We start from the raw sequence: 57671 nt of genomic DNA on the forward strand, positions 1-57671 counted from the left end.
TCAGAATGTTTCCGATGGACGGGGTATCAACATATCTGGCGTTGACTTTTGGCACGCTGTTGAGTTCTCAAGGAACGGTCGCTTCCTTTGTACTCGCCCTCTCGGGCTTTCCTCCGGGCTTCCCTTCGGTCTTGCGTTTCCGACTCTATCAGATCTTTCCGATCCGATTTCCTCGGTGCTTTCCAAGTTCCCGCTTTCGCGTTTCCCTTTCCGGCGGTTCCGACTTTATCAGAAGTTCTGAGTCGGATTTCCCTCCCCGGCCGGGCATGGTTCCTGGTGCCTGAGTCGGCCCGGGTGCCCCGTCGGGAGGAGTTGTAAACCTACTGGAGCGGGGCGCCTCGATGCAAATCGAGGCGCCCCGCTCCCAGTTGGCGCTTGCTCAGGCCCGACGGACCGTCAGACCTCCACCACCACGGGCAGGATCATCGGACGGCGCCGGTAGGAGTCCGAGACCCACTTGCCCAGCGTGCGGCGGATGAGCTGCTGGAGCTGGTGGGGTTCGACCACACCGTCCTGGGCGGAGCGTTCGAGTACTTCCGTGATCCTGGGGGCCACGTCGCCGAAGGCGGAGTCCTCGATGCCCGAACCGCGGGCCTGGATGTGCGGGCCGCCGGTGATCTTGCCGGTGGACGAGTCGATGACCACGAAGACCGAGATGATGCCTTCGTCGCCGAGGATCTTGCGGTCCTTCAAGGCCGGCTCACCCACGTCACCCACCGAGAGGCCGTCGACGTAGACGTAGCCCGCCTGGACCTTGCCGGAGATCTTCGCCTTGCCCTCGACGAGGTCGACGGCGACACCGTCCTCGGCGATGACGATGCGGTCGTGCGGGACGCCGGTCAGGGCGCCCAGCTCGGCGTTGGCCCGCAGGTGGCGCCATTCGCCGTGCACCGGCATCAGGTTCTTCGGGCGGCAGATGTTGTAGAAGTACAGCAGCTCGCCCGCGGAGGCGTGGCCGGAGACGTGGACCTTGGCGTTGCCCTTGTGGACCACGTTGGCGCCCCAGCGGGTGAGGCCGTTGATCACGCGGTAGACCGCGTTCTCGTTGCCCGGGATCAGGGACGACGCGAGGATCACCGTGTCGCCCTGGACGATGCGGATCTGGTGGTCGCGGTTGGCCATGCGGGACAGGGCCGCCATGGGTTCACCCTGGGAGCCCGTGCAGACCAGGACGACCTCGCTGTCGGGAAGGTCGTCGAGCGTCTTGACGTCCACGACGAGGCCCGGGGGGACCTTCAGATAGCCCAGGTCCCGCGCGATGCCCATGTTGCGGACCATGGAGCGGCCGACGAAGGCGACGCGGCGGCCGTACTCGTGGGCCGCGTCCAGGATCTGCTGGATGCGGTGCACGTGGCTGGCGAAGCTCGCGACGATGATGCGCTTGCGGGCGCCGGCGAAGACCTGCCGCAGGACGTTGGAGATCTCCCGCTCCGGCGGGACGAAGCCCGGCACCTCGGCGTTGGTCGAGTCCGAGAGGAGGAGGTCGATGCCCTCCTCGCTCAGACGTGCGAACGCGTGCAGGTCCGTGAGGCGGCTGTCCAGCGGGAGCTGGTCCATCTTGAAGTCGCCGGTGTGGACCGCCATGCCCGCGGGCGTGCGGATGGCCACGGCCAGCGCGTCCGGGATGGAGTGGTTGACGGCGATGAACTCGCAGTCGAAGGGACCGATGCGCTCACGGTGCCCCTCCGCCACCTCGAGGGTGTAGGGACGGATGCGGTGCTCCTGGAGCTTGGCCTCGATGAGGGCGAGGGTCAGCTTGGAGCCGATCAGCGGGATGTCCGGCTTCTCGCGCAGGAGGAAGGGGACACCGCCGATGTGGTCCTCGTGCCCGTGGGTGAGCACGATGCCCTCGATGTCGTCGAGGCGGTCCCGGATGGACGAGAAGTCCGGCAGGATCAGGTCGATGCCGGGCTGCTCCTCCTCGGGGAAGAGCACGCCGCAGTCGACGATGAGAAGGCGGCCGCCGAATTCGAAGACCGTCATGTTGCGGCCGATCTCGCCGAGGCCGCCGAGCGGGGTGACGCGCAGGCCGCCTTCGGGGAGCGGCGGGGGCGTGCGGAGTTCGGGATGCGGATGACTCAAAAGACTCTCCTCACCACGCACGCCACGTACCGGTGGGGCACGTGGCGCGCGTGACGTTCGTGCAGAAGCAGTTGTCTGTGTGGGGTGCGCGGGCACCGGTGGCCCGCTTATTCAGTTGTGAAGCAGGTGCGCGGGGGTCCGCGCGAAGTCTGATGTCAGAGCTGTACCCCGCCCGCGGCAAGATCGATCTTGAGTTGCTCGATCTCCTCGGGCGCACACTCGACCATGGGGGCTCGCAGGGGTCCGGCGGGCAGCCCCTGGAGGGCGAGCGCCGCCTTGGTCGTCATGACGCCCTGTGTGCGGAACATACCCGTGTAGACGGCGAGCAGTCGCTGATGGATCTCGGTGGCCTTCTGGACGTCGCCCGAGGTGTACGCCTCGACCAGGGCGCGCAGCTCGGGGGTGACGACGTGGCCGACGACCGAGACGAAGCCGACCGCGCCGACCGAGAGCAGGGGCAGGTTCAGCATGTCGTCGCCGGAGTACCAGGCGAGGCCGGAGCGGGCGATGGCCCAGCTGGCGCGGCCGAGGTCGCCCTTGGCGTCCTTGTTGGCGACGATCCGGGGGTGCTCGGCGAGGCGGACGAGCGTCTCGGTGTTGATCGGTACGCCGCTGCGGCCGGGGATGTCGTAGAGCATCACCGGGAGGCCGGTGGTGTCGGCGATGGCGGTGAAGTGCCGGTAGAGGCCTTCTTGCGGAGGCTTGTTGTAGTACGGGGTCACGACGAGCAGGCCGTGTGCGCCGGTGCGCTCCGCCGCCCGGGCGAGCTCCATGCTGTGGTGGGTGTCGTTGGTGCCGACTCCGGCGACCACGTGGGCACGGTCGCCGACCGCCTCCAGGACCGCCCGTACGAGATCCGCTTTCTCCGCGTCGCTGGTGGTCGGGGACTCGCCGGTGGTGCCGTTGATGACCAGGCCGTCGTTGCCTGCGTCCACCAGGTGGGCGGCGAGCCGCTGCGCGCCGTCGAGGTCGAGTGCGCCGTCCGCCGTGAAGGGCGTGACCATGGCGGTGAGGACCCGCCCGAAGGGGGTCTGCGGAGTCGAGGTCGGAGCCATGGGTTACACGCTACTCGTTGCTCAGGACCGGGTCTGCCTGCGGGGCAGACGACAAGTCGTGACAAAGGTGGAGCCCGGCACTGCCTGCTCGGGGGTTCAAGCAGTGCCGGACCCGTTTGATCAGGCTAGATGAACTTCTCCAAATGCCGCAATACGGATACTTCGCACGGCTGAACCGTACATCTGTACCTGACCGAGTGACCTGGGTCGCGTTACGGCGCCACGCGTCCGTTGCCGTTGAAGGCCGCGTAGGTGAGCGGCATGAGCCGGGACCACTCGGCCTCCATCTTCTCGCCGACCATCTCGATCTCGCGCTGCGGGAAGGACGGGACCTTCGCCAGCTCGTGCTGGGTGCGCAGACCGAGGAAGTGCATCAGCGAGCGGGCGTTACAGGTGGCGTACATCGAGGAGTACAGACCGACCGGGAGGACGGCGCGGGCCACCTCGCGGGCGACGCCGGCGGCGAGCATCTCCTGGTAGGCCTCGTACGCCTGCCGGTAGGAGTCCTCCATGACGCGGCCGGTCAGCTCCTGCTGGGCCTGGGTGCCCTCGACGAAGACGTACTTGCCCGGGCGGCCTTCCTGGACCAGCTTGCGGGACGCGTCGGGGACGTAGAAGACGGGCTGGAGCTCACGGTAGCGGCCGCTCTCCTCGTTGTACGACCAGCCGACGCGGTGCCGCATGAACTCGCGGAAGACGAAGATCGGGGCGCTGATGAGGAAGGTCATCGAGTTGTGCTCGAAGGGGCTGCCGTGCCGGTCCCGCATCAGGTAGTTGATCAGGCCCTTGGAACGCTCGGGGTCCTTCTTCAGCTCGTCCAGGGACTGCTCGCCGAGGGTCGAGACACGGGCGGCGAAGAGGACGTCCGCGTCGGACGCGGTGTGCTTGACCAGCTCGACGGTGACGTCGCTGCGGTAGCTGGGCTTGAGGTCGTCGGCGGGGGTGTCGGTCACGGTTGGCAGGGCCTTCCCATCTCGTCATGTGGCGACGCCACTCTACGGCCCGGCCATTTCAGTGCGATCGGTGGCGTGCCGCAATGAAGTCGGTGAAACAGGGCACCTCTGAGGGAGTTCGTTCGTCTCTACAGACGAAAGTGATCCGTATCCCCCTTGAAGGAGACGTACCCCTGATGTTCGGTCGGCGTGAACCCGTACCGTTTGCCTTCGTCGCCGAGGCCGACAGGTTCCGCAGCAATGTCACTCCCCCGCCGCGCGAGCGGTCCTCCGTCGGTCAGATGGCCGGCCGCTGGCTGCTGGGGCTCACCATCGTGGCGGGGCTCGTGGGCTCCCTGGTCATCGGGACGCCCGCGCTGACGCCCGGCAAGACGGCTGATCAGCCTCAGCAGTCGCAGGCGTCCGAGGGGCGCTGAACCACACCGCCGCGGCGGTGACTCCATCCGGCCCCCCGCCAGTGGTGACCGGGCACACAGATCGGTAGCCTCACCGGGCACAGCCCACGCATGGATCGAGTGAGGACCAGCCGTGCCCCTGCCCTTCCTGACGGCCGACCGCGTTTTCGAGGCGGCGGACGACGTTCCGCTGCCCCACGACGACCGTGACCGCTGGCGGCGGCCGTACCGGCCCGGGCCCTGGCGGGTGGGCGTCGCGGCGCTCGCGCTGCTGCTCGCCTCGTTCGTGCTGTTCGCGGCCGTCATCATCGCAGTGACGGCCGAACTGGCCTCGGCCGCCGTGGTGTTCGCGCTCGCGCTGCTCGTCATCGCCGCGGCGCTGCGGCTGCTGCGGATGGGCGTGTGGGTCAGCGCGCGCGGGCTGCGGCACGTGGGGTTCCTCACAACGCGCACGGCGCCCTGGGAGCAGGTCGTCTCGGTGCGTACGGCGCAGCAGCCGGTGCGCTGGCTGAACCTGCCCCGGACGGTGCAGGGGCAGGCGCTGCTGCTGGGCCGCCGGGGTCAGGACGCAGCCACCCCGACGCCGTTGATGACGACGCACAACGCGGACTTCCTGGGCCGCGCGGTGGCTTTCGACCGGGCCGCGGACTCGGTGGAGGCGTGGGCCGAGGAGTACGGCCCGCGCTGACGTTCTCGCATTCATGCCGGTGGGGCCGGACCGTGTCGACGGTCCGGCCCCACCGGCATGAGCGGGCCGCGGTTCAGGCCGCTTCGGGCTGCTTGCCGTCGTGCAGGGCGATCGCGTGCTGCATCGCCTTGCGGGCGCGCGGGGTGTCGCGGGCGTCGTGGTAGGCGACGGCGAGGCGGAACCAGGTGCGCCAGTCGTCGGGGGCGTCCTCGGTCTCGGCCTTGCGTTTGGCGAAGACCTCGTCGGCGGAGTCGCGGTCGATGCGGCCGCTGGGGGTGCGCCGCAGTTCGTCGACGGGCAGCCCGCCCTCGGCGTCGAGTTCGGCGGCGAGTTGGCCCGCCTTGCGGGCGAACTGGGTGTTCTTCCACAGGAACCACAGGCCGATGACCGGCAGGATCAGCACGGCGACACCGAAGGTGACGGTGAGGGGTGTGCCGGTCTCGATGAGCAGGACGCCACGGCTGCCGACCAGGACGAAGTAGACGACCAGGACGGCGGCGGTGACGGCGTAGGTGAGCTTCGCGCGCATGACGGTCAGGGGCTCAGTTCAGGTCCAGGAAGTGTTCCAGGCCGAATGTCAGGCCCGGGGTGCTCACCACGCGGCGGGCGCCGAGCAGGATGCCCGGCATGAAGCTGCTGTGGTGGAGCGAGTCGTGCCGGATGGTCAGCGTCTCGCCCTCGCCGCCCAGCAGGACCTCCTGGTGGGCCAGCAGGCCGCGCAGGCGGACGGAGTGCACGGGGACGCCGTCGACGTCCGCGCCTCGTGCGCCGTCCAGGGCCGTCTCCGTGGCGTCCGGTGCCGGGGCGGCGTCCGCCTGGGCACGGGCTGAGGCGATGAGCTGGGCGGTGCGCGTGGCGGTGCCGGACGGGGCGTCGACCTTCTTCGGGTGGTGGAGCTCGATGACTTCCACCGACTCGAAGTACGGGGCCGCGATCTGCGCGAACTTCATGTTCAGGACGGCCCCGATGGAGAAGTTCGGCGCGATGAGCACGCCCGTCTCCGGTGCGGCGGAGAGCCAGCCGTTCAGCTGTGCGAGGCGCTCGTCGGTCCAGCCGGTGGTGCCGACCACCGCGTGGATGCCGTGGCCGAGGCAGAACTCGAGGTTGGCCATGACCGAGTCGGGCGTGGTCAGTTCGACCGCGACCTGGGCGCCGGATTCGGTCAGCGTCTGAAGCGTGTCGCCCCGGCCGAGGGCGGCGACCAGTTCCATGTCCTCGGCGGCTTCGACGGCCCGTACGGCTTCGGAGCCGATCCGGCCCTTGGCGCCGAGGACCGCCACGCGCAGCTTGCTCATCTCTTGTGCTTCCTTCACCAGGGGGAATGTCAGGCGACGGCGTCGTTCAGGCGGGCCGCCTGTTTGTCCTTCAGCGGGCCGATGACCGACAGGGAGGGCCGCCGTCCCAGGATCTCGCGGGCGACCTCGCGGACGTCGTCCGGGGTGACCGACGCTATCCGGGACAGCATGTCGTCGACGGACATCTGCTCGCCCCAGCACAGCTCGCTCTTGCCGATACGGTTCATCAGCGCGCCGGTGTCCTCCAGGCCGAGGACCGTGGACCCCTGGAGCTGGCCGATGGCCCGGCCGATCTCGTCGTCCGAGAGACCGTGCTCGGCGACCTGGTCGAGTTCGTCGCGGCAGATCTTCAGCACGTCGTGCACCTGCGAGGGCCGGCAGCCGGCGTAGACGCCGAACAGGCCGCAGTCGGCGAAGCCCGAGGTGTACGAGTACACGCTGTAGGCGAGGCCCCGCTTCTCGCGGACCTCCTGGAAGAGGCGGGAGGACATGCCGCCGCCGAGGGCGGTGTTCAGCACGCCCAGGGCCCAGCGCCGCTCGTCCGTACGGGCCAGGCCCGGCATGCCGAGCACCACGTGTGCCTGCTCGGTCTTGCGGTCGATCAGCTCGACGCGGCCGGCGGTGCGCAGGGCGCGGGTGCCGCCGCGCGGGGCGACCGGCTCGGCGGTGAGGCCACCGAAGGCCCCGGCCTTCTCGAAGGCGGACCGGACCTGCCGGACGACCTTGGCGTGGTCGATGTTGCCGGCGCAGGCGACGACCAGGTGGGTCGGGTCGTAGTGCTTCTTGTAGAAGCGGCGGATGCGGTCGGCGGTGAGGGCGTTGACCGTGTCGACCGTGCCGAGGACCGGGCGGCCGAGGGGGTTGTCGCCGAACATCGTGTGCGCGAACAGGTCGTGCACGCAGTCGCCCGGGTCGTCCTCGGTCATGGCGATCTCTTCGAGGATGGCGCCCCGCTCGACGTTGACGTCGTCCTCGCGGATGAGTGAGCCGGTCAGCATGTCGCAGACGACGTCGATGGCCAGCGGCAGGTCGTTGTCGAGCACGCGTGCGTAGTAGCACGTGTACTCCTTCGCCGTGAACGCGTTCATCTCGCCGCCGACCGCGTCGAGCGCGGCGGAGATGTCCAGGGCGGACCTGCGGCCGGTGCCCTTGAAGAGCAGGTGCTCCAGGTAGTGGGTGGCGCCGTTCAGGGCCGGGGTCTCGTCACGGGAGCCGACGTGCGCCCAGATGCCGAAGGTCGCGGAGCGGACCGAGGGCAGGGTTTCGGTGACGATGCGCAGGCCGCCGGGGAGGGTGGTCTTACGGACCGTGCCGATGCCGTTCTCGCCCTTGATGAGGGTTTGGGTACGGGCGACGGCCCGCGCCTCCGAAGAGGTGCGGGCCGTCGCCTTGGAGCGCTGGGACGTCACTTGTCGGCGTCGTCCTTCTTCTCGTCCGAGCCTTCCTCGCCCTCGATCACGGGGATCAGGGAGAGCTTGCCGCGGGAGTCGATCTCGGCGATCTCGACCTGGACCTTGTGGCCCACACCGAGGACGTCCTCGACGTTCTCCACGCGCTTGCCGCCGGCGAGCTTGCGGATCTGCGAGATGTGCAGCAGACCGTCCTTGCCCGGGAGCAGCGAGACGAACGCGCCGAAGGTGGTCGTCTTGACGACCGTGCCCAGGTAGCGCTCGCCGACCTCCGGCATGGTCGGGTTGGCGATGCCGTTGATCGTGGTGCGGGCGGCCTCGGCGGACGGTCCGTCGACCGCGCCGATGTAGATCGTGCCGTCGTCCTCGATCGTGATGTCGGCGCCGGTGTCCTCCTGGATCTGGTTGATCATCTTGCCCTTGGGGCCGATGACCTCGCCGATCTTGTCCACGGGGATCTTGACGGTGATGATCCGCGGGGCGTTGGGGGACATCTCGTCCGGGGTGTCGATCGCTTCCATCATCACGTCGAGGATGTGGAGGCGGGCGTCACGGGCCTGCTTGAGGGCGGCGGCCAGGACGGAGGCCGGGATGCCGTCCAGCTTGGTGTCCAGCTGGAGGGCGGTCACGAAGTCCTTCGTGCCGGCGACCTTGAAGTCCATGTCGCCGAAGGCGTCCTCCGCACCGAGGATGTCGGTGAGGGTGACGTAGTGCGTCTCGCCCTCGATCTCCTGGGAGATCAGGCCCATGGCGATACCGGCGACGGGGGCCTTCAGCGGCACACCGGCGTTCAGCAGCGACATGGTGGAGGCGCAGACCGAGCCCATGGACGTCGAGCCGTTGGAGCTCAGCGCCTCGGAGACCTGGCGGATCGCGTAGGGGAACTCCTCGCGCGTCGGCAGGACCGGCACCAGGGCGCGCTCGGCGAGGGCGCCGTGGCCGATCTCGCGGCGCTTGGGGGAGCCGACGCGGCCCGTCTCACCGGTGGAGTAGGGCGGGAAGTTGTAGTTGTGCATGTAGCGCTTGCGCGTCACCGGCGACAGCGTGTCCAGCTGCTGCTCCATGCGGAGCATGTTGAGGGTGGTGACGCCCAGGATCTGGGTCTCGCCACGCTCGAACACGGCGGAGCCGTGGACCCGCGGGATGGCCTCGACCTCGGCGGCCAGGGTGCGGATGTCGGTGACACCGCGGCCGTCGATGCGCTTCTTCTCCTTGATGACGCGCTCACGGACCAGGGTCTTGGTCAGCGAGCGGTACGCGGCGGAGATCTCCTTCTCGCGGCCCTCGAACTCCGGCAGGAGCTTCTCGGCGGCGAGCGCCTTGACGCGGTCCAGCTCGGACTCGCGCTCCTGCTTGCCGGCGATGGTCAGCGCGGAGGCGAGCTCCGGCTTGACGGCGGCGGTGAGGGCCTCGAGCACGTCGTCCTGGTGGTCCAGGAAGATCGGGAACTCGCCGGTGGGCTTGGCGGCCTTGGCGGCGAGGTCGGACTGGGCCTTGCAGAGCACCTTGATGAAGGGCTTGGAGGCTTCCAGACCGGCGGCGACGACCTCTTCGGTCGGCGCCTCGGCGCCGCCCTCGACCAGCTTGATGGTCTTCTCGGTGGCCTCGGCCTCGACCATCATGATCGCGACGTCGCCGTCCTCCAGGACACGGCCCGCGACGACCATGTCGAACGCGGCGTCCTCGAGCTCGGTGTGCGTCGGGAAGGCCACCCACTGGCCGCTGATCAGCGCGACGCGGACGCCGCCGATCGGGCCGGAGAAGGGCAGGCCGGCCAGCTGCGTGGACGCGGAAGCGGCGTTGATCGCGACGACGTCGTACAGGTGGTCGGGGTTGAGCGCCATGATCGTGGCGACGACCTGGATCTCGTTGCGCAGGCCCTTCTTGAAGGAGGGGCGCAGCGGGCGGTCGATCAGCCGGCAGGTGAGGATCGCGTCCTCGGAGGGACGGCCCTCGCGGCGGAAGAAGCTGCCGGGGATCTTGCCGGCGGCGTACATCCGCTCCTCGACGTCCACCGTGAGGGGGAAGAAGTCGAGCTGGTCCTTGGGGTTCTTGGAGGCGGTGGTGGCCGACAGCACCATGGTGTCGTCGTCCAGGTACGCCACGGCGGAGCCGGCGGCCTGCTTGGCCAGGCGGCCCGTCTCGAAGCGGATGGTGCGGGTGCCGAAGGCGCCGTTGTCGATGACGGCCTCGGCGTAGTGGGTCTCGTTCTCCACTAGCGTTATCTCCTCGTCTTCGTCCCGTCGCTGCCCGTGTGGCAGGGGGACGGTTGCGGAGAAGCGCTCCGGGCTGTGCGGGCCGGTCTTCGATCGAAGCACCCGGGTTTCGCTTCCCCCGGGGGCCACTACCGAGGACCGGCGGCGGCTAGGTGCGCCTCTCCTCTTCTTGTTGTGCTGTGTCGTCCGTATTGCGTTGTGCTACCACACTACAAAGCAGCGGTGACACTCCGCACGTACAGCAAAGGGAGCGGTCCCCTTTCCTTCGGGAACCGCTCCCCTCACGGCGTCTTACTTGGCGCCCGCCGCACCGCGGCGGATGCCGAGGCGGTCGACCAGCGCACGGAAGCGCTGGATGTCCTTCTTCGCCAGGTACTGGAGAAGGCGGCGACGCTGACCCACCAGGATGAGCAGGCCACGGCGGGAGTGGTGGTCGTGCTTGTGGGTCTTGAGGTGCTCGGTCAGGTCCGAGATGCGGCGCGAGAGCATGGCGACCTGGACCTCGGGGGAGCCGGTGTCGCCCTCCTTCTGGCCGAACTCGGTGATGATCTGCTTCTTCGTAGCGGCGTCGAGCGGCACGCGTACTCCTCGTAGTCTGTGGTGGGCCACCGAGTGCCCCCGGTCTGTGTCTCGGGGGAGCTTCCGTTACTCGGGAGGCGGGGATCCGCTGGGCGCGGCCTCCAGAGCGCTGGGCTCCGGGGGTGCGTACACAAACGGCCGTCGACCAGAGTACCAGGCGGTGGGGCCCCTCTTTGCCCTGGTCCCCGAAGCCCCCGGCCGGAGCGCAGGGGGCCACTAGGGTGAGCAGATTCGGATCGTTCGTACGTCGGGAAGGGGTCGCTGCGGCATGGCGGAGACGGCTGAGGAGATCAAGGCACGCAAGGAGCGGGAGCGGGACGAGCTGTACGCCCTCGACATCTCCGGCGTCGAGTGGCACAGCGCGCCGGGCACCGAGAGCCACGAGGAGCGCGTCGAGATCGCCTACCTGCCCGAGGGGGCCGTGGCGATGCGGTCGTCGCTCGACCCGGACACGGTGCTGCGCTACACGGAGGCGGAGTGGCGGGCGTTCGTGCTGGGGGCGCGGGACGGGGAGTTCGATCTTGAGCGGGGGGCGGGGGGCGACGGGCTCGGCCCGGAGTGACGGGCCGGCCCGAGAGCCTCACCGGGTCGTCGGGCAGGTCCCGACGACCCGGTGCACACGGAGGGGCGGGCGGCTCAGCCGGTCATCGAGCGGACTGTCGCGTACACGTCGAACACCGCAAGAGTCAGTGGCACCAAGGTCAGCAGCACAAAGCCCTCGGCGATCTCCAGGAAGCGTCCCCAGAACGGGGTGAGGCCGCCGCGCGAGACGATCAAACCGATCGCCGTGACGAGCGCGGCCGCAGCGGCGATGGCCGCGACGAGCCAGATGGTCCGGATGTCGAGGTCGCTGCGGTCGCCCGTGAGTGCGTCGCGGACGATCGACTGCGGCGGATCTAGTGCCAGCCCCAGGCCGAGCAGTACGAGAGAGGCGAGACCGGCGGCCAGGACGGGGGCCACCTGGCCGGTGTACCGGAAGAGGTGGGCGCGCATCAGCATGGCCAGGCCGGTCGCCAGGGCCAGGAGCTGGGCCCAGACGTTCTCGGAGAACCCGAGGACCGCCGAGGAACCGACCGCGAGCAGCGCGCAGCCGCCCACCAGCCCGACCAGGAGTTCGTGTCCACGCCGTGCCTGGGCGGCGACCCGCTCGGCGTCGACCGGCTCCTGGGGGGCGGGGTCGGTGTCGTACGCGCTGCGCGGGGCCGCGTTCGGGGTGTCGAAGCCGATCGGGAGCCGGGCGAAGCGCATCGACAGCCCCGGCAGGAAGGCCAGGCCTCCCACGGCGATCGGGCTGCACAGGGCAGCGGTCTCGGAAGGCGTCCAGTCGGCGAGGATCGCCGCGAAGACGGCGAGCAAGCCGATGGCGGCGGCTACGAGGAACGCGACGAACGGGCTGTCCCCGCTCGGCGAGAACAGGGTGAGCAGCATGGCGGCCAGCAGCACCGCCGCGCAGGCGAGGAGGAACTGGAGCCGGCCGATGCCCTGTCCGTCGGCGAGCGGCAGGAGACCGGAGCCGGCCACGCCGACGTTGGGGAGGGCGCCGAGGCCCAGGGCGATGGCCGAGGCCCGGTCGTCGTAGACCCGGGCGCGCACGCAGGCCAGGACGACCAGGAGGACACCGGTGACGCCGGCGAGGATGCCCGGCAGGCTGTTCATGTCGTGCAGCGGGTCGCCCATCCAGGCCACGAAGGCCAGCAGGACAGGCAGGACGCCTCCCCCGACGAGACCCGCCGCGCGCGTCAGGTCGCCGCTCCACAAGGTGCGCTCGCTGGTGACGGCGGAGGCGACCGCCTCGGAGACGTCGTCGAAGACGGCGGGCGGCAGCGACTCGGAGAACGGGCGCAGCGCGAGGAGTTCACCGTCGAGGATGCGCTGGGCGGCGAAGGAACGGGCACTGTCGAGGACGGTGCCGTCCCGGCGGACCAGGTGGTAGCCGACGGGCGCGCCCTCGGCGGGGCTCTGCCGGGTGAGGGTGAGGATCTCCGGATACAGGTCGGCGACCGGGATGTCGTCGGGCAGCGCGACGTCGATCCGGCTGTCGGGGGCGACGATGGTGACACGGCAGAAACCGTGACCCGTGCCTGCCCCGGCGGGAGTTCCCGTTCCGGGTCCCCTTCCGGTGGCCGCCGTGGAGGCCGTCATGCTCACCTGCTGCTCCCCCTCAGTGATGAATCTTTACCCACGGTACGGAAGTCCCGCGCGGTCTTCCGGTCCCCTGTGACCGATCGTGCGGCGAGGCGCGGGAACAGCCCTCGGTGCCGGTCGCCGGGCCTGGCGCAGTCGGTGGGATCCGGCGCGAGGCCCCGTGCATTTCGGCCCAAGTGGCTTGTGGCGAGGCCAACTTCCGGCACCCTATCGCCCTTGCGCCCGTGACGATCAGTAGGATCACGCGGCGGCCTGCGTCCGCCTGACACGGGGCGGCGGACGGACTCTCGGGCTGGTCGAGGGAATGGAAGCCAGTGAGCCACATCGTCGTGAAGCGTCCCCCTCGGGTGCTGCCGTCCGAAGTGTCCACGCAGGACATCATTCTGCAGCCTCCGCCGGAGCTTCCGCGGGGCCACCGCGAGAGCGTGCTGATGCAACTCCTGCCGACGCTGGGCATGGGTGGCTCGGTGGTCTTCTTCTTCACGAGCGGACAGCCGTTCATGAGGATCATGGGCATGGTCATGATTGCCTCGACCATCGCCATGTCCGTCGCGATGGTGATCCGCTGGCGCCGCGGCTCCCAGGGGGAGTTGGCGGACCTGCGCCGCGACTACCTGAACTACCTGGCGCAGACCCGGCGCACGGCCGTCGACACGGCGCGGGCGCAGCGTGACGCGCAGTACTTCCTCCACCCCTCCCCCGAACAGCTCTGGGCCCTGGTCGCCGAGGGCAGCCGGGTGTGGGAACGGCGCTCCGGCGACGAGGACTTCGCGCAGGTCCGCATCGGCCTCGGCGCGCAGGCCCTCGCCAGGGCCCTCGTCGCCCCCGAAACCGCCCCCGTCGGGCAGCTGGAGCCGCTGACCGCGGGAGCGATGCAGCGCTTCCTCGCCGTCCACAGCACGCTGGACGACCTGCCGATGGCGGTCTCGTTGCGCGCCTTCCACCACGTCACGATCAGCGGCGACCCGCAGTCCGTACGGTCCTCGGCCCGAGCCATCGCCGGCTCACTGGCCGCACTGCACTCCCCGGAGGATCTGCTCATCGTGGTGGCGGCGGGACGCGAGGCGCTCCCCCACTGGGAGTGGGCCAAGTGGCTGCCGCACGTCCAGGCGCCCGGCGCCGTGGACGGAGCGGGCAGCCGCAGGCTGATCGACAGCGACACCCGCGAGCTGGAGAACCTCCTCGCCGCCCGGCTGACCGGCCGGCCGCGCTTCCACCCGAACGCGGCGCCCCTGCCGGACGAGCCCCACATCGTCGTCGTACTCGACGGCCTCAGCCTGCCGCCGGACTCGGTCCTGGCCGGCCCCGAAGGGCTCCAGGGCGTCACCGTCGTCGAAGTCGTTCCCGGCGAGCCGGCGACGGTCGGCGGTGAGCTCTCCATCGTCGTACGGCCCGAGGCGCTGCACCTGGAGTCGCGGCACGGCGTCGTCTACGAGGGGACCCCCGACGTCCTGTCCTACGAGTCCGCCGAAGCCCTCGCCCGGCAGCTGGCCCCGCTGCGGATGGCCTCCGGAGGTGACGACGACGAACCACTTCTCGCCAACCTGGAGTTCACCGATCTGCTGAACCTCGGCGACGCGGCGTCCGTCGACACCCAGCGCACCTGGCGTCCGCGGTCGCTTGCCGAGCGGCTGCGGGTGCCGATCGGGGTGGGCGAGGACGGGCGTCCCGTGATGCTGGACCTCAAGGAGGCCGCGCAGGACGGCATGGGCCCGCACGGGCTGTGCGTCGGTGCCACCGGCTCCGGCAAGTCGGAGCTGCTGCGCACGCTGGTGCTGGGCCTCGCGGTCACCCATTCGTCGGAGACGCTGAACTTCGTCCTCGCGGACTTCAAGGGCGGCGCGACCTTCGCCGGGATGGCGCGGATGCCGCACGTGGCGGCCGTCATCACCAACCTCGCGGACGACCTCACCCTGGTCGACCGCATGGGCGACTCCATCCGCGGCGAACTCAACCGCCGCCAGGAGATGCTGCGCGACGCGGGCAACTACGCCAACATCCATGACTACGAGAAGGCCCGCGCGGCCGGTGCCGCCCTGCAGCCCATTCCGTCGCTGGTGCTGGTCATCGACGAGTTCAGTGAGCTGCTGACGGCGAAGCCCGACTTCATCGAGATGTTCGTGCAGATCGGCCGCATCGGCCGGTCGCTCGGTGTGCACCTGCTGCTGGCGTCACAGCGTCTGGAAGAAGGCCGCCTGCGCGGTCTGGAGACCTACCTGTCGTACCGGGTCGGACTGCGCACCTTCTCCGCCGCGGAGTCGCGCGCGGCGATCGGCGTACCGGACGCCTATGAGCTGCCGAACGTCCCGGGCTCCGGTCTGATGAAGTTCGGTACGGGCGAGATGGTGCGCTTCAAGGCGGCGTACGTCTCCGGTGTGTACCGTTCGGGCGCGCAGCGGGCGGCGAATGGCGGCCCACTGCCGGTGGACCGCCGGCCGGTGCTGTTCACGGCGGCCGAGGTGCCGGTGCAGTACGTGGCGGTGCCGCGGCAACGCCCCTCCGGTGCGGACGGTCCGCAGGTCGACGACGCGCTCGCCGACACCGTGCTCGACGTGATCGTGCGCCGGCTGGAGGCGCAGGGCCCGGCGGCACACCAGGTGTGGCTGCCGCCGCTGGACAGCCCGCCGTCCCTGGACGGGCTGCTGCCCGGGCTTACGGCGGTGCAGGGCCGCGGCCTCACACAGCTCGGCTACGAGGGCGCGGGCGCCCTGGTCGTACCGGCGGGCCTGGTGGACAAGCCGTACGAGCAGCGCCGCGACCCGCTCTGGGTCGACTTCTCCGGCGCGAACGGCCATATGCAGATCATCGGAGGCCCGCAGTCCGGCAAGTCGACGCTGCTGCGCACCCTGATCTCGGCGTTCGCGCTCACGCACACGCCGTACGAGGTGCAGTTCTACGGGCTCGACTTCGGCGGTGGCGGCATGGCGGCGGTGGCCGGACTGCCGCACGTGGGCGGGATCGCCTCGCGGCTCGACCCGGAGCGGGTGCGGCGCACGGTGGCCGAGGTGTACGGCGTGCTGAACCGTCGCGAGGAGTTCTTCCGCTCCGCCGGCATCGCCTCGATCGCGGACTTCCGGGCGCGGCGGGCCCGTGGCGACATCGCCGTGACGGATCAGCCGTGGGGTGATGTCTTCCTGGTCATCGACGGCTGGGGCAACTTCCGGGCGGAGTACGAGGCGATGGACCAGGTGATCCACGACATCGCGGCGCGTGGTCTCGGTTACGGCGTCCATCTGATCCTCACGGCCTCACGCTCGATGGAGGTCAGGGCCAACCTCAAGGACCATCTGATGAACCGCCTGGAGCTGCGGCTCGGCGACACGATGGACTCCGAACTGGATCGCAAGGTGGCCGCGAATGTGCCGACGGGAGTGCCCGGCCGCGGACAGGCGCCGCGGAAGCTGCATTTCATGGCGGCGGTGCCGCGCATAGACGGTCTGACGTCCGACACGGACCTGGCGGACGCCACGGCCGCGCTCGCCGCCGAGGTCTCCCGGCACTGGCAGGCTTCCGGCGCCCCCGAAGTCCGTCTGCTGCCGCGTGAGTTCCCCGCGGATCAGCTCCCTCCGGGCGACCGCTTCCCACGCCGCGGTATCGCCTTCGCTCTCGACGAGGACAACCTCGAACCGGTTTTCGTGGACTTCGAGCAGGACCCGTTCTTCCTCGTCTTCGGCGAGAGCGAGTCGGGCAAGTCGAACCTGCTGCGGCTGCTGATCCAGCAGCTGACCCAGCGGTACTCGGGCGACGAGGCCAAGCTGTTCGTCATCGACAACCGGCGCTCCCTGCTGGATGCGACGCCGTCGTCCCATCTCGCCGAGTACATCCCCATGTCCAACGCCATGGACCACCACATGACCGCTCTGGCGGACCTGATGAGGCGCCGCACACCGACCGCGGACGTCACCGCCCAGCAGCTGCGGGACCGCAGCTGGTGGCGCGGCCCCACGGTGTACGTCGTCATCGACGACTACGACCTCGTGGCCACGTCCAGCGGCAACCCGCTGGCCGGGCTGACGGAGCTGCTGCCGTTCGCCCGTGATGTGGGCGTGCGGTTCATCATCGCGCGGTCGACGGCGGGTGCGGGGCGGGCGGCTTACGAGGCGTTCATGCAGCGCGTGAAGGAGCTGGGCGCGCAGGGGGTGGTGCTGGCCGGCGATCCGGGTGAGGGGGATCTGCTCGGCGGGGTGCGGCCGCGGGCGATGCCTGCGGGGCGGGGGGTCTTTGTGTCTCGGCGGAGGGGGAGGCCGTTGGTGCAGGTTGGGTTGAGTGCGGAGGGGCTGTTTTGATGATTGAGGTGGAGATGGTCCTGCTCCTGCTTGCCATCTGGTTCGGTGTGATGGGCCTGGTCGATCAGAAGGTGCTCTGGTGGCGCTTCCCGGCACGCCGTTTCGGTGTCTCGGAGGCGGACGAAGCGTCAGGAGCTGGCTACGAAGATCGCCGAATTCTACTGACGCACTCACTCACGGCATGATCGTGTGGCCCCGTGATGGTTCATGCATGGGTCGCATCGGACAACTCGGGCGGGCTTGAGGATGAGACGAGCGGACCAATCTCAAGCGCTTGTGCAGGTGCGAGTAGCGATTCGGACGGGGAGGGAGCCTCTGAGTACGTCTGGCTAGCTGCCAACGCATGATCGTCCAGGCGTTGGGCGAAGCGCAACCGTCCGGGAAGCAGCCGGGCGAAGACACCCGGGGGAAGGACGCTAATGGCGTGGGATGAGTGGGAACAGCTGAAGTCCGAGGCGGCGGAGCAGCAGTCGAAAACGAAGCTGCAGCTGAACCAGTACCTGGCCGACCAAGGGGGAAGCAGCACCCAGGGAGACCTCGTAGCAAGTCAGAAGGATCTCGCAGCGGTCGGTAAGGCGGCCCATGACCTGTTCACGGACTTCACGGCCTACAGCGGCCACGCGCGCGTGGCCTCCGAGGCGGCAGCTGGCGGGCTCAAGGGAGAGGGATTCGCGCTGGGGGGAGCGCTGGAGCATGTGACAGAGCGCTGGAGCCAGCAGACGAAGACCCTGCTGGACGCCTGCGCCCACATCTCCAACCACCTGCGGTTCACGAAGAATCAGCATGCTGCCGACGAGTCCTACATCGCCGGCGCAGTCAGCAGCATCGCGTTGCTCGACGAGGGTTTCGACGACCGGAAGGGCCACTGAATCCGATGGACCTCGACGCACTTCGTCACGGCAACTTCTCGAAGCTCGGTGAAGCGATCACCGACTGGGAACAGATGACGAAGAAGCTGGCGGACTTGCAGAAGGACGCCGAGAGCAACCTGAAGTCCAAGGCTGACAAGGCAGATTGGGTGGGGGTCAACGCCTCCGTCAGCCGCGAGTTCATCACCAAGACAGCCGCCGAGTTCGCCGACGCTCACACTCAGGCCAACTCCATCGCCAAGATCCTCAGCGACACCCGTGGTGAGCTCATCGGGTACCGCACCCAGCTGAACGAGGCCATCGCGCGCGGTACACAACAGAACATGACCGTGATCGACACCGGCGAGGGCACGTTCACTGTCACGGGGAACACCCGACCCGACTGGGCATCCGACCCCAGCGGAAAGACCGGAGCGGCGGACCAGAAGGCAGTGAACGCCCTCCGCGAGGAGATCGAGGGCATCCTGACCAAGGCGACACAAAGCGACAACAGTGCCGCGAAGGCCCTGAGACTCCTCGTCGACCAGGCGAAGTACGGATTCAGCGACGCCTCCTACTCAGACCGCGACTCCGCGGCCAAGGCTGTCGCAGCCGCGGAAAAACTGGCAGCGATGGCCAAGAAGCCATCCGACATGAGCCTCACTGACATCGCCAACTTCAATCGCATGATGGAGAAGTACAAGGCCGACCCCCTGTTCGCGGAGCAGTTCGCGAAGAGCCTCGGGGCCAAGGGGACGCTCCAGTTCTGGACCGAGATGGCTTCCGCCCATGCCGGCGCCAGGGGCTCGGAAATCGAGACCATGAAGAGCTTGCAGCAGAACCTCAGCCTGACCCTGGCCACGGCGTCCTTCTCTGACTCGGACGCCATGGAGCACTGGAAGAAAGACCTTGTCGCCGAGCGCAACACGAACTTCGTCGCCGCGAACTCACCCAACCCTATCGGCGCCCTCGGCTCCCAGGTCATCAGCAGCCTCATGCGCAAGGGCGCGTACGACACGGAGTTCCTCGACGCCTACCGGGAGAAGTTGTTCAAGGCCGACAAGGGAGCGGGGGACGCCGGCACTCACGATCTTTGGGTGAAGGGGCACGACTCGCTGGACCTAGTCTTCGGCGACGGCAACGGACGAGATCCGTTGGAAGGGCTTTTCGAGGGTCTGTCCCACAATCCCGAGGCGGCGGTGCACGCGTTCGAGTCCAAGGCGGACCTTGATCACATGCTGGGCACCACCATGTACACGGACCGGGACACATCATTGGGCCACGCCTTGGAAGCGGCGGTGACTGGCGTACCTGCGGGTGAAGCAACATCCGTTGCTCTACCTCACAGCGAAAAACAAGTGGCGATCATGGGGAACATCATGAACGCGGTCGCACAGCCAGACGGGGGCGCAGATCTCGTGACGAAAGGCATGGGTGAGAGCTTCGGGCACATGGCGGCTGCGTACATGCCTGAGATCAGCATCGCCATGGCCGGCAAGGGCGCAGAGTCGATCTTCATCACTGATAGTGCAGCTCCTGACGGCCTGAATAAGGGCGACGTCACTCGGTTCTTGTACGAGGTGGCCAGAGATAACAATGGAAGGGCGGCGATTATCTACGGCGAGAACATCTACACCAGCAGTGTTCTCGAGGCTCACATCGCCGATCCGTCACTTTACGACGGCGAGACTTCAGACGCCATCCGCGCTGTCGCCGAGAACACAGGAATCGTCGAGGGAATTGTCGGCCATTCGATAGCAGATGCTGATATCGAATCGTCCGTCGAGGCCGAGAAGGACTACAATGACGCACTCAAGACGCAGGGTGACTTCTTCAAGACGGTACTCTCCACGGGCGTCGGTGTCGGAGCGGTTGCGCTAGTTCCTGCCACACCAGCGGGTGCCCTTACCGGAGCAGTGGCGGGTGGGTTCTTTGGTGGAGTTTCCGGAATGGCCGTTGACCGACTCATGGAGGGGAAGGAAATCGACGGCGCACTGGACGACGCGCTCTACCGGACCGGCCAAGATCTCAATAGCGCCCAGGAATCCGCACTGCAGCAGACTCAGTGGTCGGCTATCGACGCAATGAATGCGCACAATTCAGATCTCCAGGAAGACGGGACACGAAACCTGATTCGCGAAGCGCTCAATTCTGGATGGTCGCGCAGTGATCAAATTTTGGAAGACATTCATGCGCGGCCGAGCGCATAATGAGAGTGAGGCCTTGGTGGAAACGAAACTCCCGACCAGGAACCCTGCGCTGATCACCGTCGCTGTGCTGACACTCGCAGTCGGAGGGTTCTTTGGTTATTTGGAGATTTTTACTAAAGGACTCGACCGCCTGCCAGCACGGCCATGTGGCGGCGCCGTGGATCGAAGCACAGTGCAGAGTGTTCTTCCAGCAGCGCGATCAGCTAACGATCGAGGCGAAAGCGACGGCATGGGCAAGAACTTCACCTTCTACTGCCGAGTGTTGACGAGCGCCGATCACATCGTTTCGGGCGAGTCAGATCTGCAGGACGCCACTTCCGAGACCTGGCTTTCGGGCTATCGGCAGGAGGCAGGGGAAGGCAGAGGAGAACTGCGGCAGGGCTCGAGTGGCCACGCAAAGACTCTCACGCTTGATCGGCTTGCTTCCGTCTATGTTCCCTGCACGCCGCCCGGCACAACGCCCGATGACGCTGTGCAGCAATACGCGCTGATCACAGAAGCCAGGGTCATCGGCGAAACTCGCATACACGGCAACGAGCTACGGGAAGCGCTGGCGGAGTTCGCGGTTCAGCTCTCGCACCACGCATACAAGGTAGGGAAGTGCCGCAAAGCGTAATGGGATCCGAGACTTGTTTGAACGGGACTCACGGTCGTGGTTCGTCATGCGTTCGACAGAATGCCGTCCATCGCACGGCTTACGGGGACTCGGGGATGGGGCCCAGCGCGATGGCATGGGATGAAAACGAGGGTGACGTGGTGGTGCCAGCCGCGCCAGGTGCGGCCCTCGAAGTGGTCCAGTCCCAGGCCGTGCTTGAGCTCGCGGTAGTCGTGCTCGATCCGCCAGCGCATCTTGGCCCACCGCACCAGGTCAGCGGCCGGTGTGGTGGCGGGCAGGTTCGATATCCAGTAGTCCGTGGGAGCGTCCTGGCCGTCCGGCCACTCGACCAGGAGTGTCTGGACGGGCAGGACGCCGTCCCACCGGGTGCGGCCGCCACCCGCCTCCTGCGCTGCGGCCAGGGACTGCTTGCCCGCGGGCCGGACCGTCAGGACCGCGAAGCGTGAGGTCATCGTGCCTTTGCTGCCCTGCCTCCAGGTCACCTCGGTGAACCGGTCGGCACCGGCCTCCGCTGCGAGGGCGCAGACGGTTCGCGGTGGGGTGCGGTAGCGGGGAAGGGTGGGCGGTCCGAGTCCGCCGTAAGCAGGCTGGTACGGCTCAACATCCTCCGGGTGGGCGACTTCCTTCCCGGTCAGGGCCAGGACATAGGACAGCCCTCGCTCCTCGAGGCCGAGTCGGAAGGGAGTGCTGACGCCGTAGCCGGCGTCGGCGACCACGACCGGTGCCTTCAACTGCCACTGGGCGAGTGTGTCCAGCAGGCCGAGCGCGAGACGCCACTTCTCCTGGTGCACCACGTCGTCGGGGACACCTGCCCTGCGGCATCGCTCCGGTTCGTCCGTCCACTCACGCGGCAGATACAACTGCCACTCCAACGGGCACGAGGCCGTGTCGGTGGCAGCATGGACACTGACCGCGACCTGGCAGTTCGCCCGTTTGCCGACCGCTCCGCAGTACTGGCGGGCCACCCCGACCGACGCCTTGCCGCACTTGGGGAACGACACATCGTCGATCACCCACACCTCGGGCCTGACAACTCCGGACAGCCGCTCGGCGATCCGCTGCCTGACCGGCAGCGGATCCCATGGCGACTGGTTCACGAACTGCTGCAGGGCCTGCATGTTCCCGTCCGGCAGACGCTCGGCCATCGGCTGGATCGACTTGCGCCGGCCGTCGAGCATCAGGCCCCGCAGATAACACTCGCCCCACCGCCGCTGATCCCGCCGCGGAAACGACCCGAACATATCGGCAACGAACTCCGATAACTCGCCCCGGAGCCGTTCCACTTCCCCCAACCTCATTCCGGGAAGCTGCCCGCGATCAGCCGAGATCACTCAACATAACGAAGCACTACTAGGGTGGCCAGCTTATCCGGAGACATTTTCGCCGTCGACCCAATGTTGACGAAGCCGAGCAGCCGACAAGCAGCACGCCAGCGGCTACGGCCGGGAGGATCGAGATCGTTGCGAACGACCGCGTTGCGGGCATAAATGATTCCGATCTTGAGGTCAGGACAAGAAGGAGCTGGAAGCAGACAGCGCAGGGTGGGCACCTCCCGTGCGTGCCCACCCTGTTTTTCCGACCGTGCGCTCCTACTGGAAGTAGCTGGCGCCCTTCAGGTCGCCGCCCCGGTAGTCACCGCCGGCGGTGTGGACTCGCTGTGAGATGTTGACCAGCGCCTGGTGGATGCCGCGTGCGTGCGTGTCCCACTGCTTGGTCTTCTTCTGGAACTCCTCGTACGCTTCGCCGCCCCAGCCCGCGGACACGTTGAGCACGGCCTGCTTCAGGGCCTCGAGGTCCTCCTCGAGCTTCTTCGCCTGATTGCCGAGCTCGGTGGCGAGTGCGTCCATGGTGCCGTACGTGACGGCGAGTTCGTCGTAGTGTGCTCCGGACATGTTTCCCTCGTTTCTCTGCAGATTTCAGCCGGGCTGCGCGGCCCGGAAGGCGGTGCGGCTCGCTGCCGCCCGGTGGCTCGTCCGCGTGCCTCAGTAGCTGTTGAGCGCCGAAGTCTTTCCACCGAGATCGTCCACCGCGATCTGCTTGAGGTCCGCCTCGATCTGGTCTTCGAGGTTGCGCTTGTCGGTCTTGTTCAGGTTGATGCCCTCAAGGAAGTCATCGAGCATCTTGCCGATCGCGACCATGTGCTGGTTGATTTCCGTCTGCTTGGTGTTGAACGCCTGGGCGCCCTGCCCCCTCCAAGCCTTCTCGATCATGTCGATCGTGCCCTGCAGCTTCGCGAGGGATCCCCTGATGTTGTCGTATCGATCGACAACCTCGGTCTGAAGCCTCTGTACGTCACTTTCGTTTAGCTTGCGGTCGACCATTTCGGCGCTTCCCTTCACAGAGCTCTGGTTCGATTCCGAGCGCGTCATCGCGCCGGAGAGGTTGTGTGCGACCGGTTGACCCACGTGAGTGGTCATGCTTTTCGCCGCGAGCGGATCAGCGCGAAGGCACCGCCCCCGATCGCCAGGGCCGTCCCTGCGGCGCCGAGCGCGACCCACATCGTGGTGCTGTCGGACGGCTCCGAGGTCGAGCCTGCCGCCGAAGTCTGGCCGCCAGAGGTGTTCTTGGGGGCCTGTGACGATGTTGGTGCGGGTGCGGAAGGTGTGGCGGTGACGCCCGTGACACCGGTGCCGTTCTCGAAGCTGAGGGGGTCGGTGGCGGCCGATCCCGGGTTGATGTCGCTGTTCTCCAACACCTTGCGGGGGCGGACAGCGCCGTAGCCGAGGTAGTTGCTCCGTTCGCCCTTCTCCCAGGTGCGCCCTGCCGTATCGATCATGGTGCGCAGGACCTGGTTGGCGGTCCAGTCCGGGTGTGCCGACCAGATGAGGGCGGCTGAGGCGGAGGCGATGGCAGTGGCCATGCTCGTTCCACGACCATCGCAGTAGGAGCGGAATGTGGCGTCGCACCACGTGGGCACGTCGAGACCAGGAGCTGACAGATCGACATAGTTGCCGTACTCCGAGAATTCGCCCACTTTCCCCTTGTCGTCTGCGGCGGCCACCCCGACCACGTACGGGTAGGCCGCAGGGTAGTCAATGAAGTTCTTGGTTTTGGCATCGTTGCCTGTGGCAGCAAACATCAACTTGCCCTTGGAGTGGGCGTACTTGATGGCCTTCTCCTCGTCCGGGTCGATGAAACGACCACCGTAGGACATATTGATGATCTGCGCGTCGCTGTCCGCCGCCGCCCTGATCGCATTCGCCGCGGAGGGGGTCTTCTTCTTGTCGGTCGGGTTTTTCACACCGTTGACGAGCATCCGAATGGGGATGATCTTCGCTCCGGGGGCCAAGCCTTGCATGCCCTCTCCGGCACCAGTCCCAGCAATCAGTTCCGCCATGCTGGTGCCGTGGCCGTCGTAGTCCTCGGTAGCGTTGTACGAAACTGCGTCCGGCACCTCGCCCCCTAGCACTTGCCCCTTAAGGGAAGATGTATCGGGATTCACGCCTGTGTCCAGCACCGCAATCTTGACACCCTTGCCGGTGCTGACTTTCCACATGTCTTCGGCCTGCATCGCGTTCAAGTACCACTGCTTCGACTGAACGTCTGCGGCGGTCGCACTCGGAGCCAGTACCGAAGACATAACTGCGAAAGCACCGAGTGCCGCGCACGCGGTGAGCACCCGACTTCCGGTAAGTCCTGCGAAGAACGCCGTCGATCCGCAACGCGGGCTGGTCCCTGTCATGCCTGTGTAGATCCTCGCTCTGATCAGTCAGTCACTGGTGGCGTGCGTCGCGGGGTTTTCGGTTGAGACTCACTCTCACGATCCGTGCGGTTCCCATTGCGTCGGTTTCCCGTGCGGTCGCGCGGCGCACCTGCGCCGCCTCCGGTGGGCCCACCGCTTCTTTCGGCTTCGCCTCGCCCCTTAGGTGTACCGACGACGCCCTCGGCGTTGCCCGCAGCTGGACGCGCAGCCTGGCCCGGACGAGTGCCAGGGGTGGAGTTCGGCGCTCCGATCACTCCACGCTGCCCGACGGGCGCACGGGAGCCAGTGTTGCCGCCAGCGCCGACGACCGTACCGCGCGGGACCTTGGAGCCGGTCGTCCCTTGAGGACCTGTAACGGGCCTTCCTCCGACAATTCCATTACCGCGCGCCGCACCTGTGGAACTCGCACCGCCAGCGCGGTCGCTCGCCGGTCGTCCGACAGTGCGTGGCATTCCACCGGAGACGCCTCGGCCCATGGGGGAAGCGCCAGCACTTCGAGCACCTGACTGCCCCGTGGTGCTGGCGTGACCCATCGGACCAGCGGTGCCGCGACCGCCGACGGTGCCGTTCGAAGCGCCTGTACGACCCTGAGCCGAGATCGGGGCGCGGTTGCCGTTCGCTCCGCTGAAGCCCGAGGTACGGCCAGCCAGCCCGCTCGGGGCAGGAGTAACCATGGCGGAGGGAAAGGTAGGGGTGATCCCGCCACTGCTGCTCGGACCCGTCACTGTATGTGGCGCATTGGTAAGGGGCCTTGTGGTTTCCTGGGGCGGCAGGCTGCCTACGCTGTCGATCTTCGTGCCAACATTCCCATCCCGCGCAATAGCCGAGTCGTCCACATTCCTCAGCGGCGGCGTGGCATCTCCCGAACGCGGGCGTACTGATTCCATGTTCGGGGTGGCGGGTCCGGTAACCATGGACTCACGCACGGCCGCGAGCCCACCGGAGCTTTGCGCTTCCCCAGCGTCGCGGGGGGCCCGGTAGGTCGGATCCGGCTTGGGCACCCCCACATCCGGCATAGGCTCGAACGTAGGCGGCTCCTGGCCCGCCATGATCTCTTCCGAGACCGCATAGAAGGACGCCAGCCGGTTCATCTGGTTGATCGCCTCTTGGCGGTCCTTCTCCGCCTTGACCGCCGCCGCGTACTCCGCGTTGCTCTCGATCTGCTTAGGCGTCGGAATGTCCGCGACCGCTTTGGGGTCCTCTCGGGTGTCGCGGGGCGGCATGGCGCTGCGGACCGAGGCGAGGCCCGTGGCCGCTGCCGTGATCTGGGTGCCGGCGGCGTCCGCGAAGGCGGCGAGCTCGCGGGCGTGGATGACGAGATTCGCGCCCCATTTACGGAAGGCCTCGCCCGACTCGCCTTCCCAGTCGACCCGGGTGATGTGGCCTTCGAGTTCCTCAGCGGCGTCTTCGATGGCGGTCTGGGCGTTCAGCAGGGCAGTGCCCGCAAGTTCCAGGTCCTCCGGTTTTGCGGATTCCACCATGTCGATCATGGCGTTCAGGGCGTGGCCCTCGAAGTTCGTCTTGCCGAAGACACGGGGGACGCTCCAGCCGAAGGGGAGGAGCTGGGCTACCCCCGTCGCACCGCTCACCATGTCGATGGCGCCGACCTGCGCCGCGGCCTGTTCCCTCTCCGCCTGGTGCGCATCCTGGGGCTTCTGCTTGTCGCTCACTAGTAGGTGACCGTCCGCTCGTCGTTGCTCTTCGGCATGGGCTTGCCCTGCTCCGCAGCCTCCGCCGCCGCCCTCTCCCGCTCCGCCTCAAGCTGCTGACGGCCGATTTCCGTCCTGATCTCCCAGAACCGCCGCCGCTCCTCCTCGTCGATGTTGCTGAAGTTTCCTCCGGCGCCCATGACGGCGATCTGCATCGCCTCGATCTGAAGGCCGAGGTTCTTGGAGAGTGCGGTGAGGCGTTCGTGGACGCGTTCGTACTGGCTGTGGAGGCCCTTGGCCTCGGCGAAGCCGCCCGAGCCGCTGAAGGAGGTTTCGGAGAGGGCGTGCGCCGCGATCTTCTGAGGGCTTGCGGGTGAGCCCTCGAAGGTGGAGAGCACGGCATCGACACGCTTCTTGAAGGTGCCCAGCGCCTCCAAGCCGACCTTGAAGCCCTCCGCAGGCAGCATGCCTTCCCTCCCCGTTCCCCGTGGTCCCCGTTGTCCCCGTCGATAATTCGTTGAGCGGTGTACAGGTTTGACCTGATCGGCACACTCGATGACCACTCTAGGCAACGGGTCTGACACGACCAACTGATTCTCGTGGTGCGCGAGTTGCGAGGCGGACGAGATCAGGCCGGGCCGCGGGGGTCAGCAACCACCCTTGCGCGTCATCACCGCGAAGTCATACGAGGGGACGGTCACCGTCCCCTCACCTCCCCCGATTCCCGGCGGCTCATAGTCCCCGTCCTTCGACCGGGTGCGTGTGACCTGCATGCAGAAGGCCGAGTCGGCGCCCGAGACCGTGTAGCGGGCCTCGGTTGCGGTGCTCGTGTCGGCGGGCGTCGCGTTCACGCCGTACTGCGGGGCGTCGCCGCCGCCGTGCTCGACGACCTTCTGCTCGATTTTTGTCGCGTATTCGTCGATCCAGCCGGTGTCGTTGTCCTCGGCATAGATGTCGCCGAAACCGGAACTGCCGTCCAGGGCGTCCGTGGCGCCCTGGACGGCGGTCGTGAACTCGGCGTCGTCCCACGTCGTGTCATCGGAGACATTCAAGCCCTGCACACACAGATAGATGCCGACGCCGGCCAGGGCGACGAACGCGACGCGGGCGGCGACGAAGGAGGCGTCGGACAGTTCCTCGGCCGCCGGGTTGATGCCGGAGCGCCAGGACCGGACCCAATCCGCCTTCACGCAGGCCATGGCCAGCAGCACGCCGGACAGGACGAGGCCTATGACATTCAGTTCGGTCAGCGCGTCCATGGTCCGTCCTCCGGTCGTCGTCGCTGCCTGCGCCGTGCATCGCGGATCGCCACCGCCGTGCCGCCCATCCCCGCGACGAGGACCGCCGAGCCCACGGTCACGTAGGTGGCGAGGCGGGCGTCGCGTTCCTCGGCTGTTTCGCCGATCCGGAACTCGGCCGGGGTGGGGGCTTCGGCTCTGCCCAGGTCGGCTCGGGGGTCGGGGGACTCCACGGGGTGCTCGTCCTGCGTCAGGGCCCGTACGGGGTCGACCACTCCCCAGCCGACCAGACGGTCGTGGCCGGCGGTGGTGCGCTCGGCGGTCTGCTCGATCTGGGCGACGATCTGCCGGGCCGTCCAGTCGGGGTGTTTCGCCTTGATCAGCGCCGCGAGGCCGGCGACGTACGGCGCCGAGAAGCTCGTACCGCTGTCGGAGCAGTGGCCGCCCTTGGGGACGGTGGAGATCATGTCGACACCCGGGGCCGCCACGCCGACGAACTCGCCGGACTGGGAGAAGGAGGCGCGCTCGTTGTTGCGGTCTGAGGCGGCGACGGCGAGGACGCCCTCGTAGGCAGCCGGGTAGGTCTCCTTCACGTTGCCGCCGAGGCCGTCGTTGCCCGCCGAGGCCACGACCACGATCCCCTTGTTCAGGGCCTGGTCGATCGCCAGTTTGAGACGGGACGTGGACGTCATCGGCTTCGTGGTGTCCTGGGAGATGTTGATGACGTCGGCCCCGGCCTGAACGGCGTGATGGATCGCGGCGGTCAGGGTGCCGACGTCGCCGTTGCCCTCCGCGTCGTTCTGCTGGATCGGAATGATCGTCGCATCGGGGGCCAGGCCCACGAAGCCGGTGCCCTTGGCGGGCCGGGCGGCGATGATGCCGGCGACCTTGGTGCCGTGGCCGACCGTGTCCGTGGTGCCGTTCTCCTTGCCCCGCTCGATCGGGTTGCCGTCGTCGTCCTTGAGGTCCTTGGGCAGGAAGTTGCGGCCGCTCTTCACGTCCACGGCCTCGGTGAGTTGCGGGTTCGTCACGTCGACGCCGGTGTCGATCACCGCCACCCGCATGCCCTTGCCCGTGGACTGGCTCCACAGCTCGTCCAGGAGGACGCGCTGCAGGGACCAGGGGCGGCCCGGGTACTTGCCGTTGGGGAACGCGCACTGGTCGGAGTACGGGAGGTCGGCCGCGGCCGCGGGGGCTGCGAGGACGACGGGGGCGGTCGTGAGCACGGTCGCGGCCACCATGGTGGTCGCACGGTGGCGGAGGGAGGGCACGCGAGGCATCTCCGGGCCCCTCAGGAACCCTGCGGCTGGCGTGCCGCCGTCGTGGACAGGCGTGGGCCGGTCGGCAGGAACTCCGACCAGGCGGCGGGGATCGGCGCGGGGTCCACGTCCTTGTAGCCCAGCCGGGTCTGGGCCTGCTGGGCCTCCTGCTGGGCCTGTTCGCGGTCCTTGGCCGGCGTACCGATGCCTGTGTCGTCGGCGCCGCTGTCGGCGTTGGACTGCAGGACGTAGCGCAGGCCCGTGTCGGTGACGAGGAAGACGGGGCCGGCCTTGGTCTCCCTGCCCTGGAACTGGCGGTAGAGCTGGCCGGAGCCGGGCGTGACGTAGGCGCTGGAGGATCCGGTGGGGAGCTTGACCGGGAAGTCCGTGCCCGCCCAGGTGCTGAGGGTCGTGGTGCCGGAGCCGGCGTTCACCGCGCGCAGGACGTTGCAGACGGTGCTGCGGCTTCCTGCCGCGTCGGAGGCTTCGTTGACGGGCTGAGGGTCCTCGGCCGGCCAGCGGTGCTCGGTGCCGAACGGCTTGCCTGGCACGATCGCGCCGGGGCTCATGTCCTTGGCTTCACCGGCCTGGCGGAGGGCGGCCAGGTCCTCGCTGAAGAGCAGGAGCTGGGCGACGAAGGCCGAGACGGGAGCGACCCGGCCGGGCAGCACCACGTAGTACTGGTCGCTGTTGAGGTCGGACGCCTTGAGGACCATGCCGACCCTGTCGGTCGCCTCGTCCAGCCGGCCGGGGGCGCCGGCCGCCGCGCCCACCTGGCCCGGGATCGCCGGGAAGGAGATCCTGTCGCCCTTGTGCAGGGTCCGCAGCCATTCCTCGGACACCTTCTGCGGCTTGCCCTCGGAGCCGACGACGGCACGCAGCAGCAGTTCGTCGCTCTTGTCGACGGGGTACGAGCGTCCGCTCGCGTCCACCACGTAGCGGTTCCCGTCCGGGGCCGCGACGTAGAGCAGTTGCCCACCCGTCAGTTTCTCCCCTTTGCCCTCGGTCTCCTTCATGTCACGGGAGGCGAGGACCAGGGCCGCCTTCTGGATGGACTCGCCGCCCGCGCTGGGGCGTTCACAGACCGCCCAGCGCTTCTCGCTGCCCGCCTCGGACGCCTCGGGGAGCCGATCGGGCGCGTACGGGATGCCGATGGTGACCCCGTGCGGGATCTTGCCGTTGTCGAGGACCGACTCGGCGACGGTCACCACCTCGCCCTTGCCCTCGTCGAGGAGCAGCTTCGCGGAGGCCATGTTGAGGACGGGGTGCAGCTGGGCCTGCTTTCCGGTCTTCAGGACGACGTAGCGCGTGGTCGAGTCGCCGGCGACGATCACCTTGGCGTTGGGCTCGTCCCAGCCCTTGGGCGCGGTGGGCTTGAACATGCCCCAGGCCCCGAAGACGGCCATGACGACCACACCTACGATGACGCCGGGGACGACCGCGCGCAGCGGACGAGGCGCGCCCTCCTCCGAACCGTCGGGCGACGACTGCAGGAAAGCCGCGAGCATGCGGCGCTTCGCGAAGGTGTAGGCATTGAGCTGGTCGCGCCGAGATGCCATCTCTGCTTGTCTCTCCCCGTGTTCAGACGTGCCGCGCTTGCCTGATGCGTCATGGCCGACCGCCCCGATGTCAGAGCGGCCCCCTACTATGCCTGGTATCCGCGGGGACTTGTGGAGCCGGTAGGGTGCCCGGGCCTTCACGGGCACGGAGCGGTGCTGGGACACCAGCGAGTCGTCAGCAGAACGGGGGGATGGACTGATGGCTTCCGGTACGCGCGCCCGGTTTCGTGACCGGTCACGGACACGGGGTGCGTCGGTGTCCGGGCAGGGACCGGCGCAGCCGGCGGCCTCATCGGGCGCGCTCCAGTCCAGATTGCGTGCGGGTCAAGCCGGGGTGTTCCGGTTGCAGCGCTTGGTCCTGTTCGAGGTCGCGGCGGCCATCCTGCTCGTCGGATGGCTGATCGATCCCATGGCGGTGGCGCCTGCTGCTGTCCTCGCCGGTTGTCTGGTGCTGCTCTCCTTCCTCCGTCGCCGCGGGCGTTCCCTGCCCGAGTGGCTGGCCACGGCTCAGGCGCTGCGTGCGCGGCAGCGGCGGGCCGCGAGCACGCCGATACCGGAGGGCACGGAGCCGGGGCTGGCGCCGGCCGTGGAGTGCGATCCGAGTCTGCGGACGTACACCTACAGCGGCCGCGACCGCCGCCCCGTCGGAATCGTCGGGGACGGTACGTTCGTGACCGCGGTCCTGCATGTCGAGGCCGATGCCACCGCGTTGCGCGCCGAGCGGAACCAACAGCCGTTGCCGCTCTCTCTGGTGCACGACGCCCTGGAAGTGGACGGCATCCGGCTGGAGTCGGCGCAGGTCGTGCTCCACACCCAGCCCGCGCCGGCGATCCATCTGCCCCGGCAGTCCGTGGCGGTCGCCAACTACGCTCCCCTGCAGGAGCAGACGGGTGCACCGGCAGTACGTATCACGTGGATCGCGTTGAAGCTCGATCCGGAACTGTGCGCCGAAGCGGTGGCCGCGCGCGGGGGCGGCCTGGTCGGAGCGCAGAAGTGCGTCGTGCGTGCCGCCGATCATCTCGCGAGCCGACTCACCGGATCCGGGTTCCGGGCGACCCTCCTCGACGAGGAGCAGCTCACCTCCGCCATCGCCACGTCGCTCTGTGCCAACCCGTTGGTGACGGCGGAGGCCGGGCGGACGGACACGCGGGAGCGGCGGACCGAGGAGGCGGGCCGGAACTGGCGCTGCGACAACCGCAGACACACCACGTACTGGATCAACCGGTGGCCCGCCCTGGGTGGGGAGAGGGCGCCATCACTGCCGCAGCTCGTCGCTCTGGTCACGGCCGTCCCCACCCTCGCCACCACCTTCAGCCTCACGCTCGGGCGGGGCGAGCGGAAGACAGTGTCCGTCAGCGGGCATCTGCGGGTGACCGGGCGCAGCGACGACGAACTCGTCGCCGCCCGGCGCGCGGTGCAGGCCGCGGCCCGGCACACCGGCATGGGGCTCTCCCGGCTCGACCGGGAGCAGGTGCCGGGCATGCTGGCCACTCTGCCCCTCGGAGGTACGCGGTGACGGCGACGACCCCGCGCGTGGGACGGGCGGCGGCGACCGGAGGGGGCGAGCCGCAGCCCTCCGCCCCCGAGCGGGCGCGTGAACTGCTGCGCCGCGGCTTCGGATTGATCGGCCCGAGACATCCTCGGCACTCCCTGACCGTCGAGCAACTGGACACTCTCGCCCTTCCCGTCGCCGACGACGGCGTCGTCATCGGCATGGACGCGCAGAACCGGCCCGCCGTACTCGGGCTCAATCGGCCGCTGCCGTACGACGTCGTGCTCATCGGCGGGCTGTGGACCGTGCAGGTCATCGCGCTCAGAGCGGCGGCGACAGGAACGCGGGTCGCCGTGGAGACAGCACGGGCCCAGGTCTGGATGCCGATGGTGCACGCCATGGGGGGCGGTCAGAACGGGATGGCCGTGTACGACGTAGGGCGGGTGCCGCCGCTGGGTGCCTCGGCCGGTACGCCGGTGCTGGTGGTGCGGGACTGCGGGATGCGGCCGCCTCGCGGTCGCGTGGTCTCGGGCCCCTGGCAGTCGGTGCTGACCCTGTTGCCGTACGTCAGCCCGGTCGCTCCGCGGCTCGTGCGGCAGGCGCGGTTGGTGGGGATCCAGAGGGTGTCGCCCGACGAGGCCACGGAACTGGGCCGCGCGATGGCGCTCACCCGGGCCGAAATGGACTCCCTGCCAGGGCTGTCCGACGGTCTCACTCTGTGGTGTACCGACCGTGATCGGCAGTACGTGATGACGCAGCCCACGGATGCGGAGACCGGGTTGTTGGGTACGCCACGTCGGATGGACTGACGGGCCAGGCTGCGAAGTCGTTCACCGCACCCGGTTTGTCAACTGTTACGCCGACAATTGCGTCGGATTTGCCTGGTTTTCGAGGTCTGGCGTTGCTGTGGAGGGGCAGACGGGCCTGCCGGGTCGGGGTGTGTGGTGATTAGGCTGGGACAGGGATCGACGTCGGACCGCGTGGAGCAGGCGTCGGCGTCCCAGGGGCAGACGGGGGAGCCTGTGGAGTGGACGACCTCGGACGACCCCTGTTACGCCTCACTCGACTTCGTACGACGTCGGACGACAAGCAAGGGTCGCCCCAGCACGGCATGAGGGTGCTCGACCACACCAGGAGGAACACTGTGAGCAGCGATCGGGACGGGATCCGCGGGGGCTGGGCGACACCCGGCGATGACCAGCCCGACGCGGAGTCCGCAGCAGAGGTGACGGGCGAGTTCACCATCGACTACGCGCCGCCCGCCTGGTACACGCAGAACGCTTCGGGGACCTCGTCCTCGGGGCAGGGGGCGGGGGCGGGGACGTCCGAGGAGTCCGGTGCCTCTGGGGCTGCCGGAGGGCCCGGGGGTTCCGGGGCGTCCGCGGGCTCCGGGATGCCGAAGGGGCCGGTGCCGCCGCTGCCCGGGCTGACTCCGCCGCCGCATGCCAACCCCTCCGGTTCGGCCTCGGCGTTCTCGCCGAGTCCCGGTCAGGGCCCGGCCTCCGCCTCGCAGCCGACTCCGGCGCCCGGTGCGCCCTTCACACCGCCCGCGCCGTCACCCGCCCCGTCGCCCGCGTCAGAGCCCACTCCGGGTGCTCCGTTCACGCCTCCGGCGCCCGCGCCGGGTGCGCCTTTCACTCCGCCTGCCGTCGGCGGGCCCACCGGGGTGCCGAGGTTGCCTATGGGGAGCGGTTTCGAGCCGCAGGCCGCGCAGCAGGCGCAGTCCGAGACGCCCCAGGCCGAACCGGCTTCGCCCCAGCCTGGACCGGCTTCTCCCACGGCTGTGCCGAACATTCCCGTGGGCGGGTATCAGGCTCAGTGGACGCCGCCGGCTCCGCCGGAGACGGCTCCGGCTGCTCCGACTCCCACTGCTGCTCCCGTTCCTGCTCCTCCTCCGGAGGCGGACGAGGTTCCGGCTGCGGGCGGGACGTCGGACGGGGATCTGGAGAGCGGTGCCACCATGCGCTTCTCCGCCGTCGCCCTCAAGCGGGAGATCGAGGAGCGGGCCGCCGCGGAGCCGGTTCCCACGGCCGACGTGCCCGGAGTCCCTGACGCCGAGGACAAGGGTGACGTCCAGGCGGACGAGGCCGTCGACGAGACCGACAGCGCCGTCCGTGTGGATGACATGGAGGAGCACGGTCCTGACGTCGACGCCGAGGACGACGCCGAGGACGACGGCGCCTCCGATGCCGTATCGGAGTACGCGCTGGACGCGGACGCCTTCGCAGACGTGCCGTCGGCCGAGGACACCGAGGACGTCGAGGACGCCGAGGCGGCCCAGCCGGAGGGTGAAGACGCGGCGCCCGTGGTTGTCGAGCCTCAGCCCGTGGCAGCCGACGGCGGCGCGTCCGATGACGCCGGTGCCCAGGACGAGGCGCCCGGCGACGACGCTCGTGCGGAAGAAGTGGTGGACGAGGAAGGCGCCGAGGCGGGGAACGCCGAGGCCGAGGAAGCCCCCTCACAGGCCGCCGAGCCCGAGGATGCCGTACCGGTCGACGCCGAGCACGCGCGTGCGGACGCCGTGGCCGTTCCTGAGGAGCCCTCCGACGCGGCCCCCGCCGACCCTGTGTCCTCGGAGAGGGAGCCGGAGGACGCCGTACCGGCCGACTCGGTTCCCCCGCTCCCCCAGGGTGTGCCGCCGCTGCCGCCGTCGTACCAGCCGGCGGCCCCGGCGCCCGCCAACCAGTGGCCCGTGCAGCCTCAGCAGCCCCGTCCGGAGGCTCGGCCCGCCGATGCGCAGGGGCAGCCGCCGGTGACGGCGCAGCCCTCGGTACCGGCACAGCAGCCGCCGTTCCAGCCCCAGGCGCCGCAGCCCGCGCCCGCCGCGTGGCACCAGCAGCCCGCACCGACGCCGCCGAACCAGCCGCCCGCCCAGCCCGCACCGCAGCCCGGTGGTTACGGCTTCCCGCACCCCGGAGCGCAGCCCCCGGCGCCGAACGCCCAGGGCGGCTACGGCTTCCCCCACCCCGGCGCCCCGGCTCCCGCCGTGCAACCCCCGGCCCAGCAGCCGGACGGCCCGCAAGCGCCCCCCGCCCAGGGCGGCTACGGCTTCCCCCAGCAGGGCGGGCCCGCCCCGGCAGCGCAGCAGCCTCCGGCCCGACAGCCTGCGGCTCAGCAAGCCCCTGCACAGCAAGTCCCCGCTCAGCAAGCCCCTGCACAACAGCCCGTCACGCCGCCCGCCCCCAACCCCAGCCCCACCCCTGCCCCTGCCCCTGCCCCTGCCCCTGCCCCGCAGGACGGCTACGGCTTCCCCCAGCCGGGCGCCCCCGCCCCACAGGCCGGCTACGGATTCCCGCACCCCGGTACCCCTGACGCCCAGGGCGGCTACGGATTCCCCCAGCCTCCCGCCCAGCAGCCCCACCAGCCCCAGCCCCAGTCCCAGCCCGGCGTCCCGCCGCAGGCTCAGCCCCAGCCCGAGGCCCAGCCCCCGCACGCCGGTCAGCACGGCCAGCCCGGCCAGCCCGGCCAGCAGCCGGGACACCCCGGGCAGCCTCAGCAGCCCGTCGACCCCCGGACCGGGGCCGCGTGGCCGCAGCCCATGCAGCACGACCAGCGGCAGCCGACCAACCCCGGGGCCGCGCCGCTCGGTTACACCGCCGCCGTGGAGCTGTCGTCCGACCGGCTGCTCAACAGCAAGAAGCAGAAGGCGAAGAGCAGCCGTCCGGCGGCCGGCGGCGGACGGTTCAAGATCGGTGGCAAGAAGGAGGAGGCCGAGCGGCAGCGCAAGCTCGACCTGATCCGCACGCCCGTGCTGTCCTGCTACCGGATCGCCGTGATCAGCCTCAAGGGCGGTGTCGGCAAGACGACCACGACCACCGCGCTGGGCTCCACGCTCGCCACCGAGCGGCAGGACAAGATCCTCGCGATCGACGCCAACCCGGACGCGGGCACGCTCGGGCGCCGGGTGCGGCGGGAGACCGGGGCGACCATCCGCGACCTCGTCCAGGCGATCCCGTACCTCAACTCGTACATGGACATCCGGCGGTTCACGTCCCAGGCCAGCTCCGGCCTGGAGATCATCGCCAACGACGTCGACCCGGCCGTGTCCACGACGTTCAACGACGAGGACTACCGGCGCGCGATCGACGTGCTGGGCAAGCAGTACCCGGTGATCCTCACCGACTCCGGCACCGGTCTGCTGTACAGCGCCATGCGCGGGGTGCTGGACCTCGCCGACCAGCTCATCATCATCTCCACACCGTCCGTGGACGGGGCGAGCAGTGCGAGCACGACGCTCGACTGGCTGTCCGCGCACGGGTACGCCGACCTCGTCTCGCGGTCCATCACCGTCATCTCCGGAGTCCGCGAGACCGGCAAGATGATCAAGGTCGAGGACATCGTGTCGCACTTCGAGACGCGCTGCCGCGGCGTCATCGTCGTGCCGTTCGACGAGCACCTCTCCGCCGGTGCCGAGGTCGACCTCGACATGATGCGGCCGAAGGTGCGGGAGGCGTACTTCAATCTCGCGGCCATGGTCGCGGAGGACTTCGTCCGCCATCAGCAGTCGCACGGCCTGTGGACCTCGGACGGCAACCCGCCACCGGTCGCGGCCCCGCCGCTGCCCGGCCAGGCCATGCCCGGCCAGGCCATGCCGGGCCAGCCGATGCCCGGTCAGCCCTTCGCCCAGCCGGGACAGCCGTACCCGCAGCCCGGCCAGCAGCAGCCGGCTCCCGGCCAGCCGGGCCCGTACCCCCAGCAGCCGCAGCAGCCCCAGCCCGGTCAGCCCTACGCCCAGCCCGGCCAGCCGTACCCGCAGCCCGGTCAGCCCTACGCCCAGCCGGGCCAGCCCCCCGTTCAGCCCCCGGTTCAGCCGGGCCAGCCGTACCCACAGGCCACAGCCCAGCCGCCCTACCCCCACCCCACCCAACAACCGCCGGTCGCTCCCCCGCAGCCCGGCTACGGCTACCCCCAGCCCGGCCAGCCCGGCCAACCAGGCCATCCGCCCCAGCCCGACGGGCAGACCCCGCCCCCGCACCAGACCCCACCCCCGCCCCAGCCCCCGACGCAGTAATCACCTCACCCGATCGGCCCCTTCTCAAGGGCCGATCCCCGTCAGGCCCGCGCCGATCCGACTCGGCGCGGGCCTCGCCGCGTTCAGGGGCGAATTCCGTTGCCAGGCCCTGGCCAGGGGCGCGTCAGTGGTCTCCACCAATGGGTGCGAAAAGCTCGCCAATTCGTTATTTCCGCAGGCCACAAGGGGTGAACGCGCCGTTGACGGGTGGAGACGGCCGCTGGTACACACACATCACGTATCTGACAGCTGATCAACCCGTCCTTCCCGTCCGAGCGATGACGCGAGGTCCGACCATGGGCACGAACGATCAGAAACGCAGCCTCCCGCACGGCCTCCGGCTCGTCGCCCTGGCCGGGGCCGCCGCGCTCACCCTCACCGCCGGTCTCGCGACCCCGCTCGACCCGGCTCCTCAGCAGGCCAGGGCGGCCGACGACGGCAAGAAGGTGCTGACCGTCGCCGTGGCGCAGAGCGTGGACTCGCTCAGTCCGTTCCTGGCGGTCCGGCTGCTCAGCACGAGCATTCACCGGCTCATGTACGAGTACCTGACCAACTACGACCCCAAGGACAACCACGCCATCCCGGGCCTGGCCACCAAGTGGGAGCCGTCGGCGGACAAGCTGACCTGGACGTACACGATCCGCTCCAACTCGAAGTGGTCGGACGGCCAGCAGGCCACCGCCGAGGACGCGGCGTGGACGTTCAACAAGATGATGACCGACACCGGCGCGGCCACGGCGAACGGCAGCTACGTCGGCAACTTCAGGAAGGTGACCGCACCCAGCCCCACCAAGCTGGTCATCGAGCTGAAGAAGCCGCAGGCCACGATGGCGGCGCTGGACGTTCCGATCGTGCCGAAGCACATGTGGGAGAAGGTCTCGGACTTCTCCGAGTTCAACAATGACAAGAGCTTCCCGGTCGTGGGGAACGGGCCGTTCGTGCTGAGCGGCTACAAGGCCGACAGCTACGTCCGGCTCAAGGCCAACAAGGACTTCTGGCGCGGTTCGCCGAAGTTCGACGAGCTGGTCTTCCGCTACTACAAGGACCAGGACGCGGCCGTGTCGGCGCTGCGCAAGGGAGAGGTGTCCTTCGTCGCCGGGTCGCCGTCCCTGACGCCCGCTCAGGCGGAGTCGTTGAAGGGCGCGGACAACATCCAGGTGAACGACGCCCCCGGCCGCCGCTTCTACGCCCTCGCCACCAACCCGGGCGCCAAGGCGAAGAACGGCAAGAAGTTCGGCGACGGCCACCCCTCGCTGCTGGACCAGCGGGTGCGCAACGCGCTGTTCCGGGCCGTCGACCGCGAGGCCATCATCGACAAGGTGTTCCGGGGCCACGCCGTCGAGGGCGAGGGCTACATTCCGCCGCGCTTCCAGGACTACTTCTGGAAGCCCTCCGCGGACCGGAAGCTGGCCTACGACCCGGCCGAGGCGGCCCGGCTGCTCGATGAGGCGGGGTACAAGAAGAACGGCGAGGGCAAGCGTGTCGGCAAGGACGGCAAGCCGATCACCTACCGCGTCCTGTGCCACGCCACCGACCCGAACGACAAGGCGGTCGGCAAGTACCTCCAGGAGTGGTGGGGCGAGCTCGGCATCGGCGTCCAGCTCAACTGCCTGGACAACGTGACCGACCCCTGGCTGGCCGGCAAGTACGACCTGGCGTTCGACGGCTGGTCGGTCAACCCCGACCCCGACTTCGTGCTGTCCATCCACACCTGCGGGGCGCTGCCGGCGACCCCCGAGGAGACCGGCGCGACGGACAATTTCATCTGCGACAAGAAGTACGACGAGCTCTACGCCCGCCAGCTCACCGAGTACGACCCCGCCAAACGGGCGGACATCGTCAAGCAGATGGAGTCGCGGCTGTACGACCTCGGGTACATGAACGTCATGGCGTATCCGAACGCGGTCGAGGCCTTCCGGACGGACCAGATCAAGTCGATCACGACCATGCCGGCGAAGGCGGGCAACATCTACGGCCAGGACGGCTACTGGAGCTGGTGGTCGGCGGTGCCCGCGGACTCCGGCGGCTCCTCCGACAGCGCGTCGTCGACCGGGGTCGTGGTCGGAATCGTCGCGGGTGTGGTGATCCTCGGCGGGCTCGGCGCCTTCGCGGCGATGCGGCGGCGGGCCACCGCCGAGGAACGCGAGTAGGGCGGCGAGCGGGAACTCATGACCGCTGACGCGACCCCCGCGCTGGTCGAGGACAAGCAGCAGCCGGCCGCCGGGCCGCGGGTACGCAAGGGCTCCGCGTACCCGCGGTACCTGGCGGGCAAGGTGGCCGGTGCCGCCGTCTCGCTGCTGGCCGTGCTCGTCACCAGCTTCTTCCTCTTCCGGCTGATCCCCGGCGACCCGGTGAAGACCATGACCGGCGGACGTCAGGTGTCGGCGGAGCAACTGGCCGCCTATCGTGAGGAGTTCGGGCTCGACCTGCCGCTGTGGCGGCAGTTCACGGACTACTGCGGCAAGGCCCTCACGGGCGACTTCGGGACGTCGTACCAGTTCCGCGCGCCGGTCGTCGACAAGATCGTCGAGGCGCTGCCGAACACCCTGCTGCTCACCGGGACCGCGTTCGTCCTCTACACGGCGCTGGGCATCTTCCTCGGCACCCGGTCGGCGTGGCGGCACGGCAGACTCGGCGACCGCGTCAACACGGGCCTGGCGCTGACGCTGTACTCCATCCCGTCCTTCTGGCTGGGGCTACTGCTGATCATCGTGCTGTCGGTGGGCATCGGCCCACTGCCCGGCATGTTCCCGACCGGAGGTATGGAGTCGGGCGGCGAGGAGGGCTTCGCGTATGTCCTGGACGTGGCGCACCATCTGGTGCTGCCGGTGGTGACGCTGGTGGCGGTGGAGTACGGGCAGACACTGCTGGTCACGCGGTCGGCGCTGCTCGACGAGATGGGCAGCGACTATCTGACGACCGCACGGGCCAAGGGGCTGCGCGACGACCTCGTACGCCGTCGGCACGCCGTGCCGAACGCGCTGCTGCCGACCGTGACGCTGATCTTCATCAACCTCGGGCGGACGGTGGCGGGTGTGATCCTCGTGGAGACGGTGTTCTCCTGGCCGGGTCTGGGCGGGCTGTTCTATCAGGCGCTGAGCGTGCCCGACCTGCCGCTGGTGCAGGGGTTGTTCTTCGTGTTCGCCGCCGCGGTGATCCTGATGAACACCCTCGCCGACCTGGTCTATCCGCTGCTGGACCCCCGGGTGGCCCGATGACGACGACCGGGACGGCCCCGAGCCCCCGCGCCCTGGCCCGGCAGCGGCGCCGGGCCTCCGTCGCCCGCTTCTGGCGGCAGTACCGCTCCGAACGGGCGGGGCTGTACGGCCTGATGGTGCTCGCGCTGTGCGCGCTGCTGGCGCTGTTCGCACCGCTGTTCGTCGGCTCCGACGTGAGCAGCGTGACGGACGCGCCGGGGCGTCCGATGCAGAGCCCGAGCGCCGAGTTCCCGCTGGGCACCGACCAGTTCGGGCGTGACCTGCTGGGCCTGGTGATCTGGGGCTCGCGGGTGTCGCTGCTGGTCGGGCTGCTGGCCGCCGTGCTGTCGGTGGCGATCGGCACCCTGATCGGGGTGACGGCCGGGCACTTCAAGGGCTGGTACGCGACGGTGATGATGCGGATCACCGACTGGTTCCTGGTCATGCCGACGCTGGTGCTCGCGATCGCCCTGGCCACGGTGATGTCCCGCTCGCTGACCACGACCGTCGTGGCGATCGGCGTCACCACCTGGCCGACCACGGCCCGGCTGGTGCGGGCCCAGACCCTCGCGGTGGAGACCCGGCCGTACATCGAGCGGGCGCAGGCGCTCGGCGGCGGCCACTGGCACATCATGTCCCGGCACGTCCTGCCGAACGTGATGCCGCTGGTGCTGGCCCAGACGACCCTGATCATCTCCTCGGCCATCCTCGCGGAGGCGACCCTCGCCTTCCTGGGCCTCGGCGACCCGACGGTCGTGTCGTGGGGCGGACTGCTCCAGGACGCGCGGGAGGCGGGTGCGGTCAGTGCCGGGGACTGGTGGTACCTGGTGCCGCCGGGCATCGCCATCGCGGTGGTGGCGCTGGCGTTCACGCTGTGCGGCCGGGCCGTGGAGGCCGTCCTCAACCCCAGGCTGGGGGTGTCGCGTTGAGTCTGCTCGACGTCAGGAACCTGACCGTGACCTACGCCGGAGGGGCGGCCGCCGTACGCGGGGTGGATCTGCGCCTGGAGGCGGGTCGCAAGCTCGGCCTCGCCGGGGAGTCCGGCTGCGGCAAGTCCACGCTGGCGCTGGCCCTGCTGCGGCTGCTGCCGGCCGGGGCGCGGATCACCGGGGAGGTGCTCCTCGACGGCGAGGACGTGCTGACCATGAAGTGGGGCCGGGTCCGGGCGGTCCGCTGGGCCGGGGCCTCCATCGTCTTCCAGGGCGCGATGCACTCGCTGAACGCCGTGCACCGCGTCGGCGACCAGATCGCCGAGCCGATCCTGCTGCACCGCAAGGCCACGGCGGCCGGGGCGAAGAAGAGGGCCGGGGAACTGCTGGAGCAGGTCGGCCTGCCCGCCGCCCGCGCCGACGCCTACCCGCACGAGCTGTCCGGAGGCCAGCGCCAGCGCGTCATGATCGCCATGGCACTGGCCTGCGACCCCCGGCTGATCATCGCCGACGAGCCGACGACCGCGCTCGACGTGATGATCCAGGCGCAGATCCTGCGGCTCATCGAGCAACTGGTCGCGGACCAGGACCTCGGGCTGATCATGATCAGCCACGACCTAGCCGTCCTCGCCGACACCTGCGACCGGCTCGCGGTGATGTACGCGGGCCGGGTGGTCGAGGAGGGCCCGGCCCGGCAGGTGTACGAGGACGCCCGGCACCCCTACGCCCGGGCCCTGTCGGCCGCGTTCCCGCGCATCGGCGACCCGGCGTCCCGGTTCGCCCCGCAGGGGCTGGCCGGCGACCCACCGGACCCGGCGGCGCTCCCATCGGGCTGCACCTTTCATCCGCGCTGCCCGGTGGCGCTGGAGTCGTGCCCGGAGGAGGACCCGGTGCTCAGGGCGGCGGGCCCGGAGCGACGGGCCGCGTGCGTCCTGGTCGGACCACCGGGAGCGGGAGCGGAAACCGCCGAAGAGCGGGTGACGACCGACCCGGGGGCCGCCTCGGCCGACGCACCGGAGGCACCCGGGAACGGCCCGGCCGACGAACCGGAAGCCCTGGAAGAAGCGAGGCCCGGCACACCATGACCCTCTCCCCCACGGCCCCCGAGGTCACCACCGCTCCCCTGCTCAGCGCACAAGGCCTGCACGTCACCTTCCCCGGCCGGCACGGCGGCCCCCGGGCCCGCGCGGTGGACGGCGTCGACCTCGACATCCGCCGGGGCGAGATCGTCGCCCTGGTCGGCGAGTCCGGCTGCGGCAAGACGACCCTGGCCCGCAGCCTGCTCGGGCTGGTCGAGCCGACGGCGGGCCGGGTCACCTTCGACGGCCGCCCGCTGGACTACTCCGGCCGGTCCCTCAAGGCCTACCGCAAACGCGTCCAGCTGGTCCTCCAGGACCCGAGCGGCTCGCTCAACGCCCGGCACACGGTGTACGACGCGGTCGCCGAGGGCCTGCGCATCCACGGCTACGGCGGCGACGAACGCACGGCGGTCGCCGAGGCGCTGTCCCGGGCCGGCCTGCGCCCCCCGGAGCGCTTCTTTCTGCGCTACCCGCACGAACTGTCCGGCGGGCAGCGTCAGCGGGTGGTCATCGCGGGCGCGCTGGTCCTGGAACCCGAACTCCTCGTCGCCGACGAGCCGGTGGCGTCCCTCGACGCCTCGGTACGCGGCGAGATCCTCGCCCTGCTGCTGCGGCTGCGCACCGAACTGGGCCTGTCCGCACTGGTCGTCACGCACGACCTGGGCCTGGCGTGGAACATCGCCGACCGGGTCGCCGTGATGTACCTGGGCCGGATCGTGGAAACAGGCGCGGTGGAGCAGGTCCTGACGGCCCCGCAGCACCCTTACACGCAGGCGCTGCTGTCCGTCCTCCCGGAGGCCCCCGGTACCCCGGTGATCCTCACGGGCGAGCCCCCCGACCCGACCCACGTCCCCTCAGGCTGCCGCTTCCACGCCCGCTGCCAGATCCTGGCCGGTGGAGAGGCGGAGGCAGCGGGAGTGGCGGAGGAGTGCAGTGGCAAGGACTTGCCGGTGCTGAGCGGGAGCGGGAAATCGCAGGTGGCTTGCCATTGGGCGGTTGTGCCGCGCCCCTAGGGGCGCGGGGAACGGCGCGACAAGCCACACTCACAGCCGCAGACAGCCCACTGGCGAACTAGGCAGCCCCCTCCGCCGCCACCAACTCCCTGCACTTCTCGACGTCCTGCCCCATCTGAACCAGCAGCGCGTCCAACGTGTCGAACTTCGCCTGCCCCCGCACGAACGCCAAGAAGTCCACCCCGACATGCAGCCCGTACAGATCGAGACCCACCCGGTCGATGGCATACGCCTCCACCGTGCGCTCGGTCCCCTCGAACTGCGGGTTCGTCCCCACCGAGATCGCCGCCGGCATCGCCTCCCCCTGCGCGTGCAGCCAGCCGGCGTACACGCCGTCGGCCGGGATAGCGGTGTGCGGCAGCGTCTCGACGTTGGCCGTCGGGAAGCCCAGTTCGCGCCCGCGCTGGGCGCCCCGGACGACGACGCCCTCGACCCGGTGCGGGCGGCCCAGGATCTCCGCCGCGCCCTCGACGTCGCCCTCGGCGACCAGCCGCCGCGTCAGCGTGGAGGAGAACGGCTCGCCGCCGCCCGCCTCACCCGTCACGTACAGGTCGACGACCTCGACCTCGAAGTCGTAGGTCTTGCCCTGCGTGGACAGGAACTCCACGGTCCCGGCGGCCTTGTGGCCGAAGCGGAAGTTGGGGCCCTCGACGACCGCCTTGGCGTGCAGCTTGTCGACGAGGACCTTGACGACGAAATCGGCCGGGGACAGCTTCGAGAACTCGGTGGTGAAGGGGAGGATGAGTACCGCGTCCACGCCCAGGTCGGCCATGAGTTCGGCGCGGCGGTGGTGCGGGGCGAGCAGCGGCGGGTGGCTGCCCGGGCGGACGACCTCGCTGGGGTGCGGGTCGAAGGTGACGACCACGGCGGGCACGCCCAGCTCCCGGGCGCGGTCCACGGCATGCCGGATGATCAGCTGGTGCCCGCGGTGCACTCCGTCGTAGGAGCCGATGGTGACGACGCTGCGCCCCCAGTCCTGGGGGATGTCCTCCAAGCCACGCCAGCGCTGCACTGTGCCTGCTCCTTGTCGAAAGCTCGTCGAACCCGTGTCCGGTCGTTGTTCGTGATTGCCTCGTGCGCAGGTCTAAGGGTGCCATGCCGGGTGCCTCCTGCCAGCATCGGCATGGGGGCTGTGACCGGCAGCACGGAGGCGTGCCCCGGCCCGGCGCCCGGGGGCCGGTCAGGCGAGGACGCCCGCACCCGCAAGGCTCTCGATCATCCGGTGCGAGCTCGGTCCTACCAGGGCCGCCCATTGTTCGGGCGCGCCGGTCAGCCAAGCGGCCACGCGGGCGGCGAAGCCGGGCACATGGCGGCCCAGGTCGACCAGGGCGCGGTCGAACCGCGTGGCGCCCTCCGGGGTGCGTACCAGGAGCAGTCCGATGCGGTGGACGAGGTCGCGCAGGTCGTCGCCGCCGTTGCGGGCGGCGGCGTTCAGCAGCGCGTCCAGGACGTCGGTGTCGTGCTCCCGGGCGAGGAGCGCGTCGCGCAGTTCGCGGCGCAGCGGGCGTGAGGCGGGGACGCCGGGCGGGCTGAGGACCCCGGCGAGGGCGCAGCGCAGCCGTACCGGGCCGTCCTCCAGCAGGCCGGTGACCAGCGGCAGGAGCACGGGCCGGGCGGCGGGGCCGCGGTCCAGCCGCTGGTCGGTGTAGGCGGCCGTCTGCCCGGCGAGCTCGGGCCGCTGCCGCGCCGCCCGGCACACCAGCGCGGCGACCCGGCGGGCCAGGCCCGGCGGGGTGGCGTCGGCCAGTGCGCGCAGCGCCTCCTCGGCGTCGGGCCGCTCCAGCCGGGCCGCGAAGGCCGCCAGGACCGGCTCGGGGTCGGTCAGCAGGGCCCCGGCCAGAGCGTCCGGTGCGAAGCGCGGGTCGCCCGCCGCGAAGTGCTCCAGCGCCCTGGGCAGGTAGCGGGCCCGGGTGTGGGGGTCCTGGACGAGGAGGGCGAGGGCGCCGCCGTGCAGGGCGCGGTCGGCGGGGCGGGCGAGCAGGGTGAGGGCCGCGTAGCGCAGGAGGGCGCGGTCGCCTGCGGTGCTCACGTGCGGCGCGACGCGTAATCCGTGCGCCACCGCCGCGCCGCGCCGGGCGGGCCGCTCGTCGCGTGCCCAGCGGTCGACGGCCCGGCACATCGCCGAGGGTTCCTCCTCGGTCAGGACGGTGAGCAGTTCGTCGGCTCGTCGGTGCGCGCGGTCGGCGAGGACGTCCGTCAGCTCGTCCAGGGCGCCGTGACGGTGGGTGTGCAGCAGGGCCTGGGCGGCGGTGGCGACGGTGGCGTGCGGGGTGGCGGGCAGCGGTTGCTCGTCGTCGAACCAGCGGACCAGCTGTGGTTGCACGGCGGTGGGGTCGGCGGCGAGGAGTTCCGCGACCGCGTCCAGGAAGCGGGGTCCGGCCTCACACGGTGGGCCGTCGGCGTGGACCAGCCGCCGCAGCAGGGCGCAGCGCGTCTCCTCGGGCAGGCGCAGGCCGGTCCAGAAGGCGGGCCCGAGTTCCTCGGGCACGGGCCGCTCCTGGCGCCGCCAGGCCACGATCCGGTCGGCGAGCAGCCGCAGCACCTGCACGTAGGGCGCCGCGTCGGGCAGGGCCGAGAGCGTCCCGGTGAGCAGCCGGGCGGCCCACCAGGAGCGTGGGTCGGCGTCCAGGGCGTGCACCAGGTCGGCCAGTCGGGAGGCCGCCCGGTCGGCGCCGTGCTGGCGGGCGAGGCAGAGCAGGGCCTGGACGACCGGCCCGACGCGGTGGTGCGGCACCGGGTCGGACCGCGTGTCCTCGCCTCGGTGGACGAGGACGTGCAGGGCCTCGTCGAGGTCGAGGTGCGTGCCCTGGAGCCAGTCGGCGAACCCCTCGTGCGCGAAGCGGTATCCGGTTCCGGCGGGCACGAGCAGGCCCTCGGCGAGCACGGCCGACGCCCAGCCGGGGCGGCCGCCGAGCCGCGCCGGGGCGGGCCCCCACGGGAACACCTCCTCGAACGCCTCCCGGTCGAGGTCCCCCGGCCCCGGTCCGAGGCTGCGCCGGGCGGCCTCGTGCACCTGCCCGGCGACCTTGGCGGCCAGCCGCCGTACGGCGGTGCCCCGCATGCCGTGGCCGGTGGCCAGCCGGTCGGCGATGCGCAGGGACATCAGGTCCAGGTAGGCCGTGAAGACGTCGTGCCGGTCGATCGCCGCTCCCGGCGGGGGTGCGGGGGCGGCGGTCAGGACCTCGGCGAGGAGTCCGAGGGCCAGGGGGTGCCGGGCGTCGGCCGGGGTGAGGGCGTGATCGGGGATGCCGTGACTCCGGCGCGCCTGCCGGGCCTCCTCCTCGGTGAGGTCGCCGAGCCGTACGCACGGCTCGCCGGGGAAGGGGGCGCTCTCCCAGTACTCCGCCCGGCACGCCATCACCAGCCGGGTGCCCGTCTCGCGCAGCCATCGCGCGGTCTCCGCCGCCCAGTCGGTGGTGCGGCGGGCCAGGGCGGCCGGCATCTCCTCGGGCCCGTCGAGCAGGAGCAGCAGGGGGCGGCCCTGGGAGCGGGCGAGGTGGGCGAGGCGCTCGGGTGTGGTGTCGCCGAGGTCGGCGCGGGCGGAGGCGGCCGCCACGGCGGGGGCTGCCCGCTGCAGCGCCCGGCGGGCCGCGTCCGCCACCGACGCGTCGCCGTCCCGCAGGTCGCAGCCGCGCAGCCACAGCGTGGGCCGCGCGGCTCGGCCGCGCCGGGCGGCGAGCGCCGCGAGTTCCGTCGTCCGGCCGCTGCCCGGTGCTCCGACGAGGCCGAGGACGGCCGCGGGGTTCTCCATGAACGCCGTGAACTCGGCGGCCACGGCTGCCCGTTCGACCGGTGGCGGGAGGCCGGGGCCGTCGGGCGGGCCCTCCAGCGCCATCGAGGCGCCGGTCAGTTCCAGCACCCCGGCCGGATTGAGGTCGGCGCCGTACGCGGGGACCGTGGCCGCGTTCTCGGCGAGCAGCTCGCCCAGCGGCCCCGCCGTCGCGGGGATACGGGCCCGCAGCGGCACGGCGAACCCGACGTCGCTGTGGTCGGAGCTGAGCGCGGTGCCGAGGACCGCGACGACGGCTCCGGTCCGGGCGTCGAGCACCGGGCCGCCGGCCGCTCCGCCGCCCAGCCGCAGCGCGTCCCGCCCCGCCGTGCCGACCGCGAGCTCCAGCACGTCGTCGAGGCGGTGGGAACGGTCCGTGGCGGTGTACGTCACGGCGGCCGGGCCCAGCACCCGTGCCTCGCGCCAGCCCCCGGCGGCGATCCGGACGTAGGCACCCGTCTCCGCTCCCTCCCGCACGGTGACGGGCAGGGGCGGCACGCCGAGCCCCTCGGTCCGGACGAGCGCCAGGTCCAGCGCGGGCAGCGGGGTGACCGCGTCGGCGGAGACCACCCGGCGGCGGTGACCGGCGCCGTGCAGGACGAGCCGGGGCAGGCCGTCGACGGCCTCGTGGCTGGTGATCAGGGTGCCGTGGTGGTCGGCCAGGAAGCCGGTGCCGCGGGGGCGGCCGGCCAGGTCGTGGATCCGGACGAGGGCGTCCGCGGGGGCCGCCCCGTCCTCGATCCCCGCTGTTCCGGGGTGGTCCGGGGAGCCTTCCGGGCTGTCGTCCGTCTCCCGGGACCCGTTCCGCGACGCCATCGTCGAGCCTCCCCGCCGTACACCCGTGCCCTTGTGTTCGACAGTAGGGGCGGGATGATCAGCGGGACAGATCGCTCCGCGAAAGCGCCCCCTTCCGCTCCCCCGGTTCACTCCGAGCGCCCGCACGTACGGGTGAAGGAGTGGGGGCGGCTGGATACACCCTAGGGGTGGGGGAACCGAGGGGGGACCGTGGAGCGGCGGCAGTGGAGGTACCCCGTGGCCGCCGCTCCACGGGCGGACGCCCCGCTCCCCCCGTGTCCCGCGTCAGGCGAAGACGGCCAGGCTCTTGGCCTTGCCCCGCTGCTCCTCGACGAGCGCGAGGAGGCTCCCCTCGGGGTCGAAGACGGCGACGGGCCCGGCGCCCGCGTACGTCTCGGGCATCTCCAGCCGTACGCCGTTGGTGAGCAGCTTGGCCCGCCGGGCGTCGACGTCCCAGCGCGGGAAGGCGGCCGAGGCGGCCTCGGCGACGGGCATCACGGTCAACTCCTGCTGGAGTTGGTCGAGCGTGCGGGCCGCGTCCAGCTTGTAGGGGCCGACGCGGGTGCGGCGCAGGGCGGTGAGGTGCCCGCCCACCCCCAGGCCGGCGCCCAGGTCACGGGCCAGGGCCCGGATGTAGGTGCCGGAGGAGCAGACGACCGAGACGACCAGGTCGAGTACGGGCGTGCCGTCCTCGGCGACGGCGTCCCGGACGTCGTGCACGCCGAAGGAGGAGACCGTGACGGGCCGGGCCGGGATCTCGAACTCCTCGCCCTCGCGCGCCCGCTTGTAGGACCGCACGCCCTTGATCTTGATGGCGCTGACCTTGGACGGCACCTGCATGATGTCGCCGGTCAGCTCGGCGATGCCGGCGTCGATCGCGTCGCGGGTGATCTTCGAGGCGTCCGCGGAGGAGGTGATCTCCCCCTCGGCGTCGTCCGTGAGGGTGTTCTGCCCGAGCCGGATGGTGCCCAGGTACTCCTTCTCGGTCAGCGCGAGGTGGCCGAGGAGCTTGGTGGCCCGCTCGACACCGAGGACGAGAACGCCCGTCGCCATCGGGTCGAGGGTGCCGGCGTGCCCGACGCGGCGCGTCCTGGCGATGCCGCGCATCTTGGCGACGACGTCGTGCGAAGTGAAGCCCGACGGCTTGTCGACGATGACAAGGCCGTCGGGCGTGGTGTGCTTCTGGGTCATTCTGTGCCGGTGTCCGTCTCGTCGTCCTCTTCGGGCTTGCGGTACGGGTCGGCCTCACCGGCGTACTTCGCGCCCGCGGACGCCTCACGCACCTTCTCGTCGGACTGGCGCGCCTTGTCGAGGAGGTCCTCGATGGTGCGGGCGTTGTCCGGGAGGGCGTCCATGACGAAGGCCAGGGTCGGCGTGAACTTCACACCGGCGGCCCGGCCCACCTCGGAGCGCAGGATGCCCTTGGCGCTCTCCAGGCCGGCGGCGGCCGCCGCGCGCTCCTCGTCGTCCCCGTACACCGTGTAGAAGACGGTCGCCTCCCTGAGGTCACCCGTGACCCGGGTGTCCGTGATGGTGACGTGCGAGCCGAGCCGCGGGTCCTTGATCCCGCGCTGCAGCTTCTGGGCCACCACCTCTCGGATGAGGTCCGCCAGCCTCTTGGCACGCGCGTTGTCGGCCACTGGTCCGTCTCCTTAAGTGCTTTCTTGTTGCTTCAGTCTTCGTCGCTGTGGAGCCTGCGTCGAACCGAGAGCAGTTCGACCTCGGGCCGCCCGGCGACGAGCCGCTCACAGCGGTCCAGTACGTCGGTGAGGTGCCCCGGTTCCCCCGAGACCACCGCGAGCCCGATCTCGGCCCTGCGGTGGAGGTCCTGGTTCCCCGTCTCCGCCGCGCTCACCCCGTACTTGCGCTGGAGTTCGGCCACGATCGGGCGGACGAGAGAGCGTTTCTCCTTGAGCGAGTGGACGTCGCCGAGGAGCAGATCGAAGGACAGAGTCCCCACGTACATGTGTGTATCCGGATGTCCCGCCGGTTCGGGGTACGGGCGCCACGCTTCGACGCGAATACCGGAACCGTACACGCAACGGCCGGGGCCGATCGACGGAATAAGTCCCGTCGATCGGCCCCGATCGTGGCTCAGGTCAGACGCGCGGCTTTTCGCGCATCTCGTACGTCGCGATGACGTCGTCGACCTTGATGTCGTTGAAGTTGCCGAGGTTGATACCGCCCTCGAACCCTTCGCGGATCTCGGTGACGTCGTCCTTGAAGCGACGCAGACCCTCGATGTTGAGGCTCTCCGCGACCACCTTGCCGTCGCGGATGAGGCGCGCCTTGGTGTTGCGCTTGACCTCGCCGGAGCGGATGAGAACACCCGCGATGTTGCCCAGCTTGGACGACTTGAAGACCTCGCGGATCTCCGCCGTGCCGAGCTCGACCTCTTCGTACTCCGGCTTGAGCATGCCCTTGAGGGCCGCCTCGATCTCCTCGATCGCCTGGTAGATGACCGAGTAGTACCGGACGTCGACACCTTCGCGCTCGGCCATCTGCTGCGCACGCCCGGCGGCGCGCACGTTGAAGCCGATGACGATGGCGTCGGAGCCCATGGCCAGGTCGATGTCGGACTCCGTGACCGCACCGACACCACGGTGCAGGACGCGGATGTCGACCTCTTCGCCGACGTCCAGCTGGAGCAGCGAGGACTCGAGCGCCTCGACGGATCCGGAAGCGTCACCCTTGATGATCAGGTTCAGCTGCTGGACCTCGCCGGCCTTCAGCACCTTGTCCAGGTCCTCCAGCGACACGCGGCGCGTGCGCTTGGCGAACGCGGCGTTGCGCTCACGGGCGGCGCGCTTCTCGGCGATCTGACGGGCCGTACGGTCCTCGTCGACCACCAGGAAGTTGTCGCCCGCACCCGGGACGTTGGTCAGGCCGAGGACCTGGACCGGCGTCGAGGGACCGGCCTCGGCGACGCTGTTGCCGTTGTCGTCGTGCATCGCCCGGACGCGGCCGTACGCGTCGCCGACCACCATGGTGTCGCCGACCCGCAGGGTGCCGCGCTGGACGAGGACCGTCGAGACGGCACCGCGGCCGCGGTCGAGGCGGGACTCGATCGAGATGCCCTGCGCGTCCTGGTTCGGGTTGGCCCGCAGGTCGAGCGAGGCGTCGGCGGTGAGGACCACGGCCTCCAGCAGGGAGTCGATGTGCAGACCCTGCTTGGCGGAGATGTCGACGAACATGGTGTCGCCGCCGTACTCCTCGGCCACCAGGCCGTACTCGGTCAGCTGACCGCGCACCTTGGTCGGGTCGGCGCCCTCGACGTCGATCTTGTTGACCGCGACGACGATCGGGACCTCGGCCGCCTTGGCGTGGTTGAGCGCCTCGACCGTCTGCGGCATGACGCCGTCGTTGGCCGCGACGACGAGGATCGCGATGTCCGTCGACCGCGCACCACGGGCACGCATGGCGGTGAACGCCTCGTGACCCGGGGTGTCGATGAAGGTGATCTTGCGCTCTTCGTCGTTGACCTCGGTCGCGACCTGGTAGGCACCGATGTGCTGGGTGATGCCGCCGGCCTCGCCCGCGATGACGTTCGTCTTGCGGATGGCGTCGAGGAGCCGCGTCTTACCGTGGTCGACGTGACCCATGACGGTGACGACGGGCGGGCGGACCATCAGGTCCTCCTCGTCGCCCTCGTCCTCGCCGAACTCGATGTCGAAGGACTCGAGGAGCTCGCGGTCCTCCTCCTCCGGGCTGACGATCTGAACCGTGTAGTTCATCTCGTCGGCGAGGAGCTGCAGCGTCTCGTCGGAGACGGACTGCGTGGCCGTGACCATCTCGCCGAGGTTCATCATGACCGCGACGAGCGACGCCGGGTTGGCGTTGATCTTCTCCGCGAAGTCGGTGAGCGAGGCGCCGCGCGACAGGCGAACGGTCTCGCCGTTGCCGCGAGGCAGCATCACACCGCCGACCGACGGGGCCTGCATGGCCTCGTACTCCTGGCGCCTCTGCCGCTTCGACTTGCGGCCACGACGCGCGGGACCACCGGGACGACCGAAGGCACCCTGCGTGCCACCACGGCCACCGGGACCGCCGGGACGGCCACCGAAGCCGGGACGGCCTCCGCCGCCCGGACCACCGGGACGACCGGCGAAACCGCCGCCACCGCCACCGGGACCACCGGGACGACCGGCGAAACCGCCACCGCCGCCACCGGGACGACCGGCGAAACCGCCGCCCGGACGACCGCCGCCGCCACCGGGACGACCGCCGCCACCGGGACCGCGGCCGCCGGGGCCACCGCCGCCGGGACGCGGGCCGGCAGCCGGACGCTGCGGCATCATGCCGGGGTTGGGACGGGGGCCGCCGGGGCCGCCGCCGGGACGGGGGCCGCCGCCCTGCGGACGGGGCATGCCGCCCGGGGTCGGACGCGCGCCGCCCGGAGCCTGCGGACGGGGACCGCCGCCGGCACCCTGCGGACGGGGACCGCCCTGGCCCTGGCCCTGCGGACGCGGGGCACCGGGGGCACCGGGGGCGCCCGGACGCGGGGCGCCGCCCGGACGGGGCGCCTGCGGGCGCGCCATGCCGGTGGAGCCACCAGAGGTGAACGGGTTGTTGCCCGGACGGGGACCGGCCGGACGGGCACCGGGACGCGGGGCGCCGCCACCCGGACGCGGAGCGCCGGGACGGTCGCCACGCTCACCACGGCCCTGGCCGCCCTGACCGCCCTGGCGCGGAGCACCCGGACGCGGGGACTGGCCGGCCGGACGCGGGGCGCCCGGACGCGGGCCGGAGCCCTGACCCTGGCCCTGGGAGGCGGCCGGGGCGGCGGGAGCCGACGGGGGCGCCGTGAACTCGGGCGCGGACGGAGCCGGGGACGCCGGGGCGGGCCGCGGCGCGGGCTTCGGGCCCGGGGTGGGACGGGGGCCGGGAGTGGCCGGCGCGGCGGGAGCCGCGGGCTTCTCGGCGGCCGGCTTGGGGGCCGGCGGGCGCGGGGCGGCCGGACGGGCAGCCTGCGCGGGAGAGGGGGCGCCCGGCTTCGCCGGGGCAGCCTTGCGGGCAGGGGCGGGCTTGCCGCCTCCGCTGCCCTGCTGGAGGGCGTCCGTCAGCTTGCGTACAACAGGCGCTTCGATCGTCGAAGACGCCGAACGGACGAATTCACCGAGTTCCTGGAGCTTGGCCATGACGACCTTGCTCTCGACGCCGAACTCCTTGGCGAGTTCGTAGACCCGGACCTTAGCCACTTCGCTCCTTTGAGGTCCGGGTTGCGTCCGGACCGTCGCTAGTTCATGGGCGTACTCATCGCGTACTCATCGAGTGCTCATCGCAATCTCGACCTGCTTTCGACTCGCGAGGTACCTAGCCGCACGGGGTTCCGTACGGCACGTCTTACCGTGTTGCCTGCTCGGCAACTGTCGTCTGCTCGACGTATCGGCGCAACGCCTTTGTGTCGAGCGGTCCCGGGACGCGCAGTGCCCTCGGGAACGCCCGGCGGCGTACCGCCTGGTCGAGACAGACCGGTGCGGGGTGAACGTACGCACCCCGGCCGGGCAGCGTACCGCGTGGATCAGGGACGCATTCATCCTTGATCGCCACGATCCGCAGCAGTTCGGCCTTGGCCGCTCGCTCCCGACACCCCACACAGGTGCGTTCAGGGCATGCGCGGGCACGCGTCCGGCCAGACACCTTTAAGTCTACCTCCCCGTGCGCGCCTCACCCCTTTGGGGCAGGATTCGAACAGTTGGCGCGCATGAACCTGTCGTGATCTGAACGGCCCGCGGCTTGGATCTATTCCTCCGAGCCGTTACCCGCCGGTTCGGTGTCGGGTCGGATGTCGATGCGCCAGCCGGTCAGCCGGGCCGCGAGACGGGCGTTCTGCCCCTCCTTGCCGATGGCCAGGGACAGCTGGTAGTCGGGCACGGTGACCCGCGCCGACCTGGTCGCCATGTCCACGATCTCCACCTTGGAGACCCGGGCCGGGGACAGCGCGTTCGCCACCATGTCGCCCGGGTCGTCCGACCAGTCGACGATGTCGATCTTCTCGCCGTTCAGCTCGCCCATGACGTTGCGCACCCGGCCGCCCATGGGGCCGATGCAGGCGCCCTTGGCGTTCAGACCGGAGCGGGTGGACCGTACGGCGATCTTCGTGCGGTGACCGGCCTCACGGGCGATCGCGGCGATCTCCACCGACCCGTCGGCGATCTCCGGCACCTCCAGGGCGAAGAGTTTCTTCACCAGGTTGGGGTGCGTGCGCGAGAGGGTGACGGAGGGGCCGCGGACGCCCTTGGCCACACGGACGACATAGGAGCGCAGGCGCATGCCGTGCGGGTAGGTCTCCCCCGGCACCTGCTCCTGCACCGGCAGGATCGCCTCGAGCTTGCCGATGTCGACGAGCACGTTCTTCGGGTCGCGGCCCTGCTGGACCACGCCGGTGACGATGTCGCCCTCACGGCCGGCGTACTCGCCGAGCGTCGCGTCGTCCTCGGCGTCGCGCAGGCGCTGCAGGATGACCTGCTTGGCCGTGGTGGCGGCGATACGGCCGAAGCCGGACGGGGTGTCGTCGAACTCGCGGGCCTCCTGGCCCTCCTCGAGGTCGTCGGGGTCCTCCTTCGCCCACACGGTCACATGGCCGGTCTCCCGGTTGAGCTCCACGCGCGCGTGGCGGCGGCTTCCCTCGGTGCGGTGGTAGGCGATGAGGAGGGCCGACTCGATCGCCTCGACCAGCAGGTCGAAGGAGATGTCCTTCTCCCGAACCAAGCCCCGCAGGGCGCTCATGTCGATGTCCACGGCTACGCCTCCTCTTCCTTCTTGTTGTCCTTGCGGCTGAACTCGACCTGGACACGCGCCCGTACGACGTCGTCGAAGGCGATTCTGCGCGCGGTGGGCTTGCGGCCCTTCACTCCGGGCACCTCTGTGTCGACACCCTCGTCGTCGACCTTCAGGATCCTGGCGACCAGTTCGCCGCCCTCGGACAGCTGGAACTTCACCAGCCGGTCCGTGGCGCGGACGTAGTGCCGGTGTTCCGTGAGGGGGCGCTCAGCGCCCGGGGTGCCGACCTCGAGGGTGTACTCGCCCTCGCCCATCGCGTTCGTCTCGTCGAGCTTCGCCGAGAGCGCGCGGCTCACATCGGCGATCAGGTCCAGGTCGGCGCCCGTGTCCGAGTCGACGACCACGCGCAGCACACGCTTGCGTCCGACGGAGTCCACTTCGATCTCTTCGAGGTCCAGGCCCTGAGAGGTGACGAGCGGCTCCAGCAGTTCTCGCAGCCTCTCGCTCTGGGTGGTGCTCATCCGGGTGACTCCTCGGCCGCGTGTGCTGTTGTGGGATGGGGCGCGTGTCTGGTCAAAGGGTATCCGGTCGCGGGGAGTGTTGCCGTCCACCCGGTCACGAACGGTGCCGCTGAGTGATGCCGGGCGGGGGCCCGGGTACCGTGATCACGGGCAGGCAGCCCGCGCAGTTCCGTTTTTCTCGTATGTTTCTCGAAACGAGCCCCCGAGGACGTCCGACGTGCCCTTTTCCTCATCGCCGCGTGCCCGCTCGGGGCCGCGCAGAAGGAGTCTGCTCGCCGCCGCCCCGGCGGCCCTGGCCCTGGCGGGCTGCACCGGCACGGACTCCGGCGGACCGGCCGATGAGGACGCGCCAGCGGCGGACCGGGCACGCGCGCGTGCGGCCCGGGACAGCGAGGGCCTCGTGGAGCGCTACGACGCGGTGATCGCCGCCCGTCCGGGGCTCGCCGGCCGGCTGGGGCCGCTGCGTGAGGAGGTCGTCCGGCACGCGCGGGCCTTCGGCGGTGGCCGGAAAGCATCGCCCTCGGCATCACCTTCCTTCTCCCCTTCCCCGTCGGCCTCGTCCTCCCCGTCGGTGACCGTGCCGGACAACGACAAGGACGCCCTCGCCGGACTCGCCGCGGCGGAGCGGGAGCTCGCCGACCGGCGGACCAAGGCGCTCGGCGGGGTTCCCGGTGAGGTGGCACGCCTGCTGGCGTCGGTGGCTGCGGCCGGGGCGGCGCACGTGTATCTGCTGACGGAGGGTGACGCGTGAGCGAGGACAAGGACCGGGAGCTGCGCGCCCTGCAGGCGGCGCTGGCCGCCGAGCACGCGGCGGTGTACGGCTACGGCGTCGTGGGCGGGAGGATCGGCGACGGGCAGCGCGGCGAGGCACGCACGGCGTTCGACGGGCACCGGGCACGCAGGGACGCGCTGGTGCGCGAGGTGAAGGACCTGGGGGGCCGGCCGGTGGCCGCGTCCGCCGGTTACGCGCTGCCCTTCCAGGTGCCGGACGCGGCGGCGGCCGTGCGGCTCGCGGCCGAGCTGGAGGACCGGGTGGCGGGGGTGTACGCCGACCTGGTGCGCGCGGCACGCGGCGCGCGGCGGGAGTCGGCGGCCGCGGCGCTGCGGGAGGCGGCGGTGCGGGCGGTGCGCTGGCGCGGCGAGAGCGTAGCCTTCCCTGGGCTCGCCGAGCGGGCCGGTACGGCCCCGCCCTCGGCGGCGCCGACGGCGTGACCCGGGCCGGGCACGCACCGCGGACAGTACGAAGGGAACGACTCGCGCATGGTTTTCGAACCGCCGAAGCGTCTGGTCAGGGCGCTCGGTGAGACGGCGCCGGACGGTGACGACTGGCTGGAGAAGCTGCCCGAAGCGGCGCAGCAGGCCGTTGCGCTACGCGAGTTGACCGTGGAGCGGGTGCAGGTGCCCGGTGGGCGCAGCAGCCTGGTCGTGCTGGTGCGGACGGCCGACGGGACGCCCGCCGTGCTCAAGCTGGCGCCGGGCCGGGCCCGCCCGGAGGCGGAGCGGGCCGCGCTGGCGCACTGGGCCGGGCGCGGCGCTGTGCAGCTGCTCGAGCCGTTTTCCACGGAGGGGGTGCTGCTGCTGGAGCGGCTGCATCCGGACGTGTCGGTGCGGTCGCTGCCGGAGGCGAAGGCGCTGCTGGAGGCGGCCGGGACGTTGCGGCGGCTGTGGGTGGAGCCGCCCGCCGACTTCCCCTTCGAGACGGTGGCCGAGCGGACCGGGCGGCAGGCCGGGGCGATGCGCGCCCGGGCCGGGACCGAGCCCGCGGTGGCTCCGCTGGTCGATCTGGCGCTCGCGGCGCGCGAGGAGCTGCTGGCCGCGCCTCCGGAGCACCGGCTGCTGCACGGCACGTTCCGGCAGAGCAAGGTGCTCGCCGGGGAGCGAATGCCGTGGCTGGCCGTGGGTCCGGACCCGGTGGTCGGCGAGAGCGCCTTCGATCTGGCCCGGCTGGTCCGGGACCGGGTGGAGGACCTGATCGCCCAGCCGTCGGGCGCGGCCACGACGCGGCGCCGGGTGAAGCGGCTGGCCGAGTCCCTGGACGTCGACCAGGAGCGGCTGCGGGGCTGGACACTGTTCCGCGCCGTGGAGTCGGGCGTGCGGGCGAGCCGAGTCGGCCGACCGCGCGACGCGGAGCTGCTGCTGGAGTTCGCGAGCTGGCTGTAAGCCACCGGAGCCCCCGCTCCGGACCGTGCCCTCGGGGTGCCGGGCAGCGGCGGCACGCGCCGACCCAGCCGCGCGACACCGCGCTGCGGCTGGAGTGCACCAGCTGACGGTAAGCACCGGAGCCCCCGCTCCGGACCGTGCCCTCGGGGTGCCGGGCGGCCGCGCGCCGACCCAGCCGCGCGACACCGCGCTGCGGCTGGAGTTCACGAGCTGACGGTAAGCACCGGGGCGACGAAGCCGCCTGATTGGTGTACGCGGAGGTGCCCTCGCACGCCCGGTGGCGCGCGCCGACCGGCCGGGCGGCGCGGAGGCGCGGCGCTGGAGTCGTGAGGTCGGCTGAAGGGCGCGTCCGGGTTGGGCGATCGGGTGCCGGGCGGACTGGTTTCGGCCAGTCCGCCCGGGCCGGTCGGGGCCGCTACGCCGTGAGGCGGGCGACGGCCTCCTCGACCGTCAGCTCCTCGCGCTCGCCGGTGCGGCGGTCCTTCAGTTCCACCACGCCGTCGGCCGCGCGCCGGCCGGCGACAAGGATCTTCGGTACGCCGATCAGCTCGGAGTCCGTGAACTTGACGCCCGGGGAGACGCCGGGGCGGTCGTCGACCAGGACGCGGACACCGGCCGCGGCCAGCTGCCCGGAGATGTCGAGGGCCAGCTCGGTCTGCAGGGCCTTGCCGGCGGCGACCACGTGGACGTCGGCCGGGGCGACCTCGGCGGGCCAGCACAGGCCCTTGTCGTCGGCGCTCTGCTCGGCCAGGGCGGCCACCGCACGGGAGACGCCGATGCCGTAGGAGCCCATGGTG

Annotated in this window: 48 protein-coding genes and 1 pseudogene (1 of these 49 running past the window's edge); 21 read left to right on the plus strand and 28 right to left on the minus strand. The window is 70.4% G+C overall.

Annotated features, from left to right (window positions below; all coding sequences use genetic code 11):
• Positions 1–284 (plus strand): hypothetical protein (locus ACFZDE_RS26135; protein ID WP_391203737.1); only part of this gene is annotated, 284 nt, incomplete at its 5' end.
• A gap of 112 nt (positions 285–396) precedes the next feature.
• On the opposite strand, the gene ACFZDE_RS26140 is transcribed toward ACFZDE_RS26135, so the two are convergent.
• The 3 genes from ACFZDE_RS26140 to thyX all read right to left on the minus strand — a co-directional run bounded on the left by ACFZDE_RS26140 (position 397) and on the right by thyX (position 4090).
• Positions 397–2082, minus strand: a complete 1686-nt coding sequence (locus ACFZDE_RS26140) for an RNase J family beta-CASP ribonuclease (RefSeq protein WP_391005872.1) — start codon at positions 2080–2082, stop codon at positions 397–399.
• A 155-nt stretch (positions 2083–2237) separates the two neighbouring features.
• On the minus strand, positions 2238–3137 hold the full coding sequence (dapA, locus tag ACFZDE_RS26145; RefSeq protein WP_391005869.1) for a 4-hydroxy-tetrahydrodipicolinate synthase: 900 nt from the start codon (positions 3135–3137) through the stop codon (positions 2238–2240).
• 212 nt (positions 3138–3349) lie between these two features.
• Entirely contained in the window at positions 3350–4090 is a 741-nt protein-coding gene (gene thyX / locus ACFZDE_RS26150; RefSeq protein ID WP_391005866.1) for an FAD-dependent thymidylate synthase, read from the minus strand.
• Between the two features lie 176 nt (positions 4091–4266).
• Between thyX and ACFZDE_RS26155 the strand changes: the two genes are divergently transcribed.
• Both ACFZDE_RS26155 and ACFZDE_RS26160 read left to right on the plus strand, forming a co-directional pair.
• On the plus strand, positions 4267–4506 hold the full coding sequence (locus ACFZDE_RS26155; protein ID WP_391005863.1) for a hypothetical protein: 240 nt from the start codon (positions 4267–4269) through the stop codon (positions 4504–4506).
• A 112-nt stretch (positions 4507–4618) separates the two neighbouring features.
• Complete coding sequence (locus ACFZDE_RS26160; RefSeq protein ID WP_391203740.1) at positions 4619–5173, plus strand: hypothetical protein; 555 nt, start codon at positions 4619–4621, stop codon at positions 5171–5173.
• 73 nt (positions 5174–5246) lie between these two features.
• Here ACFZDE_RS26160 and ACFZDE_RS26165 read toward each other — a convergent pair whose 3' ends face one another.
• The 5 genes from ACFZDE_RS26165 to rpsO all read right to left on the minus strand — a co-directional run bounded on the left by ACFZDE_RS26165 (position 5247) and on the right by rpsO (position 10672).
• A complete protein-coding gene (locus ACFZDE_RS26165) occupies positions 5247–5702 on the minus strand; it encodes a hypothetical protein (protein WP_391203743.1) in 456 nt (151 codons plus the stop codon).
• 13 nt (positions 5703–5715) lie between these two features.
• A complete protein-coding gene (dapB, locus tag ACFZDE_RS26170) occupies positions 5716–6468 on the minus strand; it encodes a 4-hydroxy-tetrahydrodipicolinate reductase (protein ID WP_391203747.1) in 753 nt (250 codons plus the stop codon).
• A gap of 29 nt (positions 6469–6497) precedes the next feature.
• On the minus strand, positions 6498–7877 hold the full coding sequence (locus ACFZDE_RS26175) for an insulinase family protein (protein ID WP_391203750.1): 1380 nt from the start codon (positions 7875–7877) through the stop codon (positions 6498–6500).
• The gene (locus ACFZDE_RS26180) at positions 7874–10093 is read right to left on the minus strand and encodes a polyribonucleotide nucleotidyltransferase (RefSeq protein WP_391203753.1); all 2220 of its coding nucleotides are present in this window, start codon (positions 10091–10093) and stop codon (positions 7874–7876) included. Before ACFZDE_RS26180 ends, ACFZDE_RS26175 begins: the two co-directional genes overlap by 4 nt.
• 291 nt (positions 10094–10384) lie before the next feature.
• Entirely contained in the window at positions 10385–10672 is a 288-nt protein-coding gene (gene rpsO, locus ACFZDE_RS26185) for a 30S ribosomal protein S15 (protein ID WP_003993372.1), read from the minus strand.
• A gap of 268 nt (positions 10673–10940) precedes the next feature.
• On the opposite strand from rpsO, the gene ACFZDE_RS26190 reads away from it, so the two are divergent.
• Positions 10941–11234: a DUF397 domain-containing protein gene (locus ACFZDE_RS26190; protein ID WP_391005844.1), complete on the plus strand. Its 294-nt coding sequence runs from the start codon at positions 10941–10943 to the stop codon at positions 11232–11234.
• Between the two features lie 74 nt (positions 11235–11308).
• Here ACFZDE_RS26190 and eccD read toward each other — a convergent pair whose 3' ends face one another.
• Positions 11309–12814, minus strand: coding sequence for a type VII secretion integral membrane protein EccD (eccD, locus tag ACFZDE_RS26195; RefSeq protein WP_391204430.1), 1506 nt, complete (start codon positions 12812–12814; stop codon positions 11309–11311).
• Between the two features lie 317 nt (positions 12815–13131).
• Between eccD and eccCa the strand changes: the two genes are divergently transcribed.
• From eccCa to ACFZDE_RS26220, 5 genes are all read left to right on the plus strand, one after another.
• Positions 13132–17103, plus strand: coding sequence for a type VII secretion protein EccCa (eccCa, locus tag ACFZDE_RS26200; protein ID WP_391203757.1), 3972 nt, complete (start codon positions 13132–13134; stop codon positions 17101–17103).
• Positions 17103–17288 carry a hypothetical protein gene (locus ACFZDE_RS26205; protein ID WP_391203760.1) on the plus strand — a complete coding sequence of 62 codons (186 nt, stop codon included), beginning with the start codon at positions 17103–17105 and terminating at the stop codon, positions 17286–17288. Before eccCa ends, ACFZDE_RS26205 begins: the two co-directional genes overlap by 1 nt.
• A gap of 234 nt (positions 17289–17522) precedes the next feature.
• The gene (locus ACFZDE_RS26210; protein ID WP_391203763.1) at positions 17523–17972 is read left to right on the plus strand and encodes a hypothetical protein; all 450 of its coding nucleotides are present in this window, start codon (positions 17523–17525) and stop codon (positions 17970–17972) included.
• A gap of 5 nt (positions 17973–17977) precedes the next feature.
• Positions 17978–20161, plus strand: coding sequence for a hypothetical protein (locus ACFZDE_RS26215; protein ID WP_391203766.1), 2184 nt, complete (start codon positions 17978–17980; stop codon positions 20159–20161).
• A gap of 229 nt (positions 20162–20390) precedes the next feature.
• Positions 20391–20777, plus strand: a complete 387-nt coding sequence (locus tag ACFZDE_RS26220; RefSeq protein WP_391203769.1) for a hypothetical protein — start codon at positions 20391–20393, stop codon at positions 20775–20777.
• 44 nt (positions 20778–20821) lie between these two features.
• Here ACFZDE_RS26220 and ACFZDE_RS26225 read toward each other — a convergent pair whose 3' ends face one another.
• From ACFZDE_RS26225 to eccB, 9 genes are all read right to left on the minus strand, one after another.
• Positions 20822–22075, minus strand: coding sequence for an IS701 family transposase (locus tag ACFZDE_RS26225; protein ID WP_391203772.1), 1254 nt, complete (start codon positions 22073–22075; stop codon positions 20822–20824).
• 291 nt (positions 22076–22366) lie between these two features.
• Positions 22367–22669, minus strand: coding sequence for a WXG100 family type VII secretion target (locus ACFZDE_RS26230; RefSeq protein WP_391005826.1), 303 nt, complete (start codon positions 22667–22669; stop codon positions 22367–22369).
• A 90-nt stretch (positions 22670–22759) separates the two neighbouring features.
• Positions 22760–23194: a WXG100 family type VII secretion target gene (locus ACFZDE_RS26235; RefSeq protein WP_391203775.1), complete on the minus strand. Its 435-nt coding sequence runs from the start codon at positions 23192–23194 to the stop codon at positions 22760–22762.
• On the minus strand, positions 23191–24288 hold the full coding sequence (locus ACFZDE_RS26240; RefSeq protein WP_391204433.1) for a S8 family serine peptidase: 1098 nt from the start codon (positions 24286–24288) through the stop codon (positions 23191–23193). Before ACFZDE_RS26240 ends, ACFZDE_RS26235 begins: the two co-directional genes overlap by 4 nt.
• Before the next feature lie 194 nt (positions 24289–24482).
• A complete protein-coding gene (locus tag ACFZDE_RS26245) occupies positions 24483–26150 on the minus strand; it encodes a hypothetical protein (protein ID WP_391203778.1) in 1668 nt (555 codons plus the stop codon).
• The gene (locus ACFZDE_RS26250) at positions 26150–26596 is read right to left on the minus strand and encodes a hypothetical protein (protein ID WP_391203781.1); all 447 of its coding nucleotides are present in this window, start codon (positions 26594–26596) and stop codon (positions 26150–26152) included. The genes ACFZDE_RS26245 and ACFZDE_RS26250 overlap by 1 nt, the downstream gene beginning before the upstream one ends.
• A 180-nt stretch (positions 26597–26776) precedes the next feature.
• Positions 26777–27388: a hypothetical protein gene (locus tag ACFZDE_RS26255; RefSeq protein WP_391203784.1), complete on the minus strand. Its 612-nt coding sequence runs from the start codon at positions 27386–27388 to the stop codon at positions 26777–26779.
• Complete coding sequence (gene mycP / locus ACFZDE_RS26260) at positions 27376–28647, minus strand: type VII secretion-associated serine protease mycosin (RefSeq protein WP_391203787.1); 1272 nt, start codon at positions 28645–28647, stop codon at positions 27376–27378. The genes ACFZDE_RS26255 and mycP overlap by 13 nt, the downstream gene beginning before the upstream one ends.
• An 11-nt stretch (positions 28648–28658) precedes the next feature.
• The gene (gene eccB, locus ACFZDE_RS26265) at positions 28659–30185 is read right to left on the minus strand and encodes a type VII secretion protein EccB (RefSeq protein ID WP_391203790.1); all 1527 of its coding nucleotides are present in this window, start codon (positions 30183–30185) and stop codon (positions 28659–28661) included.
• Positions 30186–30384: 199 nt separating this feature from the next.
• Here eccB and eccE point away from each other — a divergent pair, with 199 nt between their 5' ends.
• From eccE to ACFZDE_RS26310, 9 genes and pseudogenes are all read left to right on the plus strand, one after another.
• Positions 30385–31701 carry a type VII secretion protein EccE gene (gene eccE, locus ACFZDE_RS26270; RefSeq protein ID WP_391203793.1) on the plus strand — a complete coding sequence of 439 codons (1317 nt, stop codon included), beginning with the start codon at positions 30385–30387 and terminating at the stop codon, positions 31699–31701.
• Positions 31698–32486 (plus strand): hypothetical protein, encoded by a 789-nt coding sequence (locus ACFZDE_RS26275; RefSeq protein WP_391005805.1) that lies wholly within the window; start codon positions 31698–31700, stop codon positions 32484–32486. The genes eccE and ACFZDE_RS26275 overlap by 4 nt, the downstream gene beginning before the upstream one ends.
• Before the next feature lie 302 nt (positions 32487–32788).
• A pseudogene (locus ACFZDE_RS26280) lies at positions 32789–32950 on the plus strand (SCO5717 family growth-regulating ATPase); the annotation flags it as partial.
• 687 nt (positions 32951–33637) lie between these two features.
• Positions 33638–36688, plus strand: coding sequence for an AAA family ATPase (locus ACFZDE_RS26285; RefSeq protein WP_391204436.1), 3051 nt, complete (start codon positions 33638–33640; stop codon positions 36686–36688).
• A 296-nt stretch (positions 36689–36984) separates the two neighbouring features.
• Positions 36985–38838, plus strand: coding sequence for an ABC transporter substrate-binding protein (locus ACFZDE_RS26290; protein WP_391203796.1), 1854 nt, complete (start codon positions 36985–36987; stop codon positions 38836–38838).
• Between the two features lie 18 nt (positions 38839–38856).
• On the plus strand, positions 38857–39906 hold the full coding sequence (locus ACFZDE_RS26295; RefSeq protein WP_391005800.1) for an ABC transporter permease subunit: 1050 nt from the start codon (positions 38857–38859) through the stop codon (positions 39904–39906).
• Positions 39903–40814 carry an ABC transporter permease subunit gene (locus ACFZDE_RS26300; RefSeq protein ID WP_391203799.1) on the plus strand — a complete coding sequence of 304 codons (912 nt, stop codon included), beginning with the start codon at positions 39903–39905 and terminating at the stop codon, positions 40812–40814. The genes ACFZDE_RS26295 and ACFZDE_RS26300 overlap by 4 nt, the downstream gene beginning before the upstream one ends.
• Entirely contained in the window at positions 40811–41899 is a 1089-nt protein-coding gene (locus ACFZDE_RS26305; RefSeq protein ID WP_391203802.1) for an oligopeptide/dipeptide ABC transporter ATP-binding protein, read from the plus strand. Before ACFZDE_RS26300 ends, ACFZDE_RS26305 begins: the two co-directional genes overlap by 4 nt.
• Complete coding sequence (locus tag ACFZDE_RS26310) at positions 41896–42906, plus strand: oligopeptide/dipeptide ABC transporter ATP-binding protein (protein WP_391203805.1); 1011 nt, start codon at positions 41896–41898, stop codon at positions 42904–42906. The genes ACFZDE_RS26305 and ACFZDE_RS26310 overlap by 4 nt, the downstream gene beginning before the upstream one ends.
• A 58-nt stretch (positions 42907–42964) precedes the next feature.
• Here the strand turns inward: ACFZDE_RS26310 and ACFZDE_RS26315 are convergent, their stop codons facing one another.
• The 9 genes from ACFZDE_RS26315 to rimP form a co-directional block, all read right to left on the minus strand.
• The gene (locus tag ACFZDE_RS26315) at positions 42965–43918 is read right to left on the minus strand and encodes a bifunctional riboflavin kinase/FAD synthetase (protein ID WP_391203808.1); all 954 of its coding nucleotides are present in this window, start codon (positions 43916–43918) and stop codon (positions 42965–42967) included.
• Between the two features lie 168 nt (positions 43919–44086).
• On the minus strand, positions 44087–47491 hold the full coding sequence (locus ACFZDE_RS26320) for a trypsin-like peptidase domain-containing protein (RefSeq protein WP_391203811.1): 3405 nt from the start codon (positions 47489–47491) through the stop codon (positions 44087–44089).
• A 264-nt stretch (positions 47492–47755) separates the two neighbouring features.
• A complete protein-coding gene (gene truB / locus ACFZDE_RS26325; RefSeq protein WP_391203814.1) occupies positions 47756–48661 on the minus strand; it encodes a tRNA pseudouridine(55) synthase TruB in 906 nt (301 codons plus the stop codon).
• Positions 48658–49110, minus strand: a complete 453-nt coding sequence (gene rbfA, locus ACFZDE_RS26330; RefSeq protein ID WP_391005779.1) for a 30S ribosome-binding factor RbfA — start codon at positions 49108–49110, stop codon at positions 48658–48660. Before rbfA ends, truB begins: the two co-directional genes overlap by 4 nt.
• Positions 49111–49142: 32 nt before the next feature.
• Positions 49143–49436 (minus strand): DUF503 domain-containing protein, encoded by a 294-nt coding sequence (locus tag ACFZDE_RS26335; protein ID WP_097221188.1) that lies wholly within the window; start codon positions 49434–49436, stop codon positions 49143–49145.
• 133 nt (positions 49437–49569) lie between these two features.
• The gene (gene infB, locus ACFZDE_RS26340) at positions 49570–52668 is read right to left on the minus strand and encodes a translation initiation factor IF-2 (protein ID WP_391203817.1); all 3099 of its coding nucleotides are present in this window, start codon (positions 52666–52668) and stop codon (positions 49570–49572) included.
• Positions 52669–52813: 145 nt separating this feature from the next.
• Positions 52814–53110: a YlxR family protein gene (locus ACFZDE_RS26345; protein ID WP_078625620.1), complete on the minus strand. Its 297-nt coding sequence runs from the start codon at positions 53108–53110 to the stop codon at positions 52814–52816.
• 102 nt (positions 53111–53212) lie between these two features.
• A complete protein-coding gene (gene nusA, locus ACFZDE_RS26350; protein WP_391203820.1) occupies positions 53213–54211 on the minus strand; it encodes a transcription termination factor NusA in 999 nt (332 codons plus the stop codon).
• A 2-nt stretch (positions 54212–54213) separates the two neighbouring features.
• Positions 54214–54714, minus strand: a complete 501-nt coding sequence (gene rimP / locus ACFZDE_RS26355; RefSeq protein WP_391005767.1) for a ribosome maturation factor RimP — start codon at positions 54712–54714, stop codon at positions 54214–54216.
• 217 nt (positions 54715–54931) lie between these two features.
• Between rimP and ACFZDE_RS26360 the strand changes: the two genes are divergently transcribed.
• The 3 genes from ACFZDE_RS26360 to ACFZDE_RS26370 are packed head-to-tail and all read left to right on the plus strand — an operon-like array spanning position 54932 to position 56874.
• Positions 54932–55465, plus strand: coding sequence for a hypothetical protein (locus ACFZDE_RS26360; RefSeq protein WP_391203823.1), 534 nt, complete (start codon positions 54932–54934; stop codon positions 55463–55465).
• A complete protein-coding gene (locus tag ACFZDE_RS26365) occupies positions 55462–55926 on the plus strand; it encodes a DUF4439 domain-containing protein (RefSeq protein WP_391005761.1) in 465 nt (154 codons plus the stop codon). The genes ACFZDE_RS26360 and ACFZDE_RS26365 overlap by 4 nt, the downstream gene beginning before the upstream one ends.
• A gap of 48 nt (positions 55927–55974) precedes the next feature.
• Positions 55975–56874 (plus strand): aminoglycoside phosphotransferase family protein, encoded by a 900-nt coding sequence (locus ACFZDE_RS26370; RefSeq protein WP_391203826.1) that lies wholly within the window; start codon positions 55975–55977, stop codon positions 56872–56874.
• Between the two features lie 415 nt (positions 56875–57289).
• Here the strand turns inward: ACFZDE_RS26370 and ACFZDE_RS26375 are convergent, their stop codons facing one another.
• Positions 57290–57671: the 3' end of a proline--tRNA ligase gene (locus ACFZDE_RS26375; RefSeq protein WP_391203829.1), read on the minus strand. Its footprint extends 1319 nt past the window's final position; the window shows 382 of its 1701 coding nt (coding positions 1320–1701); the start codon falls outside the window, past its right edge; its stop codon occupies positions 57290–57292.

The organism is Streptomyces sp. NPDC007929 (assembly GCF_042959065.1).
GTDB lineage: Bacteria > Actinomycetota > Actinomycetes > Streptomycetales > Streptomycetaceae > Streptomyces.

What these genes read in the sequence shown, in the direction of transcription:
- dapA (WP_391005869.1), bottom strand. Translation starts at nt 3,137, where the DNA reads ATGGCTCCGACCTCGACTCCGCAGACCCCCTTCGGGCGGGTCCTCACC.
- ACFZDE_RS26155 (WP_391005863.1), top strand. Translation starts at nt 4,267, where the DNA reads ATGTTCGGTCGGCGTGAACCCGTACCGTTTGCCTTCGTCGCCGAGGCC.
- ACFZDE_RS26165 (WP_391203743.1), bottom strand. Translation starts at nt 5,702, where the DNA reads ATGCGCGCGAAGCTCACCTACGCCGTCACCGCCGCCGTCCTGGTCGTC.
- dapB (WP_391203747.1), bottom strand. Translation starts at nt 6,468, where the DNA reads ATGAGCAAGCTGCGCGTGGCGGTCCTCGGCGCCAAGGGCCGGATCGGC.
- ACFZDE_RS26190 (WP_391005844.1), top strand. Translation starts at nt 10,941, where the DNA reads ATGGCGGAGACGGCTGAGGAGATCAAGGCACGCAAGGAGCGGGAGCGG.
- eccD (WP_391204430.1), bottom strand. Translation starts at nt 12,814, where the DNA reads ATGACGGCCTCCACGGCGGCCACCGGAAGGGGACCCGGAACGGGAACT.
- ACFZDE_RS26205 (WP_391203760.1), top strand. Translation starts at nt 17,103, where the DNA reads ATGATTGAGGTGGAGATGGTCCTGCTCCTGCTTGCCATCTGGTTCGGT.
- ACFZDE_RS26210 (WP_391203763.1), top strand. Translation starts at nt 17,523, where the DNA reads ATGGCGTGGGATGAGTGGGAACAGCTGAAGTCCGAGGCGGCGGAGCAG.
- ACFZDE_RS26215 (WP_391203766.1), top strand. Translation starts at nt 17,978, where the DNA reads ATGGACCTCGACGCACTTCGTCACGGCAACTTCTCGAAGCTCGGTGAA.
- ACFZDE_RS26220 (WP_391203769.1), top strand. Translation starts at nt 20,391, where the DNA reads ATGGGCAAGAACTTCACCTTCTACTGCCGAGTGTTGACGAGCGCCGAT.
- ACFZDE_RS26225 (WP_391203772.1), bottom strand. Translation starts at nt 22,075, where the DNA reads ATGAGGTTGGGGGAAGTGGAACGGCTCCGGGGCGAGTTATCGGAGTTC.
- ACFZDE_RS26230 (WP_391005826.1), bottom strand. Translation starts at nt 22,669, where the DNA reads ATGTCCGGAGCACACTACGACGAACTCGCCGTCACGTACGGCACCATG.
- ACFZDE_RS26235 (WP_391203775.1), bottom strand. Translation starts at nt 23,194, where the DNA reads ATGACCACTCACGTGGGTCAACCGGTCGCACACAACCTCTCCGGCGCG.
- ACFZDE_RS26240 (WP_391204433.1), bottom strand. Translation starts at nt 24,288, where the DNA reads ATGCAGGCCGAAGACATGTGGAAAGTCAGCACCGGCAAGGGTGTCAAG.
- ACFZDE_RS26250 (WP_391203781.1), bottom strand. Translation starts at nt 26,596, where the DNA reads ATGCTGCCTGCGGAGGGCTTCAAGGTCGGCTTGGAGGCGCTGGGCACC.
- ACFZDE_RS26255 (WP_391203784.1), bottom strand. Translation starts at nt 27,388, where the DNA reads ATGGACGCGCTGACCGAACTGAATGTCATAGGCCTCGTCCTGTCCGGC.
- mycP (WP_391203787.1), bottom strand. Translation starts at nt 28,647, where the DNA reads ATGCCTCGCGTGCCCTCCCTCCGCCACCGTGCGACCACCATGGTGGCC.
- eccB (WP_391203790.1), bottom strand. Translation starts at nt 30,185, where the DNA reads ATGGCATCTCGGCGCGACCAGCTCAATGCCTACACCTTCGCGAAGCGC.
- eccE (WP_391203793.1), top strand. Translation starts at nt 30,385, where the DNA reads ATGGCTTCCGGTACGCGCGCCCGGTTTCGTGACCGGTCACGGACACGG.
- ACFZDE_RS26285 (WP_391204436.1), top strand. Translation starts at nt 33,638, where the DNA reads ATGCGCTTCTCCGCCGTCGCCCTCAAGCGGGAGATCGAGGAGCGGGCC.
- ACFZDE_RS26290 (WP_391203796.1), top strand. Translation starts at nt 36,985, where the DNA reads ATGGGCACGAACGATCAGAAACGCAGCCTCCCGCACGGCCTCCGGCTC.
- ACFZDE_RS26295 (WP_391005800.1), top strand. Translation starts at nt 38,857, where the DNA reads ATGACCGCTGACGCGACCCCCGCGCTGGTCGAGGACAAGCAGCAGCCG.
- ACFZDE_RS26300 (WP_391203799.1), top strand. Translation starts at nt 39,903, where the DNA reads ATGACGACGACCGGGACGGCCCCGAGCCCCCGCGCCCTGGCCCGGCAG.
- ACFZDE_RS26310 (WP_391203805.1), top strand. Translation starts at nt 41,896, where the DNA reads ATGACCCTCTCCCCCACGGCCCCCGAGGTCACCACCGCTCCCCTGCTC.
- ACFZDE_RS26320 (WP_391203811.1), bottom strand. Translation starts at nt 47,491, where the DNA reads ATGGCGTCGCGGAACGGGTCCCGGGAGACGGACGACAGCCCGGAAGGC.
- truB (WP_391203814.1), bottom strand. Translation starts at nt 48,661, where the DNA reads ATGACCCAGAAGCACACCACGCCCGACGGCCTTGTCATCGTCGACAAG.
- ACFZDE_RS26335 (WP_097221188.1), bottom strand. Translation starts at nt 49,436, where the DNA reads ATGTACGTGGGGACTCTGTCCTTCGATCTGCTCCTCGGCGACGTCCAC.
- rimP (WP_391005767.1), bottom strand. Translation starts at nt 54,714, where the DNA reads ATGAGCACCACCCAGAGCGAGAGGCTGCGAGAACTGCTGGAGCCGCTC.
- ACFZDE_RS26370 (WP_391203826.1), top strand. Translation starts at nt 55,975, where the DNA reads ATGGTTTTCGAACCGCCGAAGCGTCTGGTCAGGGCGCTCGGTGAGACG.